Raw genomic sequence first — 55,122 nt, 5'->3', positions numbered from 1 at the left:
CGTGCGCAAGGCAGCACAGATCGCCGGGGCGGCAGCCATCGCCGCGATGCTGCTCAGCGGTTGCGGAAGCAGCGGCGACAACGGCAGCGACAGCAAGCCGAGCAAGACGCCGCAGGCCGCGCCGTCGACTCCGGGAGGCGCCGACAAGCCCGCGAGCCCGGGTGCCGTCGAGGGTGCCTGGAAGGCCGGCTCGGGCAGCAGCCCGCAGGTCCTCGTGATCACCAAGGGCACCGTGGCCTTCAGCAACGGACACAAGTCCGCGTGTCTGGGCAAGGTCCAGGAGATGGCCGGGGTGACCATGGCCGCCCTCAAGTGCACCGACGGGGACACCACCCGCACCATGGGCACCCTCAAGCCCGGCGCTGACGGCAAGACCCTGACCGTCGACTGGAAGAACGGCCCCACCGAGAAGTACACCAAGTCCAGCGACGGCAGCGTGAAGGTCCCCGACATGCCGCAGCTGCCGAGCGGTATGCCCAAGAGCTGACCGGCCCGCCGGCTGACGGACGGCCGCCGCCCGGAACCCCCCGAGGGCTCCGGGCGGCGGCCGTTGCCGTGCCGCGCCGCCGGTTCTCAGCGCACGAAGACCCCGGCCTGGCCGGCCAGGTCGAGGAAGTACTGCGGCGCCAGGCCGAGCACCAGCGTGGCCGTGACGCCGATGGCGATGGCCGTGGTGGTCAGCGGGCTGGGCACCGCGACGGTCGGGCCGTCCGCCTTGGGCTCGTTGAAGAACATCAGCACGATGACGCGGATGTAGAAGAACGCGGCGATGGCCGACGAGAGCACACCGACGACCACCAGCCAGCCCGCGCCGCTCTGCGCCGCCGCCTTGAAGACCGCGAACTTTCCGGCGAACCCGGAGGTCAGCGGGATACCGGCGAAGGCCAGCAGAAAGACCGCGAAGACCGCGGCCACCAGCGGTGAACGCCGGCCGAGCCCGGCCCACTTGGACAGCGCGGTGGCCTCGCCGCCCGCGTCCCGCACCAGGGTGACGACGGCGAAGGCGCCGAGGGTCACGAAGGAGTAGGCGCCGAGGTAGAAGAGCACCGAGGAGATGCCCTCCTCGCTGGTGGCGATGACACCGGCGAGGATGAAGCCGGCGTGCGCGATGGAGGAGTAGGCCAGCAGCCGCTTGATGTCGGTCTGGGTGATGGCGACGATCGCGCCGCCCAGCATCGTGATGATCGCGACGCCCCACATCACCGGCTGCCAGTCCCAGCGCAGACCCGGCAGGGCGACGTACAGCAGACGCAGCAGCGCCCCGAAGGCCGCGACCTTGGTGGCGGCCGCCATGAAGCCGGTGACCGGGGTCGGCGCGCCCTGATAGACGTCCGGGGTCCACATGTGGAACGGAATCGCGCCGACCTTGAACAGCAGCCCCATCAGCACCAGCGCCGCACCGATCAGCAGCAGGGCGTCATTGCCCATCGTGCCGGCCAGCGCCGGATCGATCTGCTTGGCGCCGTCCGAGACCACCTCGGCGATCCCGGCGTAGGTGACCGTGCCCGCGTAGCCGTACAGCAGGGCCACGCCGAACAGCAGGAACGCCGACGAGAAGGCGCCGAGGAGGAAGTACTTCACCGCGGCCTCCTGCGACAGCAGCCGCTGGCGGCGAGCCAGCGCACACAGGATGTACAGCGGGAGGGAGAAGACCTCCAGCGCGATGAAGAGCGTCAGCAGATCGTTGGCCGCCGGGAAGACCAGCATGCCGCCGACCGCGAAGAGCACGATCGGGAAGACCTCGGTGGTGGTGAACCCCGCCTTCACCGCGGCCTGTTCGGCGGCGCCGCCGGGGACGGCCGCGGCCTGCGCGGCGAAGGAGTCCACCTGTCCCCGAGCTCTCAACTTCGTTCGAGCAGGGGATGCCCCACCGCCGTGCGCTGCCGGTTCGAGCCGGCGCTCGGCGAAGGTGAAGACGGCGATCAGGGACACCAGCAGGATCGTGCCCTGCAGGAACAGGGCCGGGCCGTCGACGGCGAGGGCACCCATGGCGGCGATATGCGCCTTGGACGAGCCGAAGCCGCCGGCCGCCAGGCCGATCACCGCGGCGAACGCGGCGGCCAGCGCCACCACGGTCAGCAGCAGCTGGGAGTAGTAGCGGTTGCGGCGCGGCACGAACGCCTCGACGAGGATGCCGAGCACCGCCGCGCCGAGGACGATCAGCGTCGGCGCCAGCTGGGCGTACTCGATGTGCGGCGCCGGGATCTTGCCCGGTGCACCGGCCGCGACTGTCCACAGGCTGTGGACGCTTGCCACGGAACTCATTTCGCGGCCTCCCCGTCTTGATCACGCACGGCGTGGCCGGACCGGCCTCCGCCGGGCACGGCGTCCACCTGCACAGTGGGCTTGGGATCCTTCTTGTCCACGACGGACAGGGTGTGGCCCACCGCCGGATTGACGAGGGCGGTGAGCGGCTTCGGGTACACCCCGAGGAAGAGCAGCAGCGCGATCAGCGGCGCCACCACCACCAGCTCCCGCACCCGGAGGTCCGGCATGCTCTTCACCCCGGCCTTCACCGGTCCGGTCATCGTCCGCTGGTAGAGGACGAGGACGTACAGCGCGGCGAGGACGATGCCGAGGGTGGCGATGATGCCGATCACCGGATAGCGGCTGAACGTGCCGACCAGGACCAGGAATTCACTGACGAACGGCGCCAGGCCGGGCAGCGACAGGGTGGCGAGGCCGCCGATGAGGAACGTACCGGCGAGGATCGGGGCGACCTTCTGGACGCCGCCGAAGTCCGCGATCAGCCGCGAGCCGCGGCGGCTGATCAGGAAGCCGGCGACCAGCATCAGCGCGGCGGTCGAGATGCCGTGGTTGACCATGTAGAGCGTCGCGCCGCTCTGGCCCTGGGACGTCATCGCGAAGATGCCCAGGATGATGAAGCCGAAGTGGGAGATCGAGGCGTAGGCGATCAGCCGCTTGATGTCCCGCTGGGCGACCGCCAGCAGCGCGCCGTACAGCACGCTGATCAGCGCGAGGACGAGGATGACCGGGGTGGCCCAGCTGCTGGCCTCGGGGAAGAGCTGGAGGCAGAAGCGGAGCATCGCGAACGTGCCGACCTTGTCCACCACCGCGGTGATCAGCACCGCGACCGGTGACGTGGACTCGCCCATGGCGCCGGGCAGCCAGGTGTGCAGCGGCCACAGCGGCGCCTTCACCGCGAAGGCGAAGAAGAAGCCGAGGAAGAGCAGCCGTTCGGTGCCGGTGGAGATCTCCAGCTTGCCGGCCGCCCGCGCCTCGACGATCTGCTGCAGCGAGAACGTGCCGGTGCCGAGCTGGTGGGCGGTGACCGCATAGAGGCCGATCACCGCGGCCAGCATGATCAGCCCGCCGGCGAGGTTGTAGAGCAGGAACTTCACCGCGGCGTACGACCGCCGGTTCGCGGACTGCTCCTCGCCGTCCCCGCCCGCCCGGTCCCCGAAGCCGCCGATGAGGAAGTACATCGGGATCAGCATGGCTTCGAAGAAGATGTAGAAGAGGAAGACGTCGGTGGCCTCGAAGGAGATGACCACCATCGCCTCGACGGCCAGGATCAGCGCGAAGAAGCCCTGGGTGGGCCGCCAGCTGTAGCGGTTGGGCGTGCCCGTGGCGGAGCCACTGTCGGACGCTGTCTCCAGGGGGTCGGCGTCATGCCAGCCGGCCAGGATGATGAAGGGGATCAGCAGGGTGGTCAGCGCGATCAGGGCGACCGCGATGCCGTCCACGCCGAGTTCGTAGCGGACGCCGAAGTCGCTGATCCAGGCGTGCGACTCGGTGAGCTGGAAGGGGCCCTTGGCGCCGGGGTCGAAGCGGAACCCGACCACCAGCGCCAGCGCGAAGGTGACCAGCGAGAACAGCAGCGCGAGCCATTTGGCCGCGGTGCGCTTGGCGGCGGGCAGCGCGGCGGTGGCGATCGCACCGATCGCCGGCACCGCGGCGACCGCCGTCAGCAGGGGAAACGACATGGCTCAGACACCCCTCATCAGCAGGGTCGCGGCGACGAGAACGGCGGCCCCGCCCAGCATCTGGACCGCGTACGAACGGACGAATCCGGTCTGCAACTGGCGCAGCAGGCCGGAGAGTCCGCGCATCGAGGCCGCCGTGCCGTTGACCGCGCCGTCCACCAGGGAGCGGTCGAGCTGGACGAGCGTGCCGGTGAGCTCTTCGCCGCCGCGCACGAAGACGACGTGGTTGAAGTCGTCCTGGAGCAGATCGCGGCGGGCGGCCCGGGTCAGCAGCGAGCCGCGTGGGGCGAGCGCCGGAACGGGCTTGCGGCCGTACATCAGCCAGGCGATGCCGACGCCGATGAGCAGCACCACGATCGTGGCGGCGGTGACCGTGGCGGCGCTGACCGGGGAGTGGCCGTGCGCGAACGAGGTGACCGGCTCCAGCCACTTCACAAAGGCCTCGTTGATGCTGAACAGCCCGCCCGCGAAGACCGATCCGATGGCCAGCACGATCATCGGGAACGTCATGACCTTCGGCGACTCGTGCGGATGCACCTCGTCGGGATTCCAGCGCTTCTCGCCGAAGAACGTCATCAGCATCACCCGGGTCATGTAGAACGCGGTGATCGCTGCGCCCAGCAGGGCCGCGCCGCCGAGGATCCAGCCCTCGGTGCCGCCCTTGGCGAACGCCGCCTCGATGATCTTGTCCTTGGAGAAGAAGCCGGACAGACCGGGGAAGCCGATGATCGCCAGATAGCCGAGTCCGAAGGTGACGAAGGTGACCGGCATGTACTTCCGCAGGCCGCCGTAACGCCGCATGTCCACCTCCTCGTTCATGCCGTGCATCACGGAACCGGCGCCGAGGAAGAGGCCCGCCTTGAAGAAGCCGTGGGTGACCAGATGCATGATCGCGAAGGCGTAGCCGATCGGGCCGAGGCCGGCGGCCATGATCATGTAGCCGATCTGCGACATCGTCGAGCCGGCCAGCGCCTTCTTGATGTCGTCCTTGGCGCAACCGACGATCGCACCGAAGAGGAGCGTGACCGCACCGACCACGACCACCGCCAGCTGGGCGGTGGGCGCGGCATTGAAGATCGCCCCGGAGCGGGTGATCAGATACACGCCGGCGGTGACCATCGTGGCGGCGTGGATCAGGGCCGAGACCGGGGTCGGGCCCTCCATCGCATCGCCGAGCCAGGACTGCAGCGGTACCTGCGCCGACTTGCCGCAAGCGGCCAGCAGCAGCATCAGCCCGATGGCGGTCAGCTTGCCCTCGGAAGCGTCACCGGTGGCGGCCAGCACCGGGCCGAAGGCGAAGGTCCCGAACGTCGTGAACATCAGCATGATCGCGATGGACAGGCCCATATCGCCGACGCGGTTGACCAGGAACGCCTTCTTGGCGGCGGTGGCCGCGCTCGGCTTGTGCTGCCAGAACCCGATCAGGAGGTACGAGGCGAGGCCGACGCCCTCCCAGCCGACGTACAGCAGAAGGTAGTTGTCGGCGAGGACGAGCAGCAGCATCGCCGCGAGGAAGAGATTGAGGTAGCCGAAGAAGCGGCGGCGCCGCTCGTCGTGCTCCATATAGCCGATCGAGTAGATGTGGATCAGAGATCCGACACCGGTGATCAGCAGGACGAAGGTCATCGACAGCTGGTCGAGCTGGAAGGCGATATCGGCCCGGAAGCCGCCGACCGGGATCCAGCTGAACAGATGCTGGTGCAGCGCACGGTCCTCGGCCCCCTTGCCGAGCATGCCGGCGAAGAGCACCACCCCGACGGCGAACGACGCCACCGAGAACAGCGTGCCGATCAAGTGACCGGTGCGGTCGAATCGTTTGCCGCCGCACAACAGCAGGGCCGCACCGACCAGCGGTGCCGCGACAAGCAGCGCGATCAAGTTCTCCACTTTGTGCGACCCCTTACAGCTTCATCAGGCTGGCGTCGTCGACCGAGGCCGTATGACGGGTGCGGAAGATCGACACGATGATCGCCAGACCGACCACGACCTCGGCCGCGGCGACGACCATCGTGAAGAAGGCGATGATCTGGCCGTCCAGATTCCCGTGCATCCGCGAGAAGGTGACGAAGGCGAGATTGCAGGCGTTGAGCATCAGCTCGATGCACATGAACACCACGATGGCGTTCCGCCTGATCAGCACCCCGGCCGCACCGATGGTGAACAACAGGGCGGCGAGATAGAGGTAGTAGACCGGGTTCATTTCTTGGCCCCCTCCTTGCGCTCCTTCGGTGTCACGCCACCGGAGGACGAGGACCGGGGCTCATCGGAACCCCGGCCCAGCCAGTCCTCGGAGCGCTGCTCCAGCGCCTTCAGCTCGGCGAGCGACTCGCCGGACACATCGCGGACCTGGCCGCGCTCCCTCAGCGTCGGGCTGACGGTCAGTTCGGACGTGGTGCCGTCGGGCAGCAGGCCCGGGATGTCGACGGCGTTGTGCCGGGCGTACACCCCCGGGGCGGGCAGCGGCGGCACCTGCTTGCCCTCGCGCACCCGCGCCTCGGACTGCTCACGCTGGGACTTGGCGCGCTCCGTACGCTCCCGGTGGGTCAGCACCATCGCGCCGACGGCCGCCGTGATCAGCAGCGCACCGGTGATTTCGAAGGCGAAGACGTACTTGGTGAAGATGAGCGCGGCCAGGCCCTGCACATTGCCGCCGGCGTTGGCCTCGCCCAGGCCGTTGAACTCCTTGAGCGAGGCATTGCCGATACCGGCGATCAGCAGGATGCCGAAGCCGATGCCCAGTCCGGCGGCGAGCCAGCGCTGGCCCTTGAGCGTCTCCTTGAGGGAGTCCGCCGCGGTGACACCGACCAGCATGACGACGAACAGGAACAGCATCATGATCGCGCCCGTATAGACGACGATCTGGACGACGCCGAGGAAGTACGCGCCGTTGGCGAGGTAGAAGACCGCCAGGACGATCATGGTGCCGGCCAGCGAGAGGGCGCTGTGCACGGCCCGCTTCATCAGGATCGTGCCCAGCGCACCGCTGACGGCGACGATGCCCAGGATCCAGAACTGCACGGCCTCTCCGGTGGAAGCCGCGGCGGCGAGCCCGGTCATGCGGTCGCCTCCTTCCCCTGGGCGTTCCCGTCGGCCTTCTCGCCCTTGGAGGACGCGACCTGACGGACGGCCCCCGGGGCGGCCTCGGTCACCAGGCCCTGGTAGTAGTCCTTCTCCGTCATGCCGGGGTAGATCGCATGCGGCGAGTCGACCATCGTCTCCTCCAGGCCCGCGAGCAGCTCCTCCTTGGTGTAGATGAGCGATTCACGGGACCGGTCGGCGAGTTCGTACTCGTTGGTCATCGTCAGTGCGCGGGTCGGGCAGGCCTCCACGCACAGGCCGCACAGGATGCAGCGCAGGTAATTGATCTGGTAGACGCGGCCGTAGCGCTCGCCCGGGGAGTAGCGCTCCTCGTCGGTGTTGTCCGCGCCCTCGACGTAGATCGCGTCCGCCGGGCAGGCCCAGGCGCACAGCTCGCAGCCGATGCACTTCTCCAGCCCGTCCGGATGGCGGTTGAGCTGATGCCGGCCGTGGAAACGCGGCGCCGTCGGCTTCTTCTCCTCCGGGTACTGCTCGGTCAGCCGCTTCTTGAACATGGCCTTGAAGGTCACGCCGAAGCCGGCCACGGGGTTCTGGAACTCAGGCACCGTCGCCCCCCTTTCCGTCGTTTCCGTTTTCGTCACTGACAGTGTCCGGCCCGCCACTGACAATCAGCTCGCGATCACGGCGCGGCCGGCGTCGTGGCACGGGCGGCAGGCTCTGTCCGGGCAGCGGCGGCACGGGGAAGCCGCCGGCCATCGCGTCGAAGGCCCCGTCGCCGTCCGTCTCCTCCTCCTTCTCACCGCGCCGGAAGAAGTCCACGAGGAGGGAGAGCAGCAGCAGCAGGACGGCGCCGCCGGCGACGTAGAGCACGATCTGGGAGAAGTGGTAGCCCTCGTTCTTCAGCGCCCGGACCGTGGCGACCAGCATCAGCCAGACCAGCGATACCGGGATCAGGACCTTCCAGCCCAGCTTCATGAACTGGTCGTAGCGCACCCGCGGAAGGGTGCCGCGCAGCCAGATGAAGAAGAACAGCAGCAGCTGCACCTTGATCGTGAACCAGAGCAGCGGCCACCAGCCGTGGTTCGCGCCCTCCCAGAACGTGGAGATCGGCCAGGGAGCCTTCCAGCCGCCCAGGAAGAGCGTGATCGCGACCGCCGAGACGGTGACCATGTTGATGTACTCGGCGAGCATGAACATCGCGAACTTGATGGACGAGTACTCGGTGTTGAAGCCGCCGACGAGGTCGCCCTCGGACTCCGGCATGTCGAAGGGCGCACGGTTGGTCTCGCCCACCATCGCGACGATGTAGATGATGAAGGACACCGGCAGCAGCAGGACGTACCACCTGTTCTGCTGCGACTCCACGATGGTCGAGGTCGACATCGACCCGGAGTAGAGGAACACCGCCGCGAACGACATGCCCATCGCGATCTCGTACGAGATCATCTGCGCGCACGAGCGCAGCCCGCCGAGCAGCGGATAGGTCGAGCCGGACGACCAGCCCGCCAGCACGATGCCGTAGATGCCGACCGAGGCCGTGGCCAGGATGTAGAGGATGCCGATCGGCAGGTCGGTCAGCTGCATCGGAGTGCGGACGCCGAAGACCGAGATCTCGTTGCCGGCCGGGCCGAAGGGGATCACCGCGATCGCCATGAAGGCCGGGATGGCCGCCACGACCGGCGCGAGGATGTAGACCACCTTGTCGGCCCGCTTGACGACCAGGTCCTCCTTCAGCATCAGCTTGATGCCGTCGGCGAGGGACTGGAGCATCCCCCAGGGGCCGTGCCGGTTGGGGCCGATGCGCAGCTGCATCCAGGCGACGACCTTGCGTTCCCAGACGATCGAGAACAGCACCGTCAGCATCAGGAACGCGAAGCAGAAGACCGCCTTGATGACGACCAGCCACCACGGGTCGCGGCCGAACATCGACAGATCTTCCTGCGCCAGCGCGCTTCCGGCAGCGGCGAGTTGATCGAGCTGCTGCATCATGCGTCCACCTCCTCGGCCGGCTCCGGGGTGCCCGGGGCGGCGGAGATCTTCACCAGGTCACCGGGTTGCGCCCCGGTGTCGGCGGCGACGCCACCGCCCGTGGAGTTGAGCGGCAGCCACACCACCCGGTCGGGCATCGGGGTGACCTTGAGCGGCAGCTGGACCGAGCCGGCCGGTCCGGTGACCGCCAGCAGATCACCGTCCTTGACCCCGGTCTCCTCCGCGGTGGTCTGCGACAGCCGGGCGAGGGCGGCGTGCCGGGTGCCGGCCAGCGCCTCATCGCCTTCCTGGAGCAGTCCCTGGTCCAGCAGGAGCCGGTGCCCGGCGAGGACGGCCTCGCCGCTGTCGGGCCGGGGCAGCGGCCGCCCGGTCTCCACGGGCTCGCCCGCGTAGGGGCCGTCCCAGCCGCCGAGCCGGTCCAGTTCGCGGCGTACGGAGCGGATGTCCGGCAGCGCCAGATGGACGTCGAGGGCGTCGGCGAGCATGTGCAGGACCCGGGAGTCCGGCAGCAGATGCCGGCGGGTCATCTGGTCCGGCTTGAGGGCGGCCTCGAACAGCCGCGCCCGGCCTTCCCAGTTGAGGAACGTTCCGGCCTTCTCGACCACGGCCGCCACCGGGAAGACCACATCCGCCCGCTCGGTGACCTGCGAGGGCCGCAGCTCCAGGCTGACCAGGAAGCCGACCTCGTCCAGGGCGGTCAGCGCACGGGCCGGGTCCGGCAGGTCCGCCACCTCGACGCCCGCCACGAGCAGCGCGCCGAGCTCACCGGTCGCCGCGGCCTCGATGATCTGGCCGGTGTCCCGGCCGTGCCGGTGCGGCAGCGCGGCCACGCCCCAGGCGGCCGCGATCTCGTCGCGGGCCCGCGGGTCGGTGGCCGGCCGGCCACCGGGCAGCAGACCGGGCAGCGCGCCCGCCTCGACGGCGCCGCGTTCGCCCGCCCGCCGTGGGATCCACACCAGCCGGGCGCCGGTGGCGCGGGCGGTGCGGACGGCGGAGGTCAGTGCGCCGGGCACGGCCGCCAGCCGCTCGCCGACGACGATCACCGCGCCGTCGGCCCGCAGCGCCTCGGCCGCCGCCTGCCCCTCGCCGTCCAGACCGACGCCGCCCGCCAGCGCGTCCAGCCATTCGGTCTCGGTGCCGGGTGCGGACGGCAGCAGCGTGCCGCCGGCCTTGATCAGCCCGCGCGAGGCGTGACCGGCCAGCCCGTAGGTGCGCTGGCCGCTCCTGCGGTGCGCCTTGCGCAGCCGCAGGAAGACGCCGGGCGCCTCCTCCTCCGCCTCGATACCGGCCAGCAGGACGGCCGGCGCGTTCTCCAGCGCGGTGTACGTGACGCCCTCGCCTCCCCCAGACTCCGTCCGGGAGGTGCCCCCAAGATCGCGCCCGCGGCCGGCGACCCGGGACGCCAGGAAGTCGGCCTCCTCGGCGCTGTGCACCCGCGCCCGGAAGTCGATGTCGTTGGTGTTCAGCGCGATCCGGGCGAACTTGGCGTAGGCGTAGGCGTCCTCAACGGTCAGCCGGCCGCCGGTCAGCACACCGGTGCGTCCCCTGGCCGCGGACAGTCCGCGGGCCGCCGCCTCCAGGGCCTCGGGCCAGCTCGCCGGCTCCAGTTCGCCGGACTCCGGGTTGCGCACCAGGGGGTGCTCCAGCCGGTCGCGCTGCTGCGCGTACCGGAAGGCGAACCGCCCCTTGTCGCAGATCCACTCCTCGTTGACCTCGGGGTCGTTCGCCGCCAGCCGCCGCATGACCTTGCCGCGCCGGTGGTCCGTACGGGTCGCACAGCCGCCCGCGCAGTGCTCGCACACCGACGGCGAGGAGACCAGGTCGAAGGGGCGGGAGCGGAAGCGGTACGCGGCGGAGGTGAGCGCGCCGACCGGGCAGATCTGGATGGTGTTGCCGGAGAAGTACGACTCGAAGGGGTCGCCCTCTCCGGTGCCGACCTGCTGGAGGGCGCCGCGCTCGACCAGCTCGATCATCGGGTCGCCGGCGATCTGGTTGCTGAAGCGGGTGCAGCGCGCACACAGCACGCACCGCTCGCGGTCCAGCAGCACCTGCGTGGAGATCGGCACCGGCTTCTCGAAGGTGCGCTTCTTGCCCTCGAAGCGCGAATCCGGATCGCCTACCTGCATCGCCTGGTTCTGCAGCGGGCACTCGCCGCCCTTGTCGCAGACCGGGCAGTCCAGCGGGTGGTTGATCAGCAGCAGCTCCATCACGCCGCGCTGGGCCTTCTCGGCCACCGGCGAGGTGAGCTGCGACTTGACGACCATGCCGTCGGTGCAGGTGATGGTGCAGGAGGCCATCGGCTTGCGCTGGCCCTCGACCTCGACGATGCACTGCCGGCAGGCACCCGCCGGGTCCAGCAGCGGGTGGTCGCAGAACCGCGGGATCTCGATGCCGAGGAGCTCGGCGGCACGGATGACCAGCGTCCCCTTGGGGACGGAGATCTCGATGCCGTCGATCGTCAGGGTGACGAGGTCCTCCGGCGGGATCGCCGCCTCGCCGCCCCCGGAGGGAGCATTTGTCGTGACGGTCATGCCTTCACCCCCAGGTGAGCGTCGTTGTCGGCCCACAGGTTCGATCTGGCCGGGTCGAAGGGGCAGCCCTTGCCGGTGATGTGCTGCTCGTACTCCTCGCGGAAGTACGTGAGCGAGGAGAAGATCGGCGAGGCGGCGCCGTCGCCGAGGGCGCAGAAGGACTTGCCGTTGATGTTGTCGGCGATGTCGTTCAGCTTGTCGAGGTCGTCCATCCGGCCCTTGCCGGCCTCGATGTCGCGCAGCAACTGCACCAGCCAGTACGTCCCTTCGCGGCAGGGCGTGCACTTACCGCAGGACTCGTGGGCGTAGAACTCGGTCCAGCGGGTGACCGCCCGTACGACACAGGTGGTCTCGTCGAAGCACTGCAGCGCCTTGGTGCCGAGCATCGAGCCGGCCGCGCCGACGCCCTCGTAGTCGAGGGGGACGTCGAGGTGCTCGTCGGTGAACATCGGCGTCGAGGAACCGCCCGGCGTCCAGAACTTCAGCCGGTGGCCGCGGCGCATGCCGCCGCTCATGTCCAGCAGCTGGCGCAGGGTGATGCCCAACGGGGCCTCGTACTGGCCCGGGTTGGTCACATGGCCGCTGAGCGAGTAGAGCGTGAAGCCCGGGGACTTCTCGCTGCCCATCGACCTGAACCAGTCCTTGCCCTTGTTCATGATCGCGGGAACCGACGCGATGGACTCGACGTTGTTCACGACGGTGGGGCAGGCGTAGAGGCCCGCCACCGCCGGGAAGGGCGGCCGCAGCCTGGGCTGGCCGCGACGGCCCTCCAGGGAGTCGAGCAGCGCGGTCTCCTCACCGCAGATGTACGCGCCGGCGCCCGCGTGCACGATCACATCGAGGTCGAGGCCCGAGCCCAGGATGTTCTTCCCGAGGTAGCCCGCCGCGTAGGCCTCGCGTACGGCCTCGTGCAGCCGCCGCAGGACGGGCACGACCTCACCGCGCAGATAGATGAAGGCGTGGTTCGAGCGGATCGCATGGCAGGCGATCACGATCCCCTCGATGAGGGAGTGCGGGTTCGCGAAGAGAAGGGGGATGTCCTTGCAGGTCCCGGGCTCCGACTCGTCGGCGTTGACGACCAGGTAGTGCGGTTTGCCGTCGCCCTGCGGGATGAACTGCCACTTCATCCCGGTCGGGAAGCCCGCGCCGCCGCGGCCGCGCAGCCCGGAGTCCTTGACGTAGGCGATGACGTCGTCCGGGGGCATCGCCAGCGCCTTGCGCAGGCCCTCGTAGCCCTCGTGCCGGCGGTAGGTCTCCAGCGTCCAGGGTTCGGGCCGGTCCCAGAAGGCGGACAGGACGGGCGTCAGAAGCTTCTCCGGGTTGGTCTCCCCGCCGGCCTCCGGCCGGGAGGCGCCGCCGTGTTCGGCTGCCACTGTCATCACTCCCCCTCCTCTGCTGTGGGACCGGCCGGGTGCTGCTCGTCCGAGGCCGAGGTCTGCTGCGGTGCGTCGTGGGAGCTGGGGTGTCCCGAGGGCGCCTCGTCGGCGGGGTGGCCGGACGGGGGCTCGTCGGTGGGACCGTCGGTGGTGGCACGCGGCGCGATGACGTGGTCGGCGCCGCGGCCGGGGACGGCTTCGCCCTTGGCGAGCCGCAGCCCGATCAGCGAGGCGGGGCCCGCTCCGCCGGTGGCCTCGACGGCGCCCGGCCGCTCGTCCGGGAATCCGGCGAGCATCCGGGCCGTCTCCTTGAAGGTGCACAGCGGTGCGCCGCGGGTGGGCCGGACGCTCCGGCCGGCCCGCAGGTCGTCGACCAGCTGCCGGGCGGACTGCAGGGTCTGGTTGTCGAAGAACTCCCAGTTGACCATCACGACCGGGGCGAAGTCGCAGGCCGCGTTGCACTCGATGTGTTCGAGGGTGACGGCGCCGTCCTCGGTGGTCTCGCCGTTGCCGACGCCGAGGTGCTCCTTGAGGTCCTCGAAGATGGCGTCGCCGCCCATCACCGCGCACAGCGTGTTGGTGCAGACCCCTACCTGGTAGTCACCGCTCGCCTTGCGGCGGTACATGGAGTAGAAGGTCGAGACCGCGGTGACCTCGGCGGTGGTGAGGTCGAGCAGCTCGGCGCAGAAGCGGATGCCGGTGCGGGTGACATGCCCCTCCTCGGCCTGTACGAGGTGCAGCAGCGGCAGCAGCGCCGAGCGCGCGCCGGGGTAGCGGGCGATCACCTCCTTGGCGTCCGCTTCCAGCCGGGCCCGTACGTCCACCGGATAGTCGGGGGCGGGGAGCGCGGGCATCCCCAGCTGCACGTCATGGTTTGCCGGAGTGGCGTTCACCGGTCGACGCCTCCCATCACGGGGTCGATGGACGCGACGGCGACGATGACGTCGGCGACCTGGCCGCCTTCGCACATCGCCGCCATGGCCTGGAGGTTGGTGAAGGACGGGTCGCGGAAGTGCACCCGGTAAGGACGGGTGCCGCCGTCGCTGACCACATGCACGCCCAGCTCGCCCTTGGGCGACTCGACGGCGGTGTAGGCCTGTCCCGGTGGGACCCGGAAGCCCTCGGTCACCAGCTTGAAGTGGTGGATCAGGGCCTCCATCGAGGTGCCCATGATCTTCTTGATGTGGTCGAGGGAGTTGCCCAGACCGTCCGGCCCCAGGGCCAGCTGGGCGGGCCAGGCGATCTTCTTGTCCGCGACCATGACCGGGCCAGGCTCCAGCCGGTCCAGGCACTGCTCGACGATCCGCAGCGACTGGCGCATCTCCTCCAGCCGGATGAGGAACCGGCCGTAGGAGTCGCAGGTGTCGGCGGTCGGCACCTCGAAGTCGTAGGTCTCGTAACCGCAGTACGGCTGCGTCTTGCGCAGGTCGTGCGGCAGTCCGGCGGCGCGCACGATGGGCCCGGTGGCGCCGGTGGCCATGCAGCCGGCCAGGTCGAGATAGCCGATGCCTTCCATGCGGCCCTTGAAGACCGGGTTGCCGGTGGCGAGCTTGTCGTACTCGCCGATGTTCTTGCGCATCTTCTTCACGAACTCACGCACCTGGTCGACCGCGCCCGGGGGCAGGTCCTGCGCGAGGCCGCCGGGCCGGATGTAGGCGTGGTTCATCCGCAGGCCGGTGATCAGCTCGTAGAGATCGAGGATGAGTTCACGGTCACGGAAGCCGTAAATCATGATCGTGGTGGCGCCCAGCTCCATCCCGCCCGTGGCGATCGCCACGAGGTGGGAGGACATCCGGTTGAGCTCCATCAGCAGCACGCGGATGACGGTGGCCCGGTCGGGGATCTGGTCGGTGATCCCGAGCAGCTTCTCCACGGCCAGGCAGTAGGCCGTCTCGTTGAAGAAGGGGGTGAGGTAATCCATGCGCGTGACGAACGTGGTGCCCTGCGTCCAGGTCCGGTATTCGAGGTTCTTCTCGATGCCGGTGTGCAGATAGCCGATGCCGCAGCGGGCCTCGGTGACGGTCTCGCCGTCGATCTCCAGGATCAGCCGGAGCACGCCGTGGGTGGAGGGGTGCTGCGGCCCCATGTTGACGATGATCCGCTCGTCGTCGGACTTCACCGCGGCGGCCGCGATCTCGTCCCAGTCGCCGCCGGAGACGTTGTAGACGGTGCCCTCGGTGGTCTCCCGGGCCAGGGACTCCGTCGTGTCGAAGTCGCTGGACGTGTGGTGCCCGTTCGAGGAGTGGGAGTGCGGTGCAGTAGTCATCAGCTGTACGACCTCCGCTGGTCGGGAGCCGGAATCTGGGCGCCCTTGTACTCGACGGGGATGCCGCCGAGCGGGTAGTCCTTGCGCTGCGGGAAGCCCTGCCAGTCGTCGGGCATCATGATCCGCGTCAACGCCGGATGGCCGTCGAAAACGATTCCGAAGAAGTCGTAGGTCTCGCGCTCGTGCCAGTCGTTGGTGGGATAGACGTCCACGAGCGAGGGCACGTGCGGGTCGGCGTCCGGGGCGGAGACCTCCAGCCGGATGAGCCGGTTGTGGGTGATCGAGCGCAGGTGGTAGACGGCGTGCAGCTCGCGGCCCTTGTCGCCGGGGAAGTGCACTCCGCTCACGCCCGTACACAGCTCGAAGCGCAGCGCGGGGTCGTCGCGCAGGGTCCTGGCGACCGTCGGCAGATAGCCGCGCTCGATGTGGAAGGTCAGCTCGGCGCGGTCCACGACCGTCTTCTCGATGACGTTCTCGGGGATCAGGCCCTGTTCGTCGAGGGCGCCCTCCAGCTCGTCGGCGATCTCGTCGAACTCCCCGTATCCGCCCTCGCCGCGGGGCCCGCCGTACGGCCGCTGGGTCGCGCCGGGCAGCCGGACGGTCCGTACGAGGCCGCCGTAGCCGCTGGTGTCGCCGCCGTTGTCGGCGCCGAACATCCCGCGGCGGGTGCCGATCACCTCGCCGGTGTCGTCGCGCTGCGCGGGAACGGCGTCCTCCTGGCCGTTCCGGCCGTCCGGCTCGTCGGGACCCTCAGGGTTCTTCTGCTCACTCACCGCAGCAGCCCCTTCATCTCGATCAGCGGGAGCGCCTTGAGCGCCGCTTCCTCCGCCTCACGGGCGGCCTGCTGCTGATTGACCCCGAGCTTGGTGTTCTGGATCTTCTGATGCAGCTTGAGAATGGCGTCCATCAGCATCTCGGGACGCGGCGGGCAGCCCGGCAAATAAATGTCGACGGGAACGATGTGGTCGACGCCCTGCACAATCGCGTAGTTATTGAACATTCCGCCCGATGAGGCGCAAACCCCCATGGAAATCACCCACTTCGGGTCCGGCATCTGGTCATAGACCTGCCGCAGAACGGGCGCCATCTTCTGGCTCACCCGGCCGGCCACGATCATCAGGTCCGCCTGCCGCGGCGAGCCGCGGAAGACCTCCATGCCGAAGCGGGCCAGGTCGTAGCGCCCGGCGCCGGTCGTCATCATCTCGATGGCGCAGCAGGCCAGCCCGAAGGTCGCGGGGAAGACCGATGATTTGCGCACCCAGCCCGCGGCCTGCTCGACAGTGGTCAGCAAAAAGCCGCTCGGCAGCTTCTCTTCAAGTCCCATGTGTGACCCCTAGTCCCATTCCAGGCCGCCACGACGCCAGACATAGGCGTAGGCGACGAAGACGGTGAGCGCGAAGAGGAGCATCTCGACGAGCCCGAAAAGCCCCAGGGCGTCGAAGGTGACGGCCCAGGGATAGAGGAAGACGATCTCGATGTCGAAGACGATGAAGAGCATCGCCGTCAGGTAGTACTTGATCGGGAAGCGACCGCCACCGGACGGGTGTGGCGTCGGCTCGATTCCGCACTCGTACGCCTCGAGCTTGGCCCGGTTGTAGCGCCTGGGCCCGACGAGGGTGGCCATCACGACGGAGAAGATCGCAAAGCCTGCCCCGAGGGCTCCCAGTACGAGGATGGGCGCATAAGCGTTCACCGTCCTCGCTCCCTTCAGTCGACGATGACTGGATGGCGGTCCGCTCGGGCCCTCGGCTGCCCCGTGGAGATCGTGCATATGTGAGGCAGTTCACAAGCCCGAACCGCCAGCATCTTATGCCCGCTGGTCTGTGATCTGCGACACGGGAGCGGACAACGCCTTTGTGATCTCCACCACCCGGCGAAGGATCATGAAGTCGGATGAGCGGTGATCTTCATACGTGAAGCGCGCGAGTGATCACGAGAGGTGACATTCGCATGGGTTACCGCTGGTCAGAGCGGGGTCGCCTCTATCAAGTGGGCCCCGCCGCGAGCAAATTGGTGCTGGACGCGGCCAACTGTTATATGGGGACGGCCCGTAGGCGTGATCCGCCCGTGACCCGACCGTGATCATCGGTGCGTGCTTCGATTCACGAGCGCCACGGCCGACGTCAGGTCACAGGAACATAACGGACACTCAAGAGTGACCTATCCCACGCTATTTCCAGCACTAAGTCCTTGACGCACGGGAAGCCTTGGCGTGGCGGATGGGGAAGTGATAGGCGCTCGCCGCCCCCGCATCGAGCAGCAAATGCCATGCGTAGGAACATGATCGCGAAATTCGGACATCCCGCCGCCGGCTCGGCGCGGGACCAAAAGTCCGCTTTATTCGCCGCGTACACGTCAAGTGTGGCGCACTGCACCTTTCTTGGCAGCAACCTGTGGGGCCTGATAGCCGTTGTTGCCATGTCCCCGAACGCACTCATACCCAGCCACCGGAAGCCCCGCCGTTCCGCGTCCTCGCGGGCCCTGCGTGCGGGCGTGACCGGTGGCTTCCTCACCCTCGCGGTGACCGGCGCCACCGTCCCGGCCAACGCCGCGCAGAAGCCCGTCTCCGAAACCCAGGAGATGCCGACGATCACGACGGCGCTGGCCACCAGCGCCGCGAAGAGCGCCGACACTGCCGAGCAGGTCGCGTTCAACTACGAGCGTCAGGCCCTCCAGGACAGCGCCTTCTCCAAGGCCGCCAAGGCCGCCGAGAAGCACAAGGCCGAGGCCGTGAAGAAGGCCAAGGCCGAGGCGAAGAAGAAGGCCGAGGAAGCCCGCAAGGCCAAGGAGGCCGCGCAGGCCCGTGCCTCGCGCTCCTCCGAGCGTTCGACCCTGTCCGCCCCGTCGTCGTCCTCCGCCACCGGCAGCTCCGCCACCCTGGTCTCGTTCCTGAAGGCGCAGCTCGGCAAGGCCTACGTGCTGGGCTCCAGCGGCCCCTCGTCGTACGACTGCTCCGGCCTGACCCAGGCCGCGTTCCACCAGATCGGCATCGACCTGCCGCGGGTGTCGCAGGACCAGTCCACCGCCGGCACCCAGGTCGGCCTGGACAACCTCCAGGTCGGCGACATCCTGTACTGGGGCAGCTCGGGCAGCGCCTACCACGTCGGCGTCTACGTCGGTGGCGGCAAGTTCATCGGCGCCCAGAACTCGAGCACCGGCATCGTCGAGCGCCCGCTCAGCTACGACATGCCGACCGGCGCGGTGCGCGTCCTCTAGGACCGCCGCACCCTCCGTGCCACACGAGGACCGTCTCTCCCGCCGCTCGGGAGGGACGGTCCTTCGGCATGCGGACGTCCGGGCCGTCCGCGTCACCGACGGCCGTGTCACCGACGGCGGCCCGCCGGACGCACCGATGGGCCGCCGACGGCTCTTCCGGGCCCATCACGGGCATCACGCGCTTCTACGGGCCAACAGGGCCACAACGGCCGCCGCAGGGCCTTCGGTCGTCACTGCACTGACGGATCCCGGCCGGAGAATGTGACGGGGCGGCCCGGGGATTTTCCCGAGCCGCCACCGGGGCCCCACCGGGCCCCTCGCCGGAGCCGGCCGCAGGCTTCCCGCCCGGTGCCGGTGCCACGCGTCAGGCCTTCGGCGCGACCTTGCTCAGACCGTTGATGATCCGGTCCATCGCGTCGCCGCCCGTGGGGTCGGTGAGGTTGGCGAGCATCTTGAGGGTGAAGCGCATCAGCAGCGGGTGGGTCAGACCGCGCTGAGTGGCGATCTTCATGACCTTGGGGTTGCCGATGAGCTTCACGAAGGCGCGGCCGAGGGAGTAGTAGCCGCCGTAGGTGTCCTTGAGGATCTTCGGGTAGCGCTGCAGGGCCAGTTCGCGCTGCGCGTAAGTGGCGCGGGCGTGCGCCTGCACGATGACCTCGGCGGCGATCGCGCCGGACTCCATGGCGTAGGCGATGCCCTCGCCGTTGAACGGGTTGACCAGCCCGCCCGCGTCACCGACCAGCAGCAGGCCCCTGGTGTAATGCGGCTGGCGGTTGAGGGCCATGGGGAGCGCGGCGCCGCGGATCGGGCCGGTCATGTTCTCCGGTGTGTAGCCCCAGTCGGCGGGCATCGAGGCACACCAGGCCTTGAGGATCTCGCGCCAGTCCAGCTCCCGGAAGGCGGAGCTGGAGTTGAGGATGCCGAGGCCGACGTTGCTCGTACCGTCGCCCATGCCGAAGATCCAGCCGTAGCCGGGCAGCAGCCGGTCCTCGGCGCCGCGGCGGTCCCACAGTTCGAGCCAGGACTCCAGGTAGTCGTCGTCATGGCGGGGCGAGGTGAAGTACGTACGGACGGCCACGCCCATGGGGCGGTCCTCGCGGCGGTGCAGGCCCATGGCCAGCGAGAGCCGGGTGGAGTTGCCGTCGGCGGCGACCACGAGCGGGGCGTGGAAGGTGACCGGGGTCTTCTCCTCACCGAGCTTGGCGTGGACGCCGGTGATGTGGCCGGTCAGCTCGTTGACGATCGGCGCACCCACATTGCAGCGCTCGTGGAGCCGCGCACCGGCCTTCTGCGCCTGCCGGGCCAGCTGCTCGTCGAAGTCATCGCGCTTACGGACCAGCCCGTAGTCGGGGTACGAGGCCAGCTCCGGCCAGTCGAGCTGGAGGCGGGAGCCGCCGCCGATGATCCGCAGGCCCTTGTTGCGCAGCCAGCCCGCTTCTTCGGAGATGTCGATGCCCATCGCGACCAGCTGCTTGGTGGCGCGCGGGGTCAGCCCGTCGCCGCAGACCTTCTCGCGCGGGAACGCGGTCTTCTCCAGAAGGAGCACATCCAGACCGGACTTGGCGAGGTGATAGGCGGTCGCCGAGCCGGCGGGCCCGGCACCGACGACGATCACATCCGCGCTGTGCTCAGAGCGGGCTGTGGTCACGGACTCGGTCACGGACTCGGTCACGGCGCTGTCTCCCGGAAGTCGATATCTGGATATCAGGGTGCCGACCGGCACTGGGCACGTCAGTCTATGGGGGCCGTGATGATCAGAACCTGAAGGGTTGTGCCGTGAAGTCTGTGAACACACCGCCCGTGAACCGGCCGCTCCCCGCGGTCGAGCTGCGCGTGCCCACCGAGGAGGACGCGATGAACTGGCACCGGGTCTTCAACGACCCGGACGTCATGGAATTCCACGGCGGCGCAGCGGCCGAACCCTCCGAGTACGAGGAGCTCACCGCACGCCAGCGCAGGCACCACGCGGAGCTGGGCTTCTGCTTGTACACGCTGGTCGATCCGGCGGACGGCGCGGTCATCGGCTTCACCGGCGCCCAGCCGTGGCCGTGGGACTGGGGCCCGGCGGGCGAGATCGAGATCGGCTGGCGGCTCGGTCGCGCCTACTGGGGCAAGGGCTACGCCACGGCCGCGGCGCAGGCGGCACTGGCGTCCGTACGCGCGGCCGGCGTCCGTCATGTGGTCGCCATGGTGGATGCGCGCAACGAGCGGTCGCTCGCGGTGGCCCGGCGGCTGGGGATGCGGCTCGCGGAGACGCTGATCACGCCGAAGGGCAAGCGGACCGCCTGCTGCCACCGGCTGGATGTCTGAGCGTCCCGCGGAACGAAGGAGCCGGCGCGCTGAGCATCGCGCGCCGGCCGCTCATGCGGGTCAGCCCTCGGCCGGCTTGCGCCCCCGGTGCAGCGCGACGATGCCGCCGGTCAGATTGCGCCAGGCCACCTCGGTCCAGCCCACGCCCTGCAGCCGGGCGGCGAGTTCGGGCTGGTTCGGCCAGGTGCGGATGGACTCGGCGAGATAGACATAGGCGTCCGGGTTGCTGCTGACCGCGCGGGCGACCGACGGCAGCGCACGCATCAGGTACTCGGTGTAGACGGTCCGGAACGGCGCCCAGGTCGGCTCGCTGAACTCGCAGATCACGACCCGGCCGCCGGGCTTGGTCACCCGGTACAGCTCGGCCAGCGCGGCGTCGGTGTCCTGGATGTTGCGCAGCCCGAAGGAGATGGTCACGGCGTCGAACACCCCGTCGGCGAACGGCAGCCGGGTGCCGTCACCGGCCGTGAACGGCAGCCACGGATGGCGCTTCTTGCCCTCCCCCAGCATGCCGACGGAGAAGTCGCACGGCACGACGTAGGCACCGGTGCGTGCGAACGGCAGCGAGGAGGTGCCCGTACCGGCCGCGAGGTCGAGCACCCGCTCGGCGGGCCGGGCGGCCACCGCGCGGTCCACCTCCTTGCGCCACAACCGCGCCTGCCCCAGGGAGAGCACGTCGTTGGTGAGGTCGTACCGCGCCGCCACGTCGTCGAACATCGCGGCGACTTCGTGCGGCTGCTTGTCCAGGGATGCTCGGGTCACCCGGCCATTGTCCACCGTGCCGGGGCCGGCGCCCGCACCGGGCACGGCCGGAGCGCCGGGTGGCGTGGTCCGTGGCGGTGTCAGCGGCGGCGGAAGACGAGGCGGCCGTGGAGTGCGGTGGCCAGGCAGCTGCCGTCCTCGGCGAAGACGGCGAAGTGGGCGACGCCGCCGGCCACCAGGGCACGCGGGATACGCCTGTCCAGCTCCTGCAGGCCGGAGCGCTCCACGGCCGTACGGACCGCGGGGCGGTGGAACGGCCCGGTCAGCGCCGTGGTCCCGATGGCCATCAGGCGTTGCAGTCCGCGCCGGGCACTCGCGCCCCAGCGGGCCTCGGTCATGTCGAGGGCGGCGAGCGCCTCGCCGGTGACCGGCTCGCTGCCGAGGGCGTCCGCCTCGCGCGGGTCGGGGTGGTAGGCGGCCTCCAGCAGGGCGGCGCCCTCCGGTTCGTAGCGGCCGGGCGTCAGCATGCCGTCCCACTCCCGGACCCGGGCCCGTGCGCCGTACTCAGCGAACAGCTCGTCGAACGGTCCGACGGCGGCGAAGCGGTCGCCCGTGACGACGACCGCGTGCCCGGCGTCGTCCGGACGGTCGTCGTCCGGACGGTCCACGACCGGGCGGACCGCACGCACCCGGTGAATCGTCAGCACCGCAGGCTCAGTTGGCCTCGACGAGCTTCAGCTCCGGATGCGCCGTGCCGCCGTCGATCGCCGTCGACGACAGATGCGAGACGACCTTGTCGTCGACCGGGTCGTCGGCCGGGTCGTCGTGCACGACGAGGTGCTCGTAGGTGGTGGCGCGCTGCGCCGGCACCCGGCCCGCCTTGCGGATCAGGTCGATGATCTCCATCCGGTTGGAGCGGTGCTTGGCACCGGCCGAGGAGACCACGTTCTCCTCCAGCATGATCGAGCCGAGGTCGTCCGCGCCGTAGTGCAGCGACAGCTGGCCGACCTCCTTGCCGGTGGTCAGCCAGGAGCCCTGGATGTGCGCGACATTGTCGAAGAAGATCCGGGCGATGGCGATCATGCGCAGGTACTCGAAGAGGGTGGCCTGCGTCTGGCCCTTCAGGTGGTTGTTCTCCGGCTGGTAGGTGTACGGGATGAAGGCGCGGAAGCCGCCCGTACGGTCCTGGACGTCGCGGATCATCCGCAGATGTTCCATCCGCTCGGCATTGGTCTCGCCGGTGCCCATCAGCATCGTGGAGGTCGACTCCACACCGAGCCGGTGGGCCGCCTCCATGATCTCCAGCCAGCGCTCGCCGGACTCCTTCAGGGGCGCGATGGCCTTACGGGGGCGGGCGGGGAGGAGTTCGGCGCCGGCGCCCGCGAAGGAGTCCAGGCCTGCGGCGTGGATGCGCGAGATGGCCTCCTCGACCGACACCTTCGAGATCCGGGCCATGTGCTCGATCTCGGACGCGCCGAGGGAGTGGATGACCAGCTGCGGGAACGCCTTCTTGATGGCGGAGAAGTGCTCTTCGTAGTACTCGACGCCGTAGTCCGGGTGGTGGCCGCCCTGGAACATGATCTGGGTGCCGCCCAGTTCGACGGTCTCCGCGCAGCGGCGCAGGATGTCGTCGAGGTCGCGGGTCCAGCCCTTGGCGGTGTCCTTGGGCGCGGCGTAGAAGGCGCAGAACTTGCAGGCCGTCACGCACACATTGGTGTAGTTGATGTTGCGCTCGATGATGTACGTCGCGATGTGCTCGGTGCCGGCGTAGCGGCGGCGGCGCACGGCGTCGGCGGCCTGGCCCAGCGCATGCAGCGGAGCGGAGCGGTACAGGTCGAGCGCTTCCTCCGGCGTGATGCGGCCGCCCTGCGCGGCGCGGTCGAGTACGGACTGGAGGTCGGCGTTCTCGGTCACCGGGCGTCCCTTTCGCAGGCGGGCATCACGAACTGAACCAGCGTACGTCAGGGGGCCGACAGCCTCGCCGCCGGTCAGCCGGCGCTGTCCGCCGACGCCCGGTCAGCGGCCGGACAGCGCCTGTCCGGCGCCGCGTCCCCGCGCCCCGTCAGCGCTTCGTCAAGGTCGCCTTCGGCGTGCCGCCCGCGTCGTCCTGCGAGGCGAAGCCGAGCGTGCCGTCCTTGCCGAGCGTGTACGTCACACGGGACTTGTTGCCCGTGCAGCCGGGCCCCTGCTTGCCGTCCGGCCGCTCCATCAGCACCAGCCTCGTCTTCGTGGCCGACTCCAGCTTCGCCTTGGCCTGGCACTTCACCAGCACCGCGTCGTAGGTGGTGTGGATGACGTAGTCGCCCTTGCCGCCGGGCTCGACGACGCTGGTGATCGTGCCGTTGGGGATGCCGTGCACCGTCGTGACGCTGCCCGTCCAGGTGCCGAGGAAAGCCTTGGTCACCGTGGCGGGCCCGGCACCCTCGTCCCCCGGGCCGGTGGGCCGGGCCGTCGGGGTGCGGTCGGCCGGCGGCCTGGCGCCGGCCTGCGGCCCGCCGTCCGTGTCACCGCCCGTGCCCGGCATCAGACGGAAGACGAACCCGGCCGTCGTCGCGACGGCGAGCGCACCGGCCACCGACAGCACCAGCGTGCAGCTCATCCGCCGCGGCCGGTCCTTGCCGCCGACCGCGCCGGACAGCGCGATCCGCCGCTCCTTCGGGGCGGCCGGCGGCGCCCCGGTCGGCAGGTCGGCGAGCCCGGGGGCGGCCGGCGGACGGTCCGGACCGGTAGCCGCGGGGTGGCCGCTGCCGGCGGTCGCGGGAGGGCCACTGCCGGCCGTCGCGGGGTGACCGTGGCCGGCCGTCGCGGCGGACGGCACCCCGCCGGCCACCGGCCAGGCCGTCGGCCGCGGCGCGGGGCCGGGCGGCTGACCGGGGAGGCCGGGCAGGCCGGAGGTGCCCGACGGCGGTCCGGGCGGCCCGGCCTGGAGCGCGCTGTCGAACGGCACCAGCCCGGACGCCGCCCCGTAGGAGGGATCCGGCGGCCCGAACGCCCCGCCGGGCGACACGCCCGCCGGACCGGCGCCCGTCCCCGTCCCGGCCGGAGCCCCAGCCTCCGTCTCCTCCCCCGCCTCCAGATTCAGCAGTTCCACCGCCTGCCGGCTGACCCGCTCGACCAGCGGAGCGGGCAGCCACCCGGCCCGCACCAGCCCCGCCGCGCCCCCGCTGCCCTCCCCCGCGAGACGGGCCGCCAACGCCTCAGGGGCGGGACGGTCCGCGGGGTTCTTGGCGAGAGCGCCGGCCACCAACTCCCGTAGTTCACCGGCGAGCGGGGAAGCCAGCTCGGGCTCCTCGTGCACGACCTTGTAGAGCAGCGTGGCGGACGAATCACCCGAGAACGGACTGACGCCGGTCGCCGCAAAAGCCAGCACCGCACCGAGCGAGAAGACATCGGCCGCGCCCGCCGCCCCCTTGCCCAGGATCTGCTCGGGCGCCATATAGCCGGGCGACCCCACCGAGACCCCGGTCGAGGTCAGCGACGCGGTGCCCTCCGTGGCCCGCGCGATCCCGAAGTCGATCAGCAGCGGCCCGTCCAGCGTCAGCAGCACATTGGACGGCTTGACGTCCCGGTGCACCAGCCCCAGCGCATGCACCGCGGCCAGCGCCTCGGCCAGCCCGGCGCCCAGCGCCCGTACGGAGTGCTCGGCCAGCGGCCCGAGATCGGCGACGGCCTGCGCGAGCGAGGGGCCCGCGGCATAGCCCGTGGCGATCCAGGGGACGGCCGCGTCCGGGTCGGCGTCCAGCACCGGCGCGGTCCAGGCGCCGCCCACCCGCCGCGCCGACTCGATCTCCCGCCGGAACCGCGCACGGAACTGGTCGTCCGCGGCGAAGTGCGCATGGACGACCTTCACGGCGACGGTACGCCCGCCCGCGCTGCGCCCGAGATAGACCCGGCCCATCCCGCCCGCGCCGAGCCGGCCCAGCAGCCGGTACCCGCCCAGGACCCGTGGATCATCCGCCGTCAACGACTCCATGGCGCCTCCCCCTCGATACGGCGCACCCAGCTTATGACCCGCGCCCCGCCGGGCTCCCGGAACTCCGCACCCGGCCGACGGCACCGGGCGACCGCTCCGGCCGACGGCACCGGGCGACCGCTCCGGCCGACGGCACCGGGCGACCGCTCCGGCCGACGGCACCGGGCGACCGCTCCGGGCGACCGCTCCGGGCGACGGCACCGGGCGACGGCACCGGCCGGGCGTGCCCGCGCCGCCCGGCCTTCCCCCCGTCCACCTGCCGGCTAGCCGCCCGGCCGCTCCAGCAGCGCCACCTTCACATCGGCCGGGAACCCGGTCGTCGGCCCGACCCGCCGGGCGAATTCCGTGACGCCGCCCAGCTGCTCGGGCCCGAAGCGGAAGTCGAGCGTGGTGAAGTACCGCTCCAGGACCGGCTCGTCGAAGGTCTCCCAGCGGGCCGCCTGCTCGGCGACCTTGGCGACCTCCTCCAGCGACAGATCGCGCGAGGCGAGGAACGCCTCGTGCACCTTCTGCACCACCTCCGGCTCGCGCTCCAGGTAGTCGCGCCGGGCCGCCCAGACGGCGAAGACGAACGGCAGGCCCGTCCACTCCTTCCACATCTGGCCGAGGTCGTGCACCTCCAGGCCCAGCCGCGGCCCGTCGTGCAGATTGGCGCGCAGCGCGGCGTCACCGATCAGCACCGCCGCGTCCGCCTCCTGCATCATCAGGCCGAGGTCCGGGGGGCACGTGTAGTAGTCCGGCCGCACGCCGATCTTCTCGGCCAGCAGCAGCTGGGCCAGCCGTACGGACGTACGCGAGGTGGAGCCGAGGGCGACCCGGGCACCGTCGAGCTGGTCCAGCGGCTTCTGCGAGACGATCACGCAGGACATCACCGGGCCGTCGCAGCCGACGGCCAGGTCGGGGAAGGCGACGAGGTCGTCGGCGGCGCGCAGGAATTCGACGAGGGTGATCGGCGCGATGTCGAGCTCCCCGCGGACCAGCTGCTCGCTGAGCTTCTCCGGCGTGTCCTTGGTGAGGTCCAGATCGAGCAGGGTGCCCGTACGGGCGAGGCCCCAGTAAAGGGGCAGGCAGTTCAGGAACTGGATGTGGCCCACTCGCGGCCGGCTGCGACGGCGGCCGGCGTCGGCTCCCGCGGGTGTGTCTCCGAAGGTTGAATTGTCCACATGCGGAGGCTAGACCTGTCTCCCATGGGGCAGCGCGGCGGGGCGGCGTATGGACGTTAGTGCGGTCGGTTAAACGTGATCTTTGGCTCTTCCGCCTCAGGAGCAGCACATGCTACGCTCAGCGCAAGTTGCAGTTTGGTTTCCCTTGCAGTACAGAGCCTGCGGAGCATGTGACCCCGCAGGCTCTTGTAGTTTCAGACTTCTTTGCAGGTTCTGGAGCAGGGCAACCCTTTGGCCCAAGGAGGGCTTATGGCTACCGGAACCGTCAAGTGGTTCAACGCTGAAAAGGGCTTCGGCTTCATCGCCCAGGACGGCGGCGGCCCGGATGTCTTCGTCCACTACTCGGCGATCAACGCCTCTGGTTTCCGCTCCCTGGAGGAGAACCAGCAGGTGAACTTCGACGTTACGCAGGGCCCGAAGGGTCCGCAGGCGGAGAACGTTACGCCGGTCTAAGTTGCCCGGCCCGGAATAATTCCAGGTCGCACCAAAGCAGTACCCAAGGAGCCCTGCTCCGCCACTCCGGTGGCGAGCGGGGCTCCTGCCTTTTGTTTGCCCGGGGCGAATGGCAACTGCATGAACATTCACCTTCAAGCGCCCGACACACCCGAATGGCGGGCGCAATGCGGAATTGCCGGGGCATTGAGCGCGCAGGTCCGCGTGTCATCGTGACGCCGGGCGGGCGGGCCGGCGAGCACCGGAATACCGGCTCGGCGCGCCCGTGCGAGCCCGCTGCCCGGCGCCCCGGCCCGTACGGCCTGCGCCCAGGGCTGCTTCACCGCGGCGCTCGCCGCGGAAGCTGCCGGACCGCGATCGGGAGAGCCGACACCCGAGGCCGGACTCTGCCTGCCCTGCCGGGTTGACGTTCGTGACGAAGTGATCACGGAAAGTGCTCACATGGCAACATGGCGCGGCCTATCTTGGGCAAGATGAGCGAGGACATGCCCCCACAGAAGCCCTGCCCCGACTGTGGCGGCAGAGGCACCGTGGAGTGGGAGACGCCGATGGGCGACAAGGTCACCACACAGTGCTCCGGTTGCGGTGGCACCGGCACCGTCCTGGCGTAGAGGAGGCGAAGGCAGGCATGGCGGCCTTCAACAGGAACGGCAAGCCGGTCGGCCTGGACGCGCAGTACGTGGGCCGGCTGCCGTGCTCCACCTGCGGCATACGGTCGATGAAACTGCCCGGCCGACAGGGCGGGTTGTGCATCCCGTGTTACGCGGACGAGTGCACCACCGCGGGGCGCCGGGCGGCGACGGCCGGGGCGTGGGTGGCGGCCAGTTTTGTGGGCGACCCGTGCCTTGCGTGCGGGTCGCGGTCCGTTGACGCCAACGGGTGGGCGTTCTGGTGCAATTCGTGCGAGATGCAGACGGCTGTGGCCCTGCCCCCGCAGTGAGTTGCCTCGAAGCGGGCTGCGCGGGCAGGGTGGGCGACGTCGTTGCGCCGGGCGTCAGTTGATGAGCGAGTCGGCCTTCAGGGCCGTGATGAACCCGCACCAGGCGCCGGCGGGAATCAGCAGGGCCGGGCCGTGGGGAACCGCCTTGGAGTCCCGGACGGGGACGAGACCGGGGACGTGGTCGGCGACCTCGACGCAGTTACCGCCGTCGCCATTGCTGTGACTGCTCTTGCGCCAGTCGGCGGCGCTCAAGTCAATGTCGTTGCTTGCCATTTCGGAAGTCCTCAGCAGCCTCTTCGATCCGGTCGAGGGACGCCTCCGGCGGCAGTGCGGCGGCCCTGAGCCGATCGTATGCCTTGCGGTACTGCTTCACGAGGGCCGGATCGTCGATGGCTTGGCCGTGGTAAGGCCCCTCCGTGTACATCAGTGGCGGCTCGTCGTCGAACTCCATGAACGTGAGCGACAGCCCCATGAAGGGCCGTGTCGGTGCATTCCACGGCAGGACCTGTGGAGAAATACGGCGGCAGCGCCCCAAGGCGGCGATCTGGGCGAGCTGTTCGGCCATCTCGGACCTCGACAGGAGTGGTTCCGGATCCTGCACCAGAGACTCGTGGAGGATCACCCAGTACTCCGGTTTCTTCAAGTCGTCGAAGAGCCTGGCTCGCCTCAATCGAGCGAGGATCTTGGCCTCGGTCTCCTCGGGGAGGTCGAGCGGATGCGTGGAGTGGATAACCGCCCGCGCGTACGCCTCGGTCTGGAGCAGCCCAGGAATGAGGGCGTTACTCCACTCTTCGATACCCCGGGCCCGCGTCTCCGCCTCCACGATCGGCGCGAAGTACTCGGCATGTGCACCCCGCCGCGCCTTCCGCACATCCTCACACCGCCGCTCGAAGAACCCATCGGTCTCCAGCACCCGGTCCACATGGCGGGCCAGCTCCAGGGGCATGCGTCGCGTCCCGCGCTCGATTTCGCTCAGGTAGCTCTGCGCGAAGAAGCTGCCCTCAACGGTCTCCTGGAGAGTGCGGCCGGCTGCTTCCCGCTTCCAGCGCAACTCTGCGCCGTAAAAGGCGGGGACGCCCATCGATCCGTCAACGTCTTTGCGTGCAGGCATGGTTCACCGTTCCACGATCCGCGAGGTGGAGTCCGATCCCCTTCCACGCTACGCCGAGTGACGTCACGCTGTGAGCACTTCGTCACCATGCGCACAGGAAGGCGTACGCCCATGCCCAGCCCCCTTCACCACGACGACGTGCACGACTGCACCGAGCTGCTGCGTAGCGCGCTCCAGGACAACGGGATCACGCTGCCGTCCCTCGGGGTCGATCTGCCGGGGTTCGCCGGCAGTTATGCGGTCCCGCTCGTCGCGCTCGGTAACTGCAATACGGCCACCGCCCGCAAGCTGGCCGAAGTGCTCCGTAAGGCGGCCGCGCGGTGAGTACGTCGTCCGGGCCGCTCACGCTGGAGCTGCTCGCCTTACCCAAGGAAGTGCCCGTGCTCCGGCGCACCGTGCGCGAGCACCTGGGCGGCCCGTGCGAGGAGGTCCAGCTCTGCGTCAGCGAAATACTCGGCAATGTGATCCGGCACGTCGGGGAGGGCACCCCCGTCGTCGTCCACATCAGCGGCATGGCCGGCGGCCGGACCCGGGTGGAGGTCACCGACCCCGACCCGCGGGCGCTGCCCGTACTGCTGCGGGCCACCGGCGACGACGAGCGCGGGCGGGGCATGGCGCTGCTCGATGCCGTCTCGCTGCGGTGGGGCGTGGTGCTGCGGGGAGGCGACCGCAAGACCGTCTGGTGCGAGATCGCCGGGACGTAGCACCGCGACCACGCACGTCAAACCCCGTGCCACCTCCCCCACAGAGGTGACACGGGGTTCCAGTCTGACGCGCCGAGGGCTCCGGCTCCAGAGCTGGGGTCACCTGCTTTCGTAAAGGCCCGCTATGTCCTTGGCGAAGTCGCGGACGACGGCGGCCCGGCGGAGCTTGAGGGACGGGGTCAGATGTCCGGTTTCCTCGGTGAAGTCCACCGGGAGGACGGCGAAGCGGCGGATGGACTCGGCGCGGGAGACCAGTTCGTTGGCGTCGTCGACGGCGCGCTGGAGGTCGGCGAGCAGGCGTTCGTCGTGGGCCAGCCGCTCCAGCGGCAGATTCTGCTTCTTGTTCATCTGGCACCAGTGGGCGAGGCCGTCCGGCTCCAGGGTGATCAGGGCGGTGATGTAGGGGCGGTTGTCGCCGACGACCAGGCACTGGCCGACGAGGGGGTGGGAGCGGAGGCGGTCCTCCAGGGGGGCGGGGGCGACGTTCTTGCCGCCCGTGGTCACGAGGATCTCCTTCTTGCGGCCGGTGATCGTGAGGTAGCCGTCCGCGTCCAGCGCACCGAGGTCGCCGGTGGCGAGCCAGCCCTGCTCGGTGACGGGACGGGCCGCGCCGAGGGCCGCGTCCCAGTAGCCGGAGAAGACATGGCCGCCCTGGACCAGGATCTCCCCGTCGTCGGCGATGCGTACGGCGCTGCCGGGCAGCGGCCAGCCGACCGTGCCGATACGGGGGCGCAGGGGTGGGGTGACGGTCGTCGCGGCCGTCGTCTCCGTGAGGCCGTAGCCCTCGAAGATCTCGATGCCGGCGCCCGTGTAGAAGGCGGCGAGGCGGTGGCCGAGGGGCGAGCCGCCGCTGAGGATGTAGCGGACCTTGCCGCCGAGGGCGGCGCGGATGCGGCGGTAGACGAGCGGGTCGTAGAACTTGCGGGCGGCCTTGAGGGCGACGCCGGGGCCGGAGCCCGTCCCGTGCTCCTTGGCTTCCACCGCCTCGCCGTAGGAGCGGGCGATGCGGGCCGCGCGGTCGAAGGAGGCGGCGCGGCCCATCTTCTCCGCGGTGGCGCGGCCGGTGTTGTAGACCTTCTCCAGGACGTACGGGATGCCGAGGAGGAACGTCGGCCGGAAGCCCGCCAGGTCGGCGAGCAGGTCGTCGGTCTGGATGCTGGGGGCGTGGCCGAGGCGGACCCGGGCGCGCAGACAGCCGACGGCGACCATCCGGCCGAAGACGTGCGAGAGGGGCAGGAAGAGGAGGGTGGAGGCGGGCTCCTCGCTGACCGACTTGAAGACGGGGTGGAGGAGTTCGATGGAGTTGTCGACCTCGGCGAAGAAGTTGGCGTGGGTGAGGGCGCAGCCCTTGGGGCGGCCGGTGGTGCCGGAGGTGTAGATGAGGGTGGCGAGGTCGTAGGGGCCCGTGGCGGCACGGCGCTCTTCCACCACCGAGTCCGGCAAGCCGCGGCCTTCGGCGACGAGTTGGGAGATGGCGCCGGTGTTGAACTGCCAGAGGTGATCAAGGCCGGGGAGTTCGCCGCGCAGGCCGCTGATCAGGCGGGTCTCCTCGACGTTCTCCACGACGCAGGCGCGGGCGCGGGAGTCGTGCAGGATCCACTGCGCCTGGCGGGCGGAGGACGTGGGGTAGATCGGGACGGTGACCAGGCCGGCCGCCCAGGCGGCGAAGTCGATGAGGGTCCACTCGTAGGTCGTACGGGCCATGATCGCGAGCCGGTCGCCGGGGCGGAGGCCGCACGCGATCAGGCCCTTGGCGACCGCGCGTACCTCGACGGCGAACTCCGCCGCGGTGATGTCGCGCCAGGTGCCGCTGGGTTGCTTACGTGCCAGGACGACCTCGGCGGGGGCCTCGGCGGCATTGAGGAAGGGGATGTCGCCGAGCGAACCGCTGTGTACGGGCGGGGCCATCGGGGGGACGTAGACCTCGCGGACGGCGCCGCCCACCAGGGTCTTCTGTGGCTCTACGAGGGCGGGGGCGGGGTGCGGGGCGGAGCCGGCGGGGGCGTCGGCCGGGCCGGCGGGTGAGGCGGTGGCTGCACTTTCCTGGTTGGACACGAGCGGGTCCTCGTTTCTCCTGTGGAGTGCGGGGAGGGGACGGGGGTGCGGGTGGGGAGGGGACCGGGGGTGCGGGTGGGGAGGGGACCGGGGGTGCGGGTGTGGGTGCGGGGGTGCCGCCGGGCTGCTGACGGGACTCGTGCGGGGGCCGGTGGGGACGTGCGGGGACGTGTGACGTGTGGGGACGTGTGACATGTGGGGAGGTGTGGGGACCGCCCGCAGGCCGGAACTGGGGGCGGGTGCCCCGGTCATGGGGGGCCAGGGCCGCTCGCACCGAGCGAGCCGGCGGGAGAAGGGTGGGGAAGGTTGCTGCGGAGGGTTGGTGGTGAAGGTTGCTGCGGAGGGTTGGTGGGGAAGGCTGCCGGTGCGTCATCTCCGCAGCCCGCGGCGACGGCGGACCCCGCGCGGCCCCGGGCCCCGGAAGGCGGGCGACGGCACGCAGGGATGAGGAGCCGGCCCCCACCGGGCAGCGGCAGACGAAGCCCGATCCGGCCTCTCGGTAGCGTCGAACTACCGGCCGTCATCGTGGCGTCGGCGTCGCTGGGGCCGAACACCCGCCGGAGCCGGGTGAGTTACGGCAGCACGGGGGCGGCGAGGGCGACCGGTGGCGGACGGCTCGCCCCAGGCAGGGGAATCCGTGGAACACATCCTCGACCCAGCTCCTGACCGAACAGTAACCTTACTTCGAAGTAAAACTACGCCAGGACCAGGAGTTGGCCAATGCCCGATCACTCCCTTCGTCGCAGCAATTCCGGGCCCGGCCGCCCCGCCGTCGGCCTCTTCGTCCGTCTCCTCCCCCGCCGTCCCGGTCTGCCGCGGCCCACGCCGCTGCCCGAGCCCGCCGGGGCCTGAGATGAGCGACGCCCCCACGGCAGGCGCCCCCACGGCGACCGTGCGCCTGCGCCGGGCGCCCCGGCTGATGCCCGTACTGGGCAAAGGGGTGCTGACCGGGATCGGCAAGCATCCGCATCCGGACGCCGCCCTGCCGGCCACCCGGCTCGTCCTGCCCGTCGCGCGGATCGATCCGGCCAGGGCCGCCGCGTACGCACGGGTCTGCGGCTTCCCGGACACCGGCCCGCTGCCGGTCACCTACCCGCACATACTCGGCTTCCCGCTCGCCGCCCGGCTGATGAGCGCGCGCGCCTTTCCGCTGCCGCTGCTCGGGCTCGTTCACACCGCGATCGAGATCGAGCAGTATGCGCCGCTTCACCTCGACGACCGGCTCGAACTCACGGTATTTGCGGCGGAGTTGCGGGCCCATCGCCGTGGCACGGAAGTCGTGATGGTGACCGAGGCCAGGCGCGCGGGGCGGCTGGTGTGGACGGACCGGAGCAGCTATCTCGCGCGGCACCGGGGGCCGGGAGGGGCGGAGGCGGGCACGCCGCTGCCGGACGGCGCGGAGCGAGCGCCGACGCCACCGCCGGACGACCCGCCGCCACCGGCCCACGCACCGCCGCCGGACGACGATCCGCTGTACGCCGGCACCCCGCCACCCGACGATGCGCCGTCCCCGGAGGACGGGTCGCCCCTCCGCCGCGCCGTGTGGCAGCTGCCCGCCGGCCTCGGCCGTCGCCATGCCGCGGTGTCCGGCGACTACAACCCGATCCACCTCCACCCGCTCACCGCCCGCCCGCACGGCTTCCCGCGCGCCCTCGCCCACGGCATGTGGACATTCGCCCGCTGCACCGCCGAAGCCCTGCCCCCCGGCGCCGCCCCCGTACGCATCACCGCCGCCTTCCGCGCCCCGGCCCTGCTGCCCACCACCGTGACCTACACCCAGCAGGACGCGGTGGACGGCACCGGCGCCACCTTCACGCTCCGGGGCACACCGGCCGGCACCGCACGGCCCCGGCTCCACGTCTGCGGAAATCTGACGACGGACATCCCGCCACGGCCCTGATCCACCGGCCGTCCGCCGGTCCGCTTCACCCCCTGACGCCGGACGGGCCCTCCTGGCCGTCGAGTCCGCCGGGCGCCCAGCGTTCGCCACCCATCAGCCGGCCGAGGCCCGCCCAGACGAAGTTCATCATCGTGGCCGCCGTGTCCTTCGCCGACGGATGTTCGCGCTCACCCGAAGCCCCCTCGTCCGTACGGACGTTGGCCCACTCGGCGAGGGACTCGGCCGCACCGACCAGGGCATGGGAGAGCCCGGCGACCTCCCGTTCGGCCAGTTCGCCGACGCAGCCCGCTTCCTTTGCGGCTGCACCGATCAACTCCGTGACGAATGCGACGATCTCCGCCCGCATCGCGGCCGCTTCGCGCGCGAACGGCTCACCGTGCGTCCGTGCCTGCTGATGGAGTACGGCCCAGCCGTCCGGATGCTCGGCGGTGTGCGCGAAGAACCCCTTCAGACCGCTCCACAGCTGCCGGTCGGCCGTCCCCCCGGGCTCCACGGCGGCCGTCACGGCCGCCACCAGCGCCTCCGACTCCCGCCGGATCACCGTGCTGAACAGGTCTTCCTTCGAATGCAGGTAGAGATAGACCAGCGGCTTGGAGACCCCGGCCGCCTCGGCGATCTCATCCATCGAGGCCGTTGCATAACCACGCCGTGCGAACGTCAGCACCGCGGCGTCCAGCATCTGCCGCTCCCGGACAGCACGCGGCACCCGCTTGCTCTTCACAGCTCCCACCCTGAATGTCCCTCCATCCCGCCCCTTTACTGCAAAGTAAGTTTACGATCTTCGCTTCCCCTCCGCCCTCCCTCCCTTGACACGTTCGCGCGCATGGCGAGACGATACGTCTCGTCACGTCATCGAAGGGATGGCTGTGCCCCACTCCCCCTGGAGGACAGCACCGTGCAGCAGTTCACCGAAGCCGCCCCCGGCATCCGCCTGTGGACGGAGCAGCGCGGTGCCGCCGATGCGGTCCCCTTGCTGCTGATCATGGGTGCCCAGGCGAGCGGCGTCGGCTGGCCGGAACCACTGGTCGACGCGCTGGCCGCGCACCACCGGGTCATCCGCTACGACCACCGCGACACCGGCCGCTCGACCTGGCCTTTCGACGAGCAGCCGTACCGGATCGCCGATCTCGCCGATGACGTGATCGCGGTCCTGGACGGGCTGGGTGTCGACCGGGCTCATATCGTCGGCATGTCATTGGGCGGCATGCTGGCCCAGATGGTGCTCGCCGACCACCCCGACCGACTGCTCAGCGCCACCCTCATCGGTACCAGCGCCCTCAGCAGCACCCCGTACACCCGCCCCGACGGCCGCACGGTCCCGGTGGACGAGCTGCCGGGGATCGCGCCCGAGGTCCTGGAGCTGTGGTCCCGCCCGGTCGAGGATCACGGTGCGGCGGCCGAGGTACAGCGCCGGATCGAACACTGGCGGGTACTCGCCGGTGACCAACTTCCCTTCGACACCGACTCTTTCCGTGCTCTTGAACAGCGCGTCATCGAGCACACGGGGCACTACCGGACGAGCACCGCGCACGGCCGTGCGGAGCACGACGGGATGCTCCGCACGGACCGGCTCGCCAAGAACGAGGTGCCGGCGCTCGTGGTCAGCGCGCCGGCCGAGCCGGTCTTCCCGCCGCCGCACCCCCAACACCTCGCGCAGTGCGTCCGCGGCGCGTCCATCGTCGAGATCCCGGGGATGGGGCATGCGCTGCCGCCCGCCGTACTGGAACCGCTCGCCACGGCGGTCCTGCGCCATACGGGAGCGACGAAGGGCCGGGAAGAAGGCTGAGGGGAGGAGGGGGAGAGCAGCAACAGCACCGGAATTGCTCACAGCGCGGGCCGCTCCCGGGACCCGGCCGACGCCTGCCGGACCCGGGGCACAGAGGTGCCCCACCGACGCGAACCCCACTTCCGAACCCTGAGCAGCGTCAAACCGCCATGCCCGAACCAACTCCCCTGATCGCGCGCGATCAACCAGCGCACGCCATGGCGACCAACCCATGAACGCCGGGCACGACCACGACCGCACAGAGTCGCCACCCACGCAGACGACTGCACCGTGCGGTCACCTCAAGCAGCACACCTAGCTAGGCCTTACGGAGGAGACGATCTCGGCGATCTACGCCCTCCGAAGGATCCTTGATCATTCCGGTGGTCGATGTCCCAAGATCCGGCGGCGCAACAGAGTGGAGGGCGCAGGTGATCACGGTGCCCGGGGGGACATCCGGCCCGCGAACAACCACCTGTGACCCCACCGATGACCTTTGGACCTTCAAGGAGTATGACCATGAGGAAGTTCGCGCGGAGCGCGGCAGTGGCCGGCGCGGGGTTCGCGCTGGCGGCGGTGCTGTCGCCGGTGGCCCACGCGGCCGACCAGGCCCAGGCGCAGGGGAAGATCTGGGTGCACGCCCACGAGCATGCCCAGACCTACAAGGAGGCCACCACCCATTCCCCGAAGGCGGGCAGTGGCATACGGAAGGGCGAGAGCGCCCCGGTCATCTGCCTGTCCACGACCGGGTGGTACAAGATCGCTGACGCGGGCCCGAGTCCGATCTGGGCGGAAGCGCAGCACTTCGAGTCCGTGGTCCACATGCCGAAGTGCTGACCACCTGACCAGTGCCCTCGCGCTCCGTACGGGGCGCGAGGGCACTGTCCGTATGCGGCTCAGCCGCGTGGGCCCGACCAGCGCGCGGAGCGCCTAGCTGGTCCTCCCGTCAGAAACGCCGCTGATGGTGCACCGTGGCATCGACCGGCACAAGCCGCCCCACCGTTGATCCCTCGCACCGTAGAGGACATCACCGTCGAGCGGGCACGGTTGACTCACCGATCACGCCCCCGCGGGTCGCATGGGAAAGCCCCGACCTTGTGCCGAAGGTCGGGGCTCATCCGTGGGCGTAGCTCGCGTTAGGCAGCAGCCGCCCCGGGGACCTTCTCCTCCGCGTCGTCAGCAGTGGCCGCGCCCAGGCTGATGCTCGTGGCGCCGTTGTAGGCGTCGCGGTCCAGGATCTTCTCCTTGGCGGACACCAGGATCGGGATGACCGACTGGCCGGCCACGTTGGTGGCCGTACGCATCATGTCCAGGATCGGGTCGATGGCCATCAGCAGACCGACGCCCTCCAGGGGCAGGCCCAGCGTGGAGAGGGTCAGCGTCAGCATCACCGTCGCGCCGGTCAGTCCGGCGGTGGCGGCGGAGCCGATGACGGAGACGAAGGCGATCAGGAGGTAGTCGCCGATGCCGAGGTGGACGTCGAAGATCTGGGCGATGAAGATCGCGGCGATCGCCGGGTAGATCGAGGCGCAGCCGTCCATCTTGGTCGTCGAGCCGAACGGCACCGCGAAGGAGGCGTACTCGCGCGGCACGCCGAGACGCTCGGTGACCTGCTGGGTGACCGGCATGGTGCCGACCGACGAGCGGGAGACGAAGGCCAGCTGGATGGCGGGCCAGGCGCCGCGGAAGAACTGCAGCGGGTTGACCTTGGCGACGGTCGACAGCAGCAGCGGGTAGACGCCGAACAGCACCAGGGCGCAGCCGACATAGATGTCGACGGTGAAGGTCGCGTACTTGCCGATCAGGTTCCAGCCGTACGTCGCGATGGCGTTGCCGATGAGGCCGACGGTGCCGATCGGGGCGAGGCGGATGACCCACCACAGGGCCTTCTGGAGCAGTTCGAGGACCGAGCGGCTGATCGCGAGGACGGGCTCGGCCTTCTCGCCGAGCTGGAGGGCCGCGATACCGGCCACGGCCGCCATGAAGACGATCTGCAGGACGTTGAGCTCGGTGAACGGCGTGATGAGGTCGGTGGGGACGATGCCGGTCAGGAAGTCGATCCAGGAGCCCGCGTGGTCGGGGAGCTTGCCGTCCTTGGGGGTCAGGCCGGTGCCCGCGCCCGGGTTGGTGAGCAGGCCGATCGCCAGGCCGATCGCGACGGCGATCAGCGAGGTGGCCATGAACCACAGCAGGGTGCGGCTGGCGAGCCGGGCGGCGTTGTTGACCTGCCGCAGATTGGTGATCGACACCAGGATCGCGAAGAAGACCAGCGGGGCCACGGCGAGCTTCAGCAGCTGGACGAAGAGGTCGCCGATGTGCTGCAGCGTGGTGGTGAGCCAGCCGATGTCACCGCTCTTGGCGATCCAGCCGAGCAGCACGCCCAGGGCGAGGCCGGTCAGGATCTGCACCCAGAACGGGACCTTGGGTATGCGGGAGGACTTGGGGGGCTGGGGAGCCGGTGAGGACTCGGCGGTCTCGGCAGACGTGGACAACGGACACACTCCGGGGACAGGTGAGACGTCGGGGCGGCGGAAAGAAGCGCCAGGAAGGAGAGCGGCTGCGGAGCAGACGCGAAGGGGGGCCTCTCCCGCCCGGAGGGTGAGGGAGAAGATCTCCGGCCGCTGAGGAGAGAGGTCAGCGGCGGCAACAGGCCGCGGACATACAGCGGCAGAGATCGACGTGCAGGCGCGCCACGAGCGGAGTGCTCATGGGGGACGGGGGCGCGGCTGCTGTCTTCATGCCAAGTACGTTAACACTTGAACTTTGAGGAACCCAAAGAAAATCTTTGAGTTTCCGAGGGGTCCGCGCACCGGACCACCCGTCAACAACACGACAGGCGCCCGGCCATGGAGCGGAGTCCATGGCGCCGGGCGCCTGTCGTGACGAAGCGGGTGTGAGGCGTCTTACATAAAGGTCCAGGCCTTTACAGCGGCCCGTCCTCCTGGCCGGCGTTGGCCGCGAGGCGCTCCCGCTGCCGGTCGACCTTGGCGACGATCTGCTCGGACATCGCGTCCCGCTGCTTGCGCAGCAGCACGAAGCTGAGCGGCGCGGAGATCACGATGGCGAGCAGCAGCATCCAGACGGCGTTGGAGGCGCCGACGGCGAGCGGGATGACGTGGACGTACGCCAGCGCCCACACCACGGCGAGCGAGGCAACGAAGAGGCCGATGCGAAGGGTGGTGTAGCGGAGCGTGGCGAAGTTGTGGCTACTCACGGATGGGACCTTCTCCTCAACGGCAACCTAAAGGGTCTGCATCCAGTCAAGCACAGCGCTTCGGGCGATCTTCGCGGCCCCCGCCGCGGATCCGCCCCTGACCGGCCGACCCGGCCCGCGCCCGTCGTCCCCGGCCCGTCGTCCCCGGCCCGTCGGCCTGCCGGTCAGCCCAGCTCCAGCCACATCGTGACGTCATCGCGGAAGTCGTCGTCGGCCAGCTTGATCGCGCCGGGGACGCGGCCGACCTCCTTGTAGCCGCAGGCCTCGTAGAAGCGGTGCACACCCGTGCCGCCGCGGCAGGTGAGGCGCAGGGCGGTGACGCCGTCGAAGCCGCGGGCGGCCTCGGCGACCGCGGCCATCAGCCGGCGGCCGGCGCCCTTGCCCTGGAGGGAGGGGTGGACCATGACCGTGTAGACCCACAGCCAGTGCGTCATCAGACGGTGGCCGTTGAAGGTCAGGAACGCCGTGGCCAGGACCCGGCCGTCCGCGTCACGGCCGACCATCAGGCGGCTGCGGCCCTCGGCCATGGCCGTCAGATGCGTGAGCAGATCCGGGCGGATCTCCTCCGGCGACACCGGCGGGAGGAAGCCGACCGCCCCACCGGCGTTGGAGACATCGGCCCACAACGCGCATATCCCGTCACGGAGTTCAGGGGTGACGGAAGGGTCCAGGTCAAAATGCACGTTCATGACCCGGACCCTAACTCTCGCCGCCGACAGCGCCCCCGAGCAGGTCAGACGCGCATCGGCTGGGGGGATTCGCGGCGCTCAGCGTCGGGGCCCGGGTACTCGCGGATGGCCTCGTAGCGGGTGTTGCGCTCGACGGGGCGGAAGCCGGCGTCGCGGATCAGGTCGAGCAGGTCCTCGCGGGTCATCTTGTTGGGCGTGCCGTAGTTGTCCGCGTCGTGCGTGATCTTGTACTCGACGACCGAGCCGTCCATGTCGTCCGCGCCGTGCTGCAGGGCGAGCTGGGTGGTCTGCAGGCCGTGCATGACCCAGAAGCACTTGATGTGCGGGACGTTGTCGAAGAGGAGACGGGAGACCGCGAAGGTCTTCAGGGCCTCGGCGCCGGTCGCCATCGTCGTGCGGGCCTGGAGCTTGTTGCGGACCTTGCCGTCCTGCATGTCCACGAAGTCGTGCTGGTAGCGCAGCGGGATGAAGACCTGGAAGCCGCCGGTCTCGTCCTGGAGCTCACGCAGCCGCAGGACGTGGTCGACGCGGTGGCGCGGCTCCTCGATGTGCCCGTACAGCATCGTCGAGGGGGTCTTGAGGCCCTTCTCGTGGGCGAGGCGGTGGATCCGCGACCAGTCCTCCCAGTGGGTGCGGTGGTCGACGATGTGCTGCCGGACCTCCCAGTCGAAGATCTCGGCGCCGCCGCCGGTCAGCGACTCCAGGCCGGCGTCGATCAGCTCGTCGAGGATCTCGGAGGCGGAAAGGCCCGAGATGGTCTCGAAGTGGTGGATCTCGGTGGCGGTGAAGGCCTTCAGGGAGACCTCCGGGAGGGCTTCCTTGAGGGCCTTGAGGGAGCGCGGGTAGTAGCGCCACGGCAGGGTCGGGTGCAGCCCGTTGACGATGTGCAGCTCGGTGAGGTTGTCGCCCTCCATCGCCTTGGCGAGGCGGACGGCCTCCTCGATGCGCATCGTGTACGCGTCCTTCTCGCCCGGCTTGCGCTGGAAGGAGCAGTAGGCGCACGACGCGGTGCACACATTCGTCATGTTGAGGTGACGGTTGACGTTGAAGTGGACGACGTCGCCGTTCTTGCGCGTGCGCACCTCATGGGCGAGACCGCCCAGCCATGCCAGGTCGTCGGACTCGTAGAGGGCGATGCCGTCCTCGCGGGTCAGCCGCTCCCCGGCGTGGACCTTCGCCTCCAGCTCACGCTTGAGGCCCACATCCATCGACGCAGCCATCCGGTCGCCTCCCAGTCTCTGCCGTATCGGTGCCGTTTCGGTGCCGGAAACGGGCTTCGTCGAGCGTACTCCCCCGTGGTAGAGGCGGACGGGGCCCCCTTGGCGCGCCCGTCCGCTCCCGCGTGCCGCAGGTGCCCGGTGGCCTACTCGGCCTGTTCGGGCAGTTCGCCGACGCGGTTCTCCCACTTGGTGGAGAGCACGATCGTGGTGCGCGTACGGGAGACGCCTCGGGTGCCGGACAGCCGCCGGATGGTGCGCTCCAGGCCGTCCACGTCGCCCACCCGCACCTTGAGCATGTACGAGTCGTCGCCGGCGATGAACCAGCAGTCCTCGATCTCTTCGAGGTCGCGCAGCCGGCGCGCGACGTCCTCGTGGTCGGCCGCGTCCGACAGCGAGATGCCGACCAGTGCGGTGACGCCGAGACCGAGCGAGGCGGCGTCGACCGTCGCGCGGTAACCGGTGATCACACCGGCCGCTTCGAGGCGGTTGATCCGGTCCGTGACGCTGGGCCCGGAGAGGCCGACGAGCCGGCCGAGCTCCGCATACGAGGCCCGGCCGTTCTCGCGAAGTGCCTGGATGAGCTGCCTATCCACCGCGTCCATGCCCTCAAGCCTTCCAATCTTTACGCATTTTCGGGTTCTGCATGTAGAATCTAAGGCATACAGGGTTTCGACCCTGCGAATCTTTCGATCAAAGACGATCTCACAGGAGCTGTCACCGTGTACTCGATCGAGATGGCCTACGCCCGCATGCGCGAGCTGCAGGACCAGGCCAATCGTTCACGTGCCCACCGGGCCGCGGCACCGCGGACCCGCCGCCTCTTCGGCCGCACCGCCGCAGCCAAGAAGCACTAGCGAGCGTCCGGGGCCTCCTCCGCATCCTTGGAGCCGCCCCGCAACTCCCCCTCCCAACGCCGGTACAGCCCGTGCGGCACCCCGGCCGCATCGAGCACCCGGCCGGCGACGAAGTCCACCAGATCCTGGATATGCGTCGCCCCCGCATAGAACGCCGGTGAGGCGGGCAGCACCACGGCGCCCGCCTCGTCCAGCGTCACCAGATGCTTCAGCGTCGGACCGTTCAACGGGGTCTCGCGCACCGTGACCACCAGCCGGCGCCGCTCCTTGAGCGTCACGCTCGCCACCCGCTGCAGCAGATCCTTCGACAGCCCGAGCGCCACCCCGGCCACACACGCCGTGCTCGCCGGGACGATCAGCATCCCCTGCACCGGATACGAGCCCGACGAGGGCCCGGCCGCCAGATCCCCGGCCGGCCAGTACCGCACATCCGCCAGATCCGCCTCCGTCACCGGAAACGTCGACGGCTTGCCATCGGCTCCGCGCGCCAGCCATTCCCGCAGGTCGGCGCGCCAATGAGCATCCCGGAACGCAATGCCGGTCTCGTCCAGCAGGGTCAGCCGCGACGCCCGGCTCACGATGAGATCCACCGCCTCCCCGGCGGCGAGCAGCCCGCGCAATACGGACGCGGCATACGGCGTCCCGGACGCGCCGGAGATCCCCACGACCCACGGACGGCGTCGGCCGGGGTCCTGCTTGCTGGTGTCGTTGTGCGGCGGCTCCACGCATCGAGCCTATCCGGCGGAACCACGGACCCCGTCACGGCCGTTCTTACCTGTGCGCCCCTCGCGCAGCCCCGCCGAGGGCCGCCCCACCGGGGGACGAGAAGGGACGGCCGGAGATGACATCACGCGCGAAGCCCGCGATCTGCCTGATGCTGGGCTGGGTCGCGCTGCTCTGGCTGCTGGAGGGCGTCGACATCGCCACCGGCGGCACCCTGGACACCTTCGGCATCCAGCCGCGCGAGCCCGCCGAGCTGCTCGATGTGGTGCCCGCCGCCTTCCTGCACTTCGGCTTCGCCCATCTCGCCGCGAACACCCTGCCGTTGCTGGTGCTCGGCTTCGTCGCCGCGCTGCGCAGCGGGGTGCGCCGGCTGCTCGCGGTCGTCCTGCTGATCATCCTCGCCAGCGGGCTGGGCGTATGGTTCACCGCCGCACCCGACAGCAACACCGCGGGCGCCTCCGGTGTCGTCTTCGGCCTCTTCGGCTATCTGCTGGTGCGCGGCTTCATCGAACGCAGCCTCCTGGACATCGGCATCGGCCTGGTCATCGGCGCGCTCTACGGCTCGATCCTGTGGGGCGCGCTGCCGACCGACAGCGGGATCAGCTGGCAGGGGCATCTGTTCGGGCTGATCGGCGGGGTACTGGCGGCCTTCGTCTTCCGGGAGCGCCCCCATGGCGACCTGACCGGGGCCGGTGTCCGACCCGTCACGTAGCCTCGGCACGAACGGGAGCCACGGGGGCGCGCACTTCCTCGCAACGAGCGCGCGCGGCGCCGGGCACAGTCAGTACATACGGGGTGAGCAGACCATGTCCGACTACTACCAGCCCGGTTACGGCCCGCCGGCCGGGGGGCCACAGCAGCCTTACGGGACACCGCCGCCTTACGGGACGCCGCCGCCGTACGGGTCCCCTCAGCAGGCCCGGCCCGGCGGCGCACCCGGCGGCTACGGCTACCCCCGCGCCCAGCAGCCAGGCTCCGGTTACGGCACTCCGCCGCCCGCACCCCCGACGGGCCCCGCGATGTGGGCCCACCTCGGCGCACTGCTGACCATGACCGCGGGCACGATGATGTGCTGCGGCCTCGGCGCCTTCCTCGGCTGGATCTTCCCGCTGTCCCTGCGCAGCAACGACCGCCACAAACACGACCCGTACATCCGTCACCACGCCACCCAGGCAGTGAACTTCGGCATCACCCAGGCCCTCATGGCGGCCCTCGGCGTGGTGCTGTACATCGCCAGCGCCTTCATCTTCGCCGCGGCCGCCACGACGGACGCCCAGCGCAACAGCTCCGGCCTGGCGGTCCCGCTACTGACCGTGATCGGCATCTTCGGCAGCTACGCCCTGTCCGGCGTGGTCTGCGCGATCATCGGCACAGTGAAGGCGACCCGCGGCGAACTGTGGACCTATCCGCGGCTGATCGCCTGGCCGCTGAGCAAGGGCTGAGCGAACCGCCAGGAACCGATTACTCTCCGTAATCGTTGCAAGCAGAAGAGGACCCGCGCGGGAGCATGGGGCGTGGGGGCATGGGGCGTGGGGGCATGGAGTCGTCGTCGGGCAAAGGCCGTGGGGACATGGAGCCGTGCGGACGTGGGGCCGTGGGCCGTGGGCCGTGGGGCATGGCACTGTGCGGGCAGGGAGCCGTGGAGCTGGAGGCCGTGGCGGCATGGAGCCGTGAAGCCGTCCCGCCGGCCGAGACCGACCGCAGGTCCGGGCGACAGGCCGTCACACCGGCCGGGAGAGGAAGCCGTCACACCGCCGGCCGGACCGGCCGGGCCGGCCGACACGTCGTCACATCGGCCGCCCGTCACACCTCCGGCCCGGCCGACGGACCGTCCGCCCGCCCGCCTGACGGACCGTTCACACCGGCCGCCCGTCACACCACCAGCTCGGCCGGCCGCCCGTCACACCACCACCACCACGGCCGACGGACCGTCACACCGTCAGCCCGCGCACCAGCAGATCCAGCAGCGCGCAGACGAAGAGCGCGATCCCGATGAAACCGTTGACCTGGAAGAACGCCCGGTTCAGCCGGGTCAGGTCGTGCGGCTTGACGATCGTGTGCTCGTACAGGAAGGCCGCCGCCACGATCACCAGGCCCAGCCAGAAGAACGCGCCCGCGCCGGTCGCCAGCCCGTACCAGACGAAGAGCCCCGTCGTGACGAGGTGACAGCCACGCGCCCCCCGGATCGCGGCCGGGATGCCGAAGCGGGCCGGGACCGACAGCACGCCGACCTCGCGGTCCGTCTCCACGTCCTGGCAGGCGTAGATCAGGTCGAAGCCGCCGATCCAGATGCCGACCGCGAGGCCGAGGATCAGCGCCTCCCAGGACCAGGACCCGGTGATCGCGAGCCAGGCGCCGATCGGGCCCATCGCCTGGGCGAGGCCGAGGATCGCCTGCGGGAAGTTCGTGAACCGCTTGCCGTACGGATAGACCACCATCGGCACCACCGCGAGCGGTGCCAGCGCCAGGCACAGGGAGTTCAGCAGCGCCGCCGCGCCCAGGAACACGACGAGCGCGATCAGGGCGCCTGTCCACGCCGACTTCACCGACACCGCGCCGGTGACCAGTTCCCGGTGCGCGGTGCGCGGGTTACGGGCGTCGATCTCGCGGTCGATGATCCGGTTCGCGGCCATGGCGAACGTGCGCAGGCCGACCATGGCGAGGGTGACGAGGAGCAGCCGGCCCCAGTGGACGCGCTGGTCCCATTCGTACATCGCGGTCAGGGACGCGATGTAGGCGAAGGGCAGCGCGAAGACCGAGTGCTCGATCATCACGAGGCGCAGAAAGGCCTTGGTGCGGCCCGGCTGCGGGACCGCTGCGGATGCGCTGCTCATGAGAGTCCGTACTCCTTCCAGCGGCGGTCGACCATCGCCGCCGTCCGCGGGTCGGACTCGACCATGTGGGGCCAGCCGCCGTCGCGCGTGTAGCCCTCCTCGGGCCACTTCTCCGTCGCGTCGATCCCCGCCTTGCCGCCCCAGAACTGCTGGTAGGAGGCGTGGTCGAGATGGTCGACGGGACCTTCGACGACGGTGAGGTCGCGGGCGTAGTCGGTGTTGCCGAGCGCCCGCCAGGAGACCTCATGGAGGTTGTGCACATCGCAGTCCGCGTCCACGACCACGATCAGCTTGGTCAGCGACATCATGTGCGCGCCCCAGATGGCGTGCATGACCTTCTGTGCGTGCTTGGGGTACTTCTTGTCGATCGAGACGATTGCGCAGTTGTGGAAGCCGCCGGATTCCGGCAGGTGGTAGTCGACGATGTCCGGGACGATGATTTTGAGGAGCGGCAGGAAGAACCGCTCCGTCGCCCGGCCCAGCGGCCCGTCCTCCGTCGGCGGCCGCCCCACGACGATCGACTGGAGCAGCGGCCGCTTACGCATCGTCACGCAGTCGATGGTCAGCGCCGGGAACGGCTCCTGCGGCGTGTAGAAGCCGGTGTGGTCGCCGAACGGGCCCTCGGGCAGCATCTCGCCGGGCTCCAGCCAGCCCTCGATGACGACCTCGGCATGCGCCGGGACCTGCAGCGGCACGGTCTTGCAGTCGACCATCTCGATCCGCTTGCCCTGGAGGAAGCCCGCGAAGAGGTACTCGTCGATGTCACCGGGCAGCGGGGCGGTCGAGGCGTACGTCACGGCCGGCGGGCAGCCGAAGGCGATGGCGACCGGCAGCTTCTCCCCGCGCTTGGCGGCGACCTGGTAGTGGTTGCGGCTGTCCTTGTGGATCTGCCAGTGCATGCCGATGGTGCGCTTGTCGTGGCGCTGCAGGCGGTACAGGCCCAGGTTGCGCACGCCGGCCTCGGGGTGCTTGGTGTGCGTCAGGCCCAGGTTGAAGAAGGAGCCGCCGTCCTCGGGCCAGGTGAACAGCGCCGGGAGCCGGTCGAGATCGACCTGGTCGCCCTTGAGGACGACCTCCTGGACGGGCGCGCTCTCCCCCTTCACCTTCTTCGGCGGCACATGCGTCATGCCCGCGAGCTTCCCGAACGCCTCGCGTACGCCGACGAAGCCCTGCGGCAGCTCCGGCTTGAGCAGGCCGCCGATCTTGCCGCTGATGTCCTCGTACGCCTTCAGGCCCAGCGCCTTGAGCAGCCGGCGGTCGGTGCCGTAGACGTTCATGGCCAGCGGCATCGCCGAGCCCTTGACGTTCTCGAAGAGCAGCGCCGGGCCACCGGACTTCTGCACCCGGTCCACGATCTCGCCGACTTCCAGATACGGGTCGACCTCGGCCTTGATGCGCTTGAGGTCGCCTTCCCGCTCCAGTGCGCGCAGGAACGAGCGAAGATCGTCGTAAGCCATGCCTTCCAGTATCGGGTACGCACTACCCTGGACGGGTCACCGGGCCCCGGCGAGGGCCCGCCGTCGCGTGCAGGGGGACCGTTCCGCAATGCTCAGGTATCTGCCGTTCCTACTGGTGCTGGCACTGTGGATCTATGCGTTCATCGACTGTCTGAACACTCCCGAATCACAGGTGCGCGGACTGCCCAAGGTGATCTGGGTGATCATCATCCTGCTCTTCGGTGAGGTGCTGGTCGGCCCGGTCGCCTGGCTGGTGGCGGGCAAGCACCGAGGGCCGGCGACGGGCGGCGGCTCCACGCCCTCGGAGTGGCACCGCAACCACCGTACGAAGTTCGTGGCGCCCGACGACAACCCCGAGTTCCTCAGGTCCCTCAAGGACGAGAGCAAGAAGGACGAGGCGCTGCTCAAGGACTGGGAGGCCGACCTGCGCCGCCGCGAGGAGGAGCTGCGGCGCAAGGGCCGCGGTGCGGCGGACGGCGGCCCCGAGGACACGCCGCCGCCTGCCCAGGGGTAGGGCTTCCGCCCCTTGTCCGCACCTCAGCGCCGACGCGCCGCGGCCCGGCCGCCAGGCGTACGGTGAGCGTATGGACCGTACGCAGGACTGGGGTCAGGACCGCGACGAGTTCCGGCTGCACGGCAGCGTCGACGGCCACAGCGACCCGACCGGCCACCCCGGTCATCTGCAGGAGCAGGCCCGCGCCATGCTGGCAACGGCGCTCACCGAGGCCCGCACCGGTCTCGCCGAGGGCGGCATCCCGATCGGCGCGGCGCTCTACGGACCGGACGGCACCCTGCTCGGCCGCGGCCACAACCGCCGCGTCCAGGACGACGACCCCACCATGCACGCCGAAACCGCGGCCTTCCGCGCGGCCGGCCGCCAACGCGGCTACCGCGGCACGACGATGGTCACCACCCTCTCCCCCTGCTGGTACTGCAGCGGCCTGGTCCGCCAGTTCGGCATCTCCCGCGTGGTGATCGGCGAGGCCCGCACCTTCCACGGCGGCCACGACTGGCTGGCCCGGCACGGCGTCCGCATCGTGCTGCTGGACGACCCCGACTGCGCGGCAATGATGCGCGACTTCATCGGGGCACGGCCGGAGCTTTGGCACGAGGACATCGGGGTCGAGTAACCGGTCCGCGGTCGGCACTACAGGTCCCGGGCAACATCAGCGGCGCCTCCACGGCCGATGTGGGGAACCAACAGAACGGCGCCCGACGGCAGACGGGGCAGGGCCGGGTCCGGGTCCGGGGCATGCCGGTCGGCCATCTGCCGGACGCCGTTCCCCAGCCCCGCAATTCGCTGGCCCGCAGCCCCGCCCTCCGCCAGGATGACCACCCATGAGCACCAGCCCCGACGCCCCCGTACAGGCCGCCGACACCCCCATATCCCCCGCCGAGCCGGCCCGTCGCATCCGCGCCCTGCACACCGAAAAGACCGTCACCGTCTACCAGGCCTACTCCCCCGCGCTGGGCGTTCCGGCCGCGCGGGACGGGCGGTTCCCGGCGGCGTGGAAGCGGGAGCGGATGACATGGATCAAGCCGCGTTCATAGTCTCTTTCCATGACGCCAGACGCCAAGGACCAACAAAGCCAGGTCCCTGGAAGTCTTGGACGGCCTTGTGGGCCCGAAGGCTCGTGAGAACTGGAAAGCACTGGAGGAGGACGAGAACTTCCAACGTATGAACGCGGTCATGCGGTTTCTGTTCGCCGCCGTGAAGATCAAAGCGGCGACGAAGAAGGGGCGCCAATTCGACTACGGCAGGATCGACATGGAGCAGAATCCGATCTGGCTCTGACCAGGTCAGACGAGGAGGGGCCCGCATTCAGGGCTTCGACATGGAGTCGCTATAGGCGGGGTCCTCCGGTCTACGACTCTGGCCCACTCTACGGAGATATGAAGCAGGCACGGCCCCAGTGATCATGTGAGTGTCCACCTCCCATGATCACGCTGGAAGACCGTGCCCACTGCCGCGCCTTCCTGGCTGACGAGGCCTCCGGCGAGTACCGATTCGTCGCGAACATCGCGCTCTATCTCATCGCTGCCCGGTAACTACATGAGATGCACCTCTACGCTAAATCCGGGCGCAAGCACTCGATTCAGGCACTCAGCATGACCGCCTAGCCCCTGCTGGGCACTTGTCTCGTCTGTGGTTAGCGTCATAAATACGTAGTCGTCGGCTGTTTCTGTTCCTTGGCCACAGATGCAACACCGCAGTCGCTTTGAGACGTTCAACGGTGCCTTGTCATCCACTGCGCTCATTCCCAAATCCCCTTCGATATCTTGTTGTCGACGTATCTCTGTGTGGCATTCTTGAGAACTGTAGTGGGGCCACCAGAGGGATTGGCCGCGTCACGCACCACGACATCAAACGTGCCATTTCCATTGTCCAGAATCTTCACCATCTGGCCGTCATCTTGAATGTACAGCTCTCCCTCCTGCCAAACATGGTCCACATCGACCCCCCGTTCGCCAACACGACCGGCCCCATGGATGTCACGGCCGTCCATGCCGCCGTCGCCAGGCGCCGGATCTTCTGGTGGGTGACCGCCAGTAGGGGGCTTGCCACCACCATGACCACCGCGTCCGCCCACGCCAGCCGGTTCCCGTGCTTCGGTATCAGCCAGCTCGCGTTCCAGGATATTGCCAACTTCGGTGCTGTCGGCATCTACGGCCTCAATCTCGGGGACACTGTCGGCCGCAGACTGAAGGTAAATTTCGAGGTCTGATATGACCTCAGTCCCGATGGTGGCTATGGACTCGTCCAGGACGACTGCGACGTCGCCAAGAATGGCCGCGGCTTCCGCGCTGTCCAGCGCAGCTGCTGCGGCGTCCGAGCCGCCGCCTGTAAAGGGTGTGAGGATGACACCCACGATCGTCGTCAGGGTGATGGCGATGCCTGCTTCAGCGAGCTTGTGCTCGGTTTCGCTGTGGGCAGTGTCGATAGCTTGGGCGAACTTCTCGCATGCGTTGGCTAGTTGTTCGCAGGCATGTTTCGCGGCCGAGAGCGGCGCCTTACCGGCACCCTTGCCACCACGCCAGATCTTTCCCCAGAACTCAGCCATCGCCTCGATGGAGTCGTCCGAACTGCTGTCAGTGAGCGAACGGACCTGCTGGTGAAGGCCGTTGCCAAGATCATCGATCGCGCTGGCTGCGCTTCTGTAGGCATGCGCGGCCGCGTGGAGTTTGTCCTGGTGACCATTCGGCCAGTACTTGGCAAGGACGTCAGGCATGGAACTGTCGCCTGCCCCCAGAGCGGAGTCAGGGTGTGAAAGGCTGACATCTGTAAACACCGGCGGCGGCGAGTATCGCTCCGGCCCACCACCCTTGCCCGCATGAGGATTGGAGTGATGGTCAGCCTTCATGTAATTGTTTGCAGTTTGAACCAGAGCCGTTGAAGCTTGCCCAATTGCGCGCACAGCGCCACCAATGGTGAGAAACAAGGCCTTGGCGGCTGGGTCGTACTTCTTGGCGAACTTGTGACCGTAGTCATCATTGCCGGCCATTCCGCCAGCGCCATCCAGCCCACTTTGGAGCTTTTCCCCGATCGCGATGATGCGATCTTGCCCCTTAGCAAATTTCAAGGCCACACTATGCAGGTCGTCAGGGTGCAGGTTGATTGGGTTGCTACCACGACCAAAGCGCCCACTCATCGCCCACCCCACATTCGCAGGTTAGCCGACCGGGCAGCGGAATAATTTCCATGCGCCGTATGTACGGTTTTCTGCAAGGCCCGGAGAGAACGGTGCAGCCCCTTGGAAGCGTCGCTCCATTGTTTGTACTGGAGGTGGAATTTATCTCGCGCGTCGCCTGACCAGCTCTCCATCACCTGGCGAACTGCATCATCTAGCTCAGAGAGATGCCCTTGCAGTGCGCTAGCTATGCTCTCCAGCTCTTCACTAGCCTCGGTCAGCGACTCGAAATGGACGGTCAACTGATCCGCCATCTTTCCCCCCTTGATCATCTACTCAAGGGAGTATGCCAGCCAATTGAGGGTGAAATGATCTCTATATCCTTGTATACCCCTCAGGCTTATCGGAGATTGACGCGTCACCGAGAAAGTATTTAAGGTCACTTGACCAAAAAATTGGAGATTTCACTTGCAGGTTGAACGAATCTAAGTCCCATGGGGCCATGTCTGCTTCATATCCCCGCAGAGCGGGCTAGAGCCGCAGACCGGACGAGCCCGCCCATAGCGACCTCATGCCGAAGCCTGGGCCCGCATAGGGCCCCTCTTGCTGTCTCACTCGGCCTTGCCTCCGCGCTGACGCTCCAGAAGCCGGGCAAGTCGCCTCGTCGCTGCTGGGCTGATCTTGGTGTTGAACTTCCTGCAAACACGGTCCAGGTGCCGGACCCTCTCTGACTCACGGTCATACGTGGTCATCGGTCACCACCCATCGGCCGCGTTCTCCATGACAGATCTCCCGGTTGCGGGCGTGATCCTCGGCGATCCCAGCGGCGATGAAGGCAGCGCCAGAGGTATGGCCGGACCCCACGTAACGCCACTGGGAATCAGTGAGCGTGCCGGAGTCGTCGACGAAACCATGCGCAGTCCGTTCGTGTTCGGCCCGTTCAGCGCGGAGCGCCGTGTACGTCGTGGAGTAGATGCGGGACTTGGTGAGGATGTGGCCCCGGTAGCCAAGGGTGTGAGTACAGGCGCGCAAGCGCAGTGGCGCCAACTCCGGTAGGCCGCCGAGCTGCCAGCAGGTACGCATGAGGGCCGGTACGTGCGCCGAGACTTGAGCCGTCGTGATGCCGGACGGGCCGGTGACCGGGTGATACATAACAACCAACGAGGCCATAAAGCGCCCTCACGAAGCGAGGAACGTTTTGGATGAATTGACGGAACGAGTAGGGAACGACCCCGGCGAGAATCAGCAGGGCGATCCCACGAATGCTACTGAACCGGAGGAGAATGGGAGCGCCCCAGAGGAGAGCAGTCAAACCACCCGAGAAAACAGGACGGGAGACCTACGCGCCGCCCTGATAGCAACCGTGGGGGCGCTAGTTGGTGCTCTCATCGGGGGCGCAACCTCCTACGTATCGACCCAGCAGCAGACCGTCGCACAATTCGAGTTACAAAGCAAACAAGCCAAGGGGGAGAAGGATAAGGAGGTGAGGGAAAGGCGCGCAGTAATTTACGCCAAATTGCTCGACTCGGCGAACAAATTCACACTGGAGGATCGCAGAATCCGTAAGGCTTGCCGAGTCCGCAAGGGTTGCCCCGATCTCACCAAGTGGAAGGACAATTGGCGCGAGTACCAGAATGCATACACCAAAGTTTTCGTATATGGAAGCGATGAATCGGCCAAGATGGCTTGGGAAATGTCGACAGTGATGGAATTGCCGGCACCGGGCAAGAGTGTTGTTGACTCACTGAAAGGAACAGAAAGGGATGCAAGCTTTACTACCGCGTATCTTCATTTTCAAATATTGATGTGCCGAGAGCTCCCGGCTAACCCTCGAAAAGATTGCAGTCTCGGGCTTAGTGCGGGAGCTATAACTCCCCCGGAATCAGGTACGCACTGACATCAGCAACTGACATCAACGTCGACGGACAGCGGCACCGTTGAGCGGCTATGCGTGACGATGGCAGCCGAGTGCCATCCATCCGCGTCGGTGCCCAGATCGAACTCCTAATGCGGGGCTCACCAGCTGAGACTCGCCGCCGCTTGTGCGCCTACCCGATGGGGGCTGCCTGAGGCGCGGCCAACCTGTGGCCAAGGTCCATCCCCGAGGCAGGTGTACTGCTGGCTCCGCCGCAGCTCGGAGTAGGTGTTGTGCCGGAAAGTTCAACGGTCTTGAAAGCCGTTCCCTTCGCACAGCTTGGCTGTTCGGTGGCTCTTAGTCGCAAGAGTCGCAGACGCCTGTCGTCGGAAGCTGAACGAAGCACCCGATGCAGACGGGGGGCGGCTCAGCAGCTCGGGCCTGTCGGCGTTCGATGGCTGCCTGGTATCTAGGAGCAAGAGCAGGAACCCCTCCGCCCGGAGGGAGATCTGCACCGAATCGCTGGTAGCAGCTTAGTCGTGCTTCGGCAGCGTGCTGTTCGCGCTCCTGCACATCGTGCACGGGCGGCTGCCCTGCGGTCTCTAGAACTTCCTTGTAGCCAACGCCCACCATGCCGTCGTCGCTGTGTACGACCAACGCGGTCAGTGGCGGATCGCCTCGTCGGTGTGCTTCGCGGACCACCCTGCCGAGGACAGAGCCAATCCAGTTGTGGAGCAGTGCCTGGGTGTGGATGCCTGACCTTTTTTGGATCTCCTCTCCCAGCTTCTTGTACGTGATGACTGCGCGATAGGTACGTGCAACATCGGCTAGTACCGAGTAGGCCTCTTCAGCCCACCTATCGCGGGCGTCCCCCGCGTCGTGCTGCCCCACTGTGTGCCCCCTTTGGCTCCGCTGCTCTTCCGGCGACCGGACGACCGTTACGCATGCGGTTGCCCAATCTTGCCCGTTCCGCGGCTGGACGTCAGGGGATCGAGCATCGAGGTGGCGGCAATACCTGACGGCAACGGGCGCAGACGGGTGCAGTCGCGTACGAGCCTTGCGGGTTCCTTGCTCCGGCGGCCCCACAGGTATGTCCGGCAGCAGATGCACTGCGGAGCCCACGTCAGGATTACAAAGCAGGGATCAACCCGCCGAGCTCTGCCGCAGCTAATCTCAGATTCGAGCGTGGAGGGTCATAAAGGAACGTCGCTCGATGAAGCGGTCGAAGGCCGGCTGCACCTCGCCCTCTACGAGATCGACGCCGCAGATGTAGAGCTCGGGGCGGTTCGACAGCAGCTCGAAGTCCCGTATGGCGTCCTCGAACCGGCACACCACGCCTGGCTCGGAGGCGGAGTCGATGATCAGCGAGTGGCTGTGCCGAGCGACGGGTGTCTGACGAGCCCAGTTCACTACGCCTTCGTCCGAGACATCGTCCAGTCTCAGCGAGCGATGCGGCAGGCTTCGCCAGTCGATGCCGCTGCCTGCCCACAGGAGTGTGCTGAGATACGCATTGAACCGAGTGGACAGAAGCACGGGCTGCACCTCCGCACCATGCTCATGGAGCCAGGGTTCGATCTGGTTGATGCGCATGATCGAGAGCCTAGGTCCAGTGCGTCTCGCCCTCAGCGGTCACGAGAGGTGATCCTCAGTGGTCGAGGAGCTGGTGGTCGGTGGTGGCACCTCACGACGGGATGAGGCCCTGGGCCGTCTCCGGGCCGTGTCCAGTCGTACGACTCCCGAGCCATCCGAGACCGCAGCAGCGCGCAGCTTGATTCCCGCAGTGTCCACTCCTGCTGCCACCAGCGCGTCGCCCAGCTCTGCCGCCGCCTGCATCGCGTCTCGCCAGCCGGCCAGGTAGTCCACCCCGCGTACCCACAGGACCGCGTCAGGGTCCAGGTCCTCACCGTCGAATCCGTCGTCCCCGATGCCGTCCATTCTCTCAAGTCCCTTTCCCCGCAGGCTGGCTGAACACTGTCCTTGCCGGGCCACGCCGTAGGAGGAAACGACGAGGGCCCCGGTGCCATCGGCACCGGGGTTCGTGATCGTTTGGGAACGATCCCCTGTCGGACCATCCCGCGCCTGCCAGGGTTTGAGGGGTGGTCCGGCGTCATGTCTGCGGTTGTTGTGCGTGACGCCTCTGCCCGGTCGCAGATCGGCAGAGGTCAGAAGCGTTGTCGGCCACCGGGGTACTGAATCGGCTTGCGGCAGTCCGGCGCATCACCTGGCGCGGGCTCTTGGTCGAGCGCATGGCAGAGCGCAGCGTGGACCCGCTCCGCCTCAGCTACGGTCAGCCGCAGCGGAGCAGCGGCGACCGGCTCCCCATGGCGGGTGATCTGGAGGGTCAGCGCCATCCCTCCATCCGATTCACGGCTCACGGATTTGCTCGCTACCGGTGCGAGTTCCCATCCCTGTGCCTCGCGCGCCGTCCGGCTCATCCGTTTGTCCCGTTGGCAGATGTCGGCGGCTTGTCAGGCTCGGCCTCCTCGCCATCGGGTAAGGGCAGCCGTCCACCCCTGCTCTCAGCAACCGTCAACGCGTCCCGAAGTGCCTCACACAACCGGGCACTCAGGAATCGGAGTTCCAGGGCGTTGGCCTTCTGGTTTTCGAGCATCTTCGCCGCGTGGTCGAGCAGCTCGGCGCCCGTTTGGAGCTGGACCTCTTCCATTTCGTCGGCGAGCTGTGAGAGAGGGCTATTGCCGTCGTCGGTGGCCAGGTAGGAGCGCTGACCGGCCGGGCCCGGCCAGGGGAGCAGACGCGGTTGGGCGCTCACAATGTCACCGCCATCCACTGGGAGGCACACATCGAGCCGACGCAGCGGTCAGACTCCGCCCGGCGCTGCATCTGCCGCTCGTAGGCGACGAGATAGGGGCGGACGAGCTGAACGTCCTCGCCGCGGATCGGGCGCCAGACGTACGGATCAGGGACCCGCGGCAGGCTCAGGCTCATCGTCGGCGTGTCCGCGCAGCCCACTACCGGGCTCGTTCCCACCACGCGATGGTGCCCCGGTGCGGGCAGTAAGGCTTTCAGCAGCAACTCGAAAACCCTGCCGATATGGTTCCGCATGTCGACCTGCTTCCATCAGGTTGGCCATGCCCCGGGGTGCCGTCACGCACCGCCGGGGTCTTGTCTCGACAGTCAACGACCGACTTTGGCCAAGAGGCAGCGTTCATAGGGGAGTTCACGTGCACACGAGGGGTTCGCGAAATC

The 55,122-nt window shown here is 69.0% G+C and carries 56 protein-coding genes and 1 pseudogene; 17 read left to right on the top strand and 40 right to left on the bottom strand.

The window, feature by feature from the left end; translation table 11 throughout:
• The first annotated feature begins 1 nt into the window (after position 1).
• Positions 2–487 carry a hypothetical protein gene (locus tag ACWGI6_RS02810; RefSeq protein ID WP_453265828.1) on the top strand — a complete coding sequence of 162 codons (486 nt, stop codon included), beginning with the start codon at positions 2–4 and terminating at the stop codon, positions 485–487.
• 86 nt (positions 488–573) lie between these two features.
• Here the strand turns inward: ACWGI6_RS02810 and nuoN are convergent, their stop codons facing one another.
• Genes nuoN through ACWGI6_RS02740 form a run of 14 tightly spaced genes read right to left on the bottom strand, consistent with a single transcriptional unit; the run spans position 574 to position 16,841 of the window.
• Positions 574–2,265, bottom strand: coding sequence for an NADH-quinone oxidoreductase subunit NuoN (gene nuoN, locus ACWGI6_RS02805; protein WP_453265827.1), 1,692 nt, complete (start codon positions 2,263–2,265; stop codon positions 574–576).
• Positions 2,262–3,947 carry an NADH-quinone oxidoreductase subunit M gene (locus ACWGI6_RS02800; RefSeq protein ID WP_453265826.1) on the bottom strand — a complete coding sequence of 562 codons (1,686 nt, stop codon included), beginning with the start codon at positions 3,945–3,947 and terminating at the stop codon, positions 2,262–2,264. Before ACWGI6_RS02800 ends, nuoN begins: the two co-directional genes overlap by 4 nt.
• Positions 3,948–3,950: 3 nt before the next feature.
• Positions 3,951–5,834: an NADH-quinone oxidoreductase subunit L gene (gene nuoL, locus ACWGI6_RS02795; RefSeq protein ID WP_453265825.1), complete on the bottom strand. Its 1,884-nt coding sequence runs from the start codon at positions 5,832–5,834 to the stop codon at positions 3,951–3,953.
• Positions 5,835–5,847: 13 nt separating this feature from the next.
• Positions 5,848–6,147 (bottom strand): NADH-quinone oxidoreductase subunit NuoK, encoded by a 300-nt coding sequence (gene nuoK, locus ACWGI6_RS02790; protein ID WP_018090964.1) that lies wholly within the window; start codon positions 6,145–6,147, stop codon positions 5,848–5,850.
• Positions 6,144–7,004, bottom strand: coding sequence for an NADH-quinone oxidoreductase subunit J (locus ACWGI6_RS02785; RefSeq protein ID WP_453265824.1), 861 nt, complete (start codon positions 7,002–7,004; stop codon positions 6,144–6,146). Before ACWGI6_RS02785 ends, nuoK begins: the two co-directional genes overlap by 4 nt.
• A complete protein-coding gene (gene nuoI, locus ACWGI6_RS02780) occupies positions 7,001–7,591 on the bottom strand; it encodes an NADH-quinone oxidoreductase subunit NuoI (protein WP_393906434.1) in 591 nt (196 codons plus the stop codon). Before nuoI ends, ACWGI6_RS02785 begins: the two co-directional genes overlap by 4 nt.
• Complete coding sequence (gene nuoH, locus ACWGI6_RS02775) at positions 7,584–8,972, bottom strand: NADH-quinone oxidoreductase subunit NuoH (RefSeq protein ID WP_393906527.1); 1,389 nt, start codon at positions 8,970–8,972, stop codon at positions 7,584–7,586. The genes nuoI and nuoH overlap by 8 nt, the downstream gene beginning before the upstream one ends.
• The gene (locus tag ACWGI6_RS02770) at positions 8,972–11,506 is read right to left on the bottom strand and encodes an NADH-quinone oxidoreductase subunit G (protein WP_453265823.1); all 2,535 of its coding nucleotides are present in this window, start codon (positions 11,504–11,506) and stop codon (positions 8,972–8,974) included. Before ACWGI6_RS02770 ends, nuoH begins: the two co-directional genes overlap by 1 nt.
• On the bottom strand, positions 11,503–12,885 hold the full coding sequence (nuoF, locus tag ACWGI6_RS02765) for an NADH-quinone oxidoreductase subunit NuoF (RefSeq protein ID WP_453265822.1): 1,383 nt from the start codon (positions 12,883–12,885) through the stop codon (positions 11,503–11,505). Before nuoF ends, ACWGI6_RS02770 begins: the two co-directional genes overlap by 4 nt.
• The gene (gene nuoE / locus ACWGI6_RS02760) at positions 12,885–13,736 is read right to left on the bottom strand and encodes an NADH-quinone oxidoreductase subunit NuoE (RefSeq protein WP_393906528.1); all 852 of its coding nucleotides are present in this window, start codon (positions 13,734–13,736) and stop codon (positions 12,885–12,887) included. The genes nuoF and nuoE overlap by 1 nt, the downstream gene beginning before the upstream one ends.
• Positions 13,737–13,771: 35 nt before the next feature.
• On the bottom strand, positions 13,772–15,148 hold the full coding sequence (locus tag ACWGI6_RS02755) for an NADH-quinone oxidoreductase subunit D (RefSeq protein WP_453265821.1): 1,377 nt from the start codon (positions 15,146–15,148) through the stop codon (positions 13,772–13,774).
• On the bottom strand, positions 15,148–15,921 hold the full coding sequence (locus tag ACWGI6_RS02750) for an NADH-quinone oxidoreductase subunit C (RefSeq protein WP_453265820.1): 774 nt from the start codon (positions 15,919–15,921) through the stop codon (positions 15,148–15,150). Before ACWGI6_RS02750 ends, ACWGI6_RS02755 begins: the two co-directional genes overlap by 1 nt.
• Positions 15,918–16,472: a NuoB/complex I 20 kDa subunit family protein gene (locus tag ACWGI6_RS02745; RefSeq protein WP_030074638.1), complete on the bottom strand. Its 555-nt coding sequence runs from the start codon at positions 16,470–16,472 to the stop codon at positions 15,918–15,920. The genes ACWGI6_RS02750 and ACWGI6_RS02745 overlap by 4 nt, the downstream gene beginning before the upstream one ends.
• A gap of 9 nt (positions 16,473–16,481) precedes the next feature.
• Positions 16,482–16,841 (bottom strand): NADH-quinone oxidoreductase subunit A, encoded by a 360-nt coding sequence (locus ACWGI6_RS02740; protein ID WP_006604811.1) that lies wholly within the window; start codon positions 16,839–16,841, stop codon positions 16,482–16,484.
• Between the two features lie 725 nt (positions 16,842–17,566).
• On the opposite strand from ACWGI6_RS02740, the gene ACWGI6_RS02735 reads away from it, so the two are divergent.
• Positions 17,567–18,364 (top strand): C40 family peptidase, encoded by a 798-nt coding sequence (locus ACWGI6_RS02735; RefSeq protein ID WP_453265819.1) that lies wholly within the window; start codon positions 17,567–17,569, stop codon positions 18,362–18,364.
• 364 nt (positions 18,365–18,728) lie between these two features.
• On the opposite strand, the gene ACWGI6_RS02730 is transcribed toward ACWGI6_RS02735, so the two are convergent.
• The gene (locus tag ACWGI6_RS02730) at positions 18,729–20,012 is read right to left on the bottom strand and encodes a geranylgeranyl reductase family protein (RefSeq protein WP_453265933.1); all 1,284 of its coding nucleotides are present in this window, start codon (positions 20,010–20,012) and stop codon (positions 18,729–18,731) included.
• A gap of 152 nt (positions 20,013–20,164) precedes the next feature.
• Here ACWGI6_RS02730 and ACWGI6_RS02725 point away from each other — a divergent pair, with 152 nt between their 5' ends.
• Positions 20,165–20,674, top strand: a complete 510-nt coding sequence (locus ACWGI6_RS02725) for a GNAT family N-acetyltransferase (RefSeq protein WP_453265818.1) — start codon at positions 20,165–20,167, stop codon at positions 20,672–20,674.
• Between the two features lie 60 nt (positions 20,675–20,734).
• On the opposite strand, the gene ACWGI6_RS02720 is transcribed toward ACWGI6_RS02725, so the two are convergent.
• The 5 genes from ACWGI6_RS02720 to ACWGI6_RS02700 all read right to left on the bottom strand — a co-directional run bounded on the left by ACWGI6_RS02720 (position 20,735) and on the right by ACWGI6_RS02700 (position 26,443).
• Positions 20,735–21,436 (bottom strand): demethylmenaquinone methyltransferase, encoded by a 702-nt coding sequence (locus ACWGI6_RS02720; protein WP_453265817.1) that lies wholly within the window; start codon positions 21,434–21,436, stop codon positions 20,735–20,737.
• 80 nt (positions 21,437–21,516) lie between these two features.
• A complete protein-coding gene (locus ACWGI6_RS02715; protein ID WP_453265816.1) occupies positions 21,517–22,083 on the bottom strand; it encodes a hypothetical protein in 567 nt (188 codons plus the stop codon).
• Between the two features lie 7 nt (positions 22,084–22,090).
• The gene (gene mqnC / locus ACWGI6_RS02710; RefSeq protein WP_453265815.1) at positions 22,091–23,290 is read right to left on the bottom strand and encodes a cyclic dehypoxanthinyl futalosine synthase; all 1,200 of its coding nucleotides are present in this window, start codon (positions 23,288–23,290) and stop codon (positions 22,091–22,093) included.
• Positions 23,291–23,438: 148 nt separating this feature from the next.
• Positions 23,439–25,349 carry a protein kinase domain-containing protein gene (locus tag ACWGI6_RS02705; RefSeq protein WP_453265814.1) on the bottom strand — a complete coding sequence of 637 codons (1,911 nt, stop codon included), beginning with the start codon at positions 25,347–25,349 and terminating at the stop codon, positions 23,439–23,441.
• Between the two features lie 263 nt (positions 25,350–25,612).
• The gene (locus tag ACWGI6_RS02700) at positions 25,613–26,443 is read right to left on the bottom strand and encodes a menaquinone biosynthetic enzyme MqnA/MqnD family protein (RefSeq protein WP_453265932.1); all 831 of its coding nucleotides are present in this window, start codon (positions 26,441–26,443) and stop codon (positions 25,613–25,615) included.
• Positions 26,444–26,761: 318 nt separating this feature from the next.
• On the opposite strand from ACWGI6_RS02700, the gene ACWGI6_RS02695 reads away from it, so the two are divergent.
• Positions 26,762–26,965 (top strand): cold-shock protein, encoded by a 204-nt coding sequence (locus ACWGI6_RS02695; protein ID WP_003984261.1) that lies wholly within the window; start codon positions 26,762–26,764, stop codon positions 26,963–26,965.
• A gap of 473 nt (positions 26,966–27,438) precedes the next feature.
• On the top strand, positions 27,439–27,576 hold the full coding sequence (locus tag ACWGI6_RS02690; protein WP_393906447.1) for a hypothetical protein: 138 nt from the start codon (positions 27,439–27,441) through the stop codon (positions 27,574–27,576).
• 383 nt (positions 27,577–27,959) lie between these two features.
• Here ACWGI6_RS02690 and ACWGI6_RS02685 read toward each other — a convergent pair whose 3' ends face one another.
• Both ACWGI6_RS02685 and ACWGI6_RS02680 read right to left on the bottom strand, forming a co-directional pair.
• The gene (locus tag ACWGI6_RS02685) at positions 27,960–28,178 is read right to left on the bottom strand and encodes a DUF397 domain-containing protein (RefSeq protein WP_453265813.1); all 219 of its coding nucleotides are present in this window, start codon (positions 28,176–28,178) and stop codon (positions 27,960–27,962) included.
• Positions 28,159–29,016 carry a helix-turn-helix domain-containing protein gene (locus ACWGI6_RS02680; protein WP_453265812.1) on the bottom strand — a complete coding sequence of 286 codons (858 nt, stop codon included), beginning with the start codon at positions 29,014–29,016 and terminating at the stop codon, positions 28,159–28,161. Before ACWGI6_RS02680 ends, ACWGI6_RS02685 begins: the two co-directional genes overlap by 20 nt.
• 111 nt (positions 29,017–29,127) lie before the next feature.
• Here ACWGI6_RS02680 and ACWGI6_RS02675 point away from each other — a divergent pair, with 111 nt between their 5' ends.
• Entirely contained in the window at positions 29,128–29,340 is a 213-nt protein-coding gene (locus tag ACWGI6_RS02675; protein WP_453265811.1) for a hypothetical protein, read from the top strand.
• A complete protein-coding gene (locus ACWGI6_RS02670; RefSeq protein ID WP_453265810.1) occupies positions 29,337–29,720 on the top strand; it encodes an ATP-binding protein in 384 nt (127 codons plus the stop codon). The genes ACWGI6_RS02675 and ACWGI6_RS02670 overlap by 4 nt, the downstream gene beginning before the upstream one ends.
• Before the next feature lie 99 nt (positions 29,721–29,819).
• Here the strand turns inward: ACWGI6_RS02670 and ACWGI6_RS02665 are convergent, their stop codons facing one another.
• Positions 29,820–31,775 carry an AMP-dependent synthetase/ligase gene (locus ACWGI6_RS02665; RefSeq protein ID WP_453265809.1) on the bottom strand — a complete coding sequence of 652 codons (1,956 nt, stop codon included), beginning with the start codon at positions 31,773–31,775 and terminating at the stop codon, positions 29,820–29,822.
• A gap of 853 nt (positions 31,776–32,628) precedes the next feature.
• Here ACWGI6_RS02665 and ACWGI6_RS02660 point away from each other — a divergent pair.
• Positions 32,629–33,675 carry a MaoC family dehydratase gene (locus tag ACWGI6_RS02660; RefSeq protein WP_453265808.1) on the top strand — a complete coding sequence of 349 codons (1,047 nt, stop codon included), beginning with the start codon at positions 32,629–32,631 and terminating at the stop codon, positions 33,673–33,675.
• A gap of 25 nt (positions 33,676–33,700) precedes the next feature.
• Here ACWGI6_RS02660 and ACWGI6_RS02655 read toward each other — a convergent pair whose 3' ends face one another.
• Positions 33,701–34,405 carry a TetR/AcrR family transcriptional regulator gene (locus ACWGI6_RS02655; protein WP_453265807.1) on the bottom strand — a complete coding sequence of 235 codons (705 nt, stop codon included), beginning with the start codon at positions 34,403–34,405 and terminating at the stop codon, positions 33,701–33,703.
• Between the two features lie 165 nt (positions 34,406–34,570).
• Between ACWGI6_RS02655 and ACWGI6_RS02650 the strand changes: the two genes are divergently transcribed.
• Both ACWGI6_RS02650 and ACWGI6_RS02645 read left to right on the top strand, forming a co-directional pair.
• A complete protein-coding gene (locus tag ACWGI6_RS02650; protein ID WP_453265806.1) occupies positions 34,571–35,461 on the top strand; it encodes an alpha/beta fold hydrolase in 891 nt (296 codons plus the stop codon).
• A gap of 498 nt (positions 35,462–35,959) precedes the next feature.
• Entirely contained in the window at positions 35,960–36,277 is a 318-nt protein-coding gene (locus tag ACWGI6_RS02645) for a hypothetical protein (RefSeq protein WP_453265805.1), read from the top strand.
• Positions 36,278–36,576: 299 nt separating this feature from the next.
• On the opposite strand, the gene ACWGI6_RS02640 is transcribed toward ACWGI6_RS02645, so the two are convergent.
• From ACWGI6_RS02640 to ACWGI6_RS02620, 5 genes are all read right to left on the bottom strand, one after another.
• Entirely contained in the window at positions 36,577–37,932 is a 1,356-nt protein-coding gene (locus tag ACWGI6_RS02640) for a dicarboxylate/amino acid:cation symporter (protein ID WP_453265804.1), read from the bottom strand.
• A 431-nt stretch (positions 37,933–38,363) separates the two neighbouring features.
• Positions 38,364–38,654 carry a DUF4229 domain-containing protein gene (locus tag ACWGI6_RS02635; protein WP_453265803.1) on the bottom strand — a complete coding sequence of 97 codons (291 nt, stop codon included), beginning with the start codon at positions 38,652–38,654 and terminating at the stop codon, positions 38,364–38,366.
• Between the two features lie 164 nt (positions 38,655–38,818).
• Positions 38,819–39,343 carry an N-acetyltransferase family protein gene (locus tag ACWGI6_RS02630; RefSeq protein ID WP_453265802.1) on the bottom strand — a complete coding sequence of 175 codons (525 nt, stop codon included), beginning with the start codon at positions 39,341–39,343 and terminating at the stop codon, positions 38,819–38,821.
• A 44-nt stretch (positions 39,344–39,387) separates the two neighbouring features.
• Positions 39,388–40,551, bottom strand: a complete 1,164-nt coding sequence (mqnE, locus tag ACWGI6_RS02625) for an aminofutalosine synthase MqnE (protein WP_393906530.1) — start codon at positions 40,549–40,551, stop codon at positions 39,388–39,390.
• A gap of 155 nt (positions 40,552–40,706) precedes the next feature.
• The gene (locus tag ACWGI6_RS02620) at positions 40,707–41,165 is read right to left on the bottom strand and encodes an Lrp/AsnC family transcriptional regulator (RefSeq protein ID WP_393906460.1); all 459 of its coding nucleotides are present in this window, start codon (positions 41,163–41,165) and stop codon (positions 40,707–40,709) included.
• A gap of 117 nt (positions 41,166–41,282) precedes the next feature.
• Between ACWGI6_RS02620 and ACWGI6_RS02615 the strand changes: the two genes are divergently transcribed.
• On the top strand, positions 41,283–41,417 hold the full coding sequence (locus tag ACWGI6_RS02615) for a hypothetical protein (RefSeq protein WP_393906461.1): 135 nt from the start codon (positions 41,283–41,285) through the stop codon (positions 41,415–41,417).
• Here ACWGI6_RS02615 and ACWGI6_RS02610 read toward each other — a convergent pair.
• Positions 41,414–42,142, bottom strand: coding sequence for a UbiX family flavin prenyltransferase (locus tag ACWGI6_RS02610; RefSeq protein WP_393906462.1), 729 nt, complete (start codon positions 42,140–42,142; stop codon positions 41,414–41,416). The two genes, ACWGI6_RS02615 and ACWGI6_RS02610, sit on opposite strands and share 4 nt — an antisense overlap.
• 116 nt (positions 42,143–42,258) lie before the next feature.
• Here ACWGI6_RS02610 and ACWGI6_RS02605 point away from each other — a divergent pair, with 116 nt between their 5' ends.
• Together ACWGI6_RS02605 and ACWGI6_RS02600 are read left to right on the top strand one after the other, a co-directional pair.
• Positions 42,259–42,852: a rhomboid family intramembrane serine protease gene (locus tag ACWGI6_RS02605; protein ID WP_453265801.1), complete on the top strand. Its 594-nt coding sequence runs from the start codon at positions 42,259–42,261 to the stop codon at positions 42,850–42,852.
• A 94-nt stretch (positions 42,853–42,946) separates the two neighbouring features.
• Positions 42,947–43,582 (top strand): DUF4870 domain-containing protein, encoded by a 636-nt coding sequence (locus tag ACWGI6_RS02600; RefSeq protein WP_453265800.1) that lies wholly within the window; start codon positions 42,947–42,949, stop codon positions 43,580–43,582.
• 489 nt (positions 43,583–44,071) lie between these two features.
• Here ACWGI6_RS02600 and mqnP read toward each other — a convergent pair whose 3' ends face one another.
• Complete coding sequence (gene mqnP, locus ACWGI6_RS02595) at positions 44,072–44,974, bottom strand: menaquinone biosynthesis prenyltransferase MqnP (protein WP_453265799.1); 903 nt, start codon at positions 44,972–44,974, stop codon at positions 44,072–44,074.
• A complete protein-coding gene (locus ACWGI6_RS02590) occupies positions 44,971–46,431 on the bottom strand; it encodes a menaquinone biosynthesis decarboxylase (protein ID WP_453265798.1) in 1,461 nt (486 codons plus the stop codon). Before ACWGI6_RS02590 ends, mqnP begins: the two co-directional genes overlap by 4 nt.
• Positions 46,432–46,519: 88 nt before the next feature.
• Here ACWGI6_RS02590 and ACWGI6_RS02585 point away from each other — a divergent pair, with 88 nt between their 5' ends.
• The 3 genes and pseudogenes from ACWGI6_RS02585 to ACWGI6_RS02575 form a co-directional block, all read left to right on the top strand.
• Positions 46,520–46,945 carry a PLD nuclease N-terminal domain-containing protein gene (locus ACWGI6_RS02585; RefSeq protein WP_453265797.1) on the top strand — a complete coding sequence of 142 codons (426 nt, stop codon included), beginning with the start codon at positions 46,520–46,522 and terminating at the stop codon, positions 46,943–46,945.
• A 70-nt stretch (positions 46,946–47,015) separates the two neighbouring features.
• On the top strand, positions 47,016–47,561 hold the full coding sequence (locus ACWGI6_RS02580) for a nucleoside deaminase (RefSeq protein ID WP_453265796.1): 546 nt from the start codon (positions 47,016–47,018) through the stop codon (positions 47,559–47,561).
• 208 nt (positions 47,562–47,769) lie between these two features.
• Positions 47,770–47,973 (top strand): annotated as a pseudogene (locus ACWGI6_RS02575) (DUF4291 family protein); the annotation flags it as partial.
• A 713-nt stretch (positions 47,974–48,686) separates the two neighbouring features.
• On the opposite strand, the gene ACWGI6_RS02570 reads toward ACWGI6_RS02575, so the two are convergent.
• The 3 genes from ACWGI6_RS02570 to ACWGI6_RS02560 form a co-directional block, all read right to left on the bottom strand.
• A complete protein-coding gene (locus ACWGI6_RS02570) occupies positions 48,687–50,012 on the bottom strand; it encodes a WXG100-like domain-containing protein (RefSeq protein WP_453265795.1) in 1,326 nt (441 codons plus the stop codon).
• A gap of 65 nt (positions 50,013–50,077) precedes the next feature.
• Entirely contained in the window at positions 50,078–50,374 is a 297-nt protein-coding gene (locus tag ACWGI6_RS02565) for a WXG100 family type VII secretion target (RefSeq protein ID WP_453265794.1), read from the bottom strand.
• A gap of 424 nt (positions 50,375–50,798) precedes the next feature.
• Complete coding sequence (locus ACWGI6_RS02560; RefSeq protein WP_453265793.1) at positions 50,799–51,230, bottom strand: replication initiator; 432 nt, start codon at positions 51,228–51,230, stop codon at positions 50,799–50,801.
• Positions 51,231–51,258: 28 nt separating this feature from the next.
• On the opposite strand from ACWGI6_RS02560, the gene ACWGI6_RS02555 reads away from it, so the two are divergent.
• Positions 51,259–51,957, top strand: a complete 699-nt coding sequence (locus ACWGI6_RS02555) for a hypothetical protein (protein WP_453265792.1) — start codon at positions 51,259–51,261, stop codon at positions 51,955–51,957.
• A gap of 1,131 nt (positions 51,958–53,088) precedes the next feature.
• Here the strand turns inward: ACWGI6_RS02555 and ACWGI6_RS02550 are convergent.
• The 5 genes from ACWGI6_RS02550 to ACWGI6_RS02530 all read right to left on the bottom strand — a co-directional run bounded on the left by ACWGI6_RS02550 (position 53,089) and on the right by ACWGI6_RS02530 (position 54,978).
• Complete coding sequence (locus ACWGI6_RS02550; protein ID WP_453265791.1) at positions 53,089–53,505, bottom strand: hypothetical protein; 417 nt, start codon at positions 53,503–53,505, stop codon at positions 53,089–53,091.
• Positions 53,506–53,544: 39 nt separating this feature from the next.
• Positions 53,545–53,850: a hypothetical protein gene (locus ACWGI6_RS02545; RefSeq protein ID WP_453265790.1), complete on the bottom strand. Its 306-nt coding sequence runs from the start codon at positions 53,848–53,850 to the stop codon at positions 53,545–53,547.
• A gap of 227 nt (positions 53,851–54,077) precedes the next feature.
• Complete coding sequence (locus tag ACWGI6_RS02540) at positions 54,078–54,266, bottom strand: hypothetical protein (protein WP_453265789.1); 189 nt, start codon at positions 54,264–54,266, stop codon at positions 54,078–54,080.
• An 80-nt stretch (positions 54,267–54,346) separates the two neighbouring features.
• Positions 54,347–54,703: a hypothetical protein gene (locus ACWGI6_RS02535; RefSeq protein WP_453265788.1), complete on the bottom strand. Its 357-nt coding sequence runs from the start codon at positions 54,701–54,703 to the stop codon at positions 54,347–54,349.
• A complete protein-coding gene (locus ACWGI6_RS02530; RefSeq protein ID WP_453265787.1) occupies positions 54,682–54,978 on the bottom strand; it encodes a hypothetical protein in 297 nt (98 codons plus the stop codon). Before ACWGI6_RS02530 ends, ACWGI6_RS02535 begins: the two co-directional genes overlap by 22 nt.
• Positions 54,979–55,122: the final 144 nt, after the last annotated feature.

This window comes from Streptomyces sp. NPDC054786, from assembly GCF_053611685.1.
This window is presented reverse-complemented; position numbering and strand designations above follow the sequence as displayed.

What these genes read in the sequence shown, in the direction of transcription:
- nuoE (WP_393906528.1), bottom strand. Translation starts at nt 13,736, where the DNA reads ATGCCCGCGCTCCCCGCCCCCGACTATCCGGTGGACGTACGGGCCCGG.
- ACWGI6_RS02685 (WP_453265813.1), bottom strand. Translation starts at nt 28,178, where the DNA reads ATGGCAAGCAACGACATTGACTTGAGCGCCGCCGACTGGCGCAAGAGC.
- ACWGI6_RS02590 (WP_453265798.1), bottom strand. Translation starts at nt 46,431, where the DNA reads ATGGCTTACGACGATCTTCGCTCGTTCCTGCGCGCACTGGAGCGGGAA.
- ACWGI6_RS02585 (WP_453265797.1), top strand. Translation starts at nt 46,520, where the DNA reads ATGCTCAGGTATCTGCCGTTCCTACTGGTGCTGGCACTGTGGATCTAT.
- ACWGI6_RS02735 (WP_453265819.1), top strand. Translation starts at nt 17,567, where the DNA reads ATGTCCCCGAACGCACTCATACCCAGCCACCGGAAGCCCCGCCGTTCC.
- ACWGI6_RS02630 (WP_453265802.1), bottom strand. Translation starts at nt 39,343, where the DNA reads ATGAACGTGCATTTTGACCTGGACCCTTCCGTCACCCCTGAACTCCGT.
- ACWGI6_RS02605 (WP_453265801.1), top strand. Translation starts at nt 42,259, where the DNA reads ATGACATCACGCGCGAAGCCCGCGATCTGCCTGATGCTGGGCTGGGTC.
- nuoN (WP_453265827.1), bottom strand. Translation starts at nt 2,265, where the DNA reads ATGAGTTCCGTGGCAAGCGTCCACAGCCTGTGGACAGTCGCGGCCGGT.
- ACWGI6_RS02580 (WP_453265796.1), top strand. Translation starts at nt 47,016, where the DNA reads ATGGACCGTACGCAGGACTGGGGTCAGGACCGCGACGAGTTCCGGCTG.
- ACWGI6_RS02645 (WP_453265805.1), top strand. Translation starts at nt 35,960, where the DNA reads ATGAGGAAGTTCGCGCGGAGCGCGGCAGTGGCCGGCGCGGGGTTCGCG.
- ACWGI6_RS02565 (WP_453265794.1), bottom strand. Translation starts at nt 50,374, where the DNA reads ATGGCGGATCAGTTGACCGTCCATTTCGAGTCGCTGACCGAGGCTAGT.
- ACWGI6_RS02600 (WP_453265800.1), top strand. Translation starts at nt 42,947, where the DNA reads ATGTCCGACTACTACCAGCCCGGTTACGGCCCGCCGGCCGGGGGGCCA.
- ACWGI6_RS02620 (WP_393906460.1), bottom strand. Translation starts at nt 41,165, where the DNA reads ATGGACGCGGTGGATAGGCAGCTCATCCAGGCACTTCGCGAGAACGGC.
- ACWGI6_RS02695 (WP_003984261.1), top strand. Translation starts at nt 26,762, where the DNA reads ATGGCTACCGGAACCGTCAAGTGGTTCAACGCTGAAAAGGGCTTCGGC.
- ACWGI6_RS02550 (WP_453265791.1), bottom strand. Translation starts at nt 53,505, where the DNA reads ATGCGCATCAACCAGATCGAACCCTGGCTCCATGAGCATGGTGCGGAG.
- ACWGI6_RS02545 (WP_453265790.1), bottom strand. Translation starts at nt 53,850, where the DNA reads ATGGACGGCATCGGGGACGACGGATTCGACGGTGAGGACCTGGACCCT.
- mqnE (WP_393906530.1), bottom strand. Translation starts at nt 40,551, where the DNA reads ATGGATGTGGGCCTCAAGCGTGAGCTGGAGGCGAAGGTCCACGCCGGG.
- ACWGI6_RS02770 (WP_453265823.1), bottom strand. Translation starts at nt 11,506, where the DNA reads ATGACCGTCACGACAAATGCTCCCTCCGGGGGCGGCGAGGCGGCGATC.
- nuoF (WP_453265822.1), bottom strand. Translation starts at nt 12,885, where the DNA reads ATGACAGTGGCAGCCGAACACGGCGGCGCCTCCCGGCCGGAGGCCGGC.
- ACWGI6_RS02540 (WP_453265789.1), bottom strand. Translation starts at nt 54,266, where the DNA reads ATGGCGCTGACCCTCCAGATCACCCGCCATGGGGAGCCGGTCGCCGCT.
- ACWGI6_RS02680 (WP_453265812.1), bottom strand. Translation starts at nt 29,016, where the DNA reads ATGCCTGCACGCAAAGACGTTGACGGATCGATGGGCGTCCCCGCCTTT.
- ACWGI6_RS02530 (WP_453265787.1), bottom strand. Translation starts at nt 54,978, where the DNA reads ATGCGGAACCATATCGGCAGGGTTTTCGAGTTGCTGCTGAAAGCCTTA.
- ACWGI6_RS02675 (WP_453265811.1), top strand. Translation starts at nt 29,128, where the DNA reads ATGCCCAGCCCCCTTCACCACGACGACGTGCACGACTGCACCGAGCTG.
- ACWGI6_RS02755 (WP_453265821.1), bottom strand. Translation starts at nt 15,148, where the DNA reads ATGACTACTGCACCGCACTCCCACTCCTCGAACGGGCACCACACGTCC.
- ACWGI6_RS02800 (WP_453265826.1), bottom strand. Translation starts at nt 3,947, where the DNA reads ATGTCGTTTCCCCTGCTGACGGCGGTCGCCGCGGTGCCGGCGATCGGT.
- mqnP (WP_453265799.1), bottom strand. Translation starts at nt 44,974, where the DNA reads ATGAGCAGCGCATCCGCAGCGGTCCCGCAGCCGGGCCGCACCAAGGCC.
- ACWGI6_RS02690 (WP_393906447.1), top strand. Translation starts at nt 27,439, where the DNA reads ATGAGCGAGGACATGCCCCCACAGAAGCCCTGCCCCGACTGTGGCGGC.
- ACWGI6_RS02560 (WP_453265793.1), bottom strand. Translation starts at nt 51,230, where the DNA reads ATGGCCTCGTTGGTTGTTATGTATCACCCGGTCACCGGCCCGTCCGGC.
- ACWGI6_RS02745 (WP_030074638.1), bottom strand. Translation starts at nt 16,472, where the DNA reads ATGGGACTTGAAGAGAAGCTGCCGAGCGGCTTTTTGCTGACCACTGTC.
- nuoH (WP_393906527.1), bottom strand. Translation starts at nt 8,972, where the DNA reads ATGCAGCAGCTCGATCAACTCGCCGCTGCCGGAAGCGCGCTGGCGCAG.
- ACWGI6_RS02785 (WP_453265824.1), bottom strand. Translation starts at nt 7,004, where the DNA reads ATGACCGGGCTCGCCGCCGCGGCTTCCACCGGAGAGGCCGTGCAGTTC.
- nuoK (WP_018090964.1), bottom strand. Translation starts at nt 6,147, where the DNA reads ATGAACCCGGTCTACTACCTCTATCTCGCCGCCCTGTTGTTCACCATC.
- ACWGI6_RS02660 (WP_453265808.1), top strand. Translation starts at nt 32,629, where the DNA reads ATGAGCGACGCCCCCACGGCAGGCGCCCCCACGGCGACCGTGCGCCTG.
- ACWGI6_RS02705 (WP_453265814.1), bottom strand. Translation starts at nt 25,349, where the DNA reads ATGGAGTCGTTGACGGCGGATGATCCACGGGTCCTGGGCGGGTACCGG.